Genomic DNA, 53,331 nt, shown 5'->3' with positions numbered 1-53,331 from the left:
ACAGTCTCGTAAGTGGAAAGACGGATTCGTTCCGACCGCCGAAAACTTTCTATCGAAGGGCATCTGGAAGTTTCCGCCGCCGAAGGAACCAGACAAGCCTAAATCCAAACTCGATGAGCAACTTGCGCAGGTGGTGGCTCAGATGGCCAGCGAGCCAAGGCCGGAACCCAAGCGCAGCCCGAAGGAAATTCACTTGGAAAATCTTAGGCAGAAAGGCGAGATGTGATCGAGGAAAAAGTAGCAGCGTTTCAGGTGGCTCGTCTGTCTGGGCTCAGTTTCTTTCCAAACCAGGACCCAGCGGTGCAGGAGCTCGTAGCAGCATTGCAGGTTGCCGACAGCGAAGGCATCGCAAAAGCGACCGTGGACGACTTGCTCCACGATGCGATTGAGTGTCCGAAACCATCCGAGATCCGCAGAATTGCCAACTTGAAAAACGAGAAATCCGCGCCGGCCGAACCTTACTGGATGCAGGATCCGACGCCTTCGCACTACTGCCATTTGTGCAAAGGCTGGGGCACTTGCGGCACTCCACCGAACGCGGATTTCTGCTCATGCAGCAACGGGCGCACTGTGAGAAACGATCCAAGGCTGGGCGACAAGTGGCTTGCGATCGTGAACAGCGGGCGGGCGTCTGGAAACATCGCCGCGCTTGCGCGGGCCGTCGATAGCGCGAATCGCACCGGGCGGACCCTGGAGCGGCTATGACCACACGGCAGCGGGCGTGGAGCCGAACACGACTCGTCAACTTACTCTGCGATGAGCGTGATCTAGACCCGGTAAGGGGATGGACATCCATCTTCAACCTTGTGGGGCATCTCTCGTCTGAACAATTATCCAACGAAGTTAGAACGGCCACGTCTCGGCAACGGCAGTTCCGCGCCGAGCGCGAGCGGCTGGAAACAACGAAACCTGCGAGGGCGCTGTGAAACTGGCCATGTGGACGCTGCTGCTGCGATGCACGCCGCTCGCGTGGCAGAAGCTGATCGCGCACGACGATGACGGGAGCCTGCGCTACCGATGGGCGTTCTGGGTAATGCGCAACGCCTGGGGCGCTGGCGACGATGCGATAGGTCGTGAGTACTTCCCGCACTGGTGGGCGGCTGAGGAGCGCGTGAGACGCGGGCAATCGATTGGAAGGTTGGCGTGAAGCAGCTGAAGCAGCTCTACAACCGCGTGACGCGCCTGCCAGAGTTGCCGATACGTCCAGTGCCACGCAGTAAGTACAAGTGGTGGCGAAAGGGAAGCGACGGTTGGGAATTGATTCTGATGGGAGAGCCAGACTGTTTCGCTTATGTCATACGTTATTGGAACCGAGCACGACACACTTCGGCATGGTGCTGGATTCTGTACATGCCACGCGGCCCCTTGAATGAAACCGCACGCGGTTGGGCATCTGCTCCGCACACTGCCAAGCGGCAAGTTGAGGCCGCTATCGAGGAGCACTGGCGATGAATCTGTACTCACACTGGACAACCCTCGCAGATGTGGCCCCGTTTCATCGCGGCGTGACTTGGCGCGAGTGGCAGTGCTGGCGCGTGGCGCAGATGGCGACCGGATGGCTGGCATTGCACGCAGGCGAGAATCCGCTGGCCAATCGAGCGATCGCGACAAAGCGCGATTCCTACGGCTGGAAAAGCGCATGACCAAGCTCCGCGGCCGCACGACGCCCCGCACGCCATACGACACGGGCTACAGCTTGGGCGCCCGCAACATCCACTCGGCGATGCTCCCGTACACCGATTCGGCGAGTTATCTGGAGTTCTATCGCGGGCACCAGGCGGGCTACGCGCAATGGCGGGCGACAATGGCTACGGCGTGGCAGCGGGCCTGCTACGAGGCGCTGGAGCGTACGCAGGGGCTGGAACCGAAGCGGAAGAAAGCGAGGGCGGCGTGAGTTGTCCATGTCCAGAGTGCAACAACGATTGGGGCGGCACTTGCCTCTACGAACAGATCAAGACCGCTAAGCAGGAGCGCGACTCCGCGCTGGCAAAGGTCACCGAAAAAACGAACGAGGTCCTAGCTCTCATACGGGATGAGTTCCGCTTGGTTGCGAAGCTGGCCGAGCAGGCGGCGCTGGTTGAGCGGCTCAGGGCGGCGCTGGAACCGTTCGCGGCCTACGGAGAAACGCTGGAGTCTGTAAATTGGCTACCCGATGAGTGCCCGGTGAGCGCGACACCAGAAGCGTACCTGACGGCTTCCCTGCGAGTTAAGCATTTACGCCGTGCTCATGAGGTATATGCAGGCATAGTCTCCGCCACGCCCGCCGCAGCGCTGGAGGCGCACGACCGGGAGTTGCTCGCTGGATTTGCGCTGAAATCACACAAGTGGACCGGATGCCGTGCCGGTGGCGATCCAACTGAGGCCGGATCAAACGAATGGATTCGGTACTGCGAAGTGTGCGGAATGGAGGATACCTGCGAAGATCCGCTACCGCCGTGCCCGCCGTTTGAGCACGAATGGTTGAAAAAGCACGACCGGGAGTTGCTGGAACGGGTCATTCACGAAATATCCAAATGCACCTGGGCACCGGGATTCGTAACAGCCGACCGCATCCGCGCACTCGCCGCAGCCCCGCAGGCCGCGCCGGAGGAGAAAGCATGAGAACCTGGAGCAGACAATTTCTTTGGGGGCATGGGGGGGTATTTGATTCTGATGGCAACAGGTCTCGGGATCGATGGCATGGGATCTGCTGTTAATGCCAAAACAGCGCATAATCTCGCTGGATTCTGCTTCGGAGCCGCATGTATGCAGGCGCTAGCCAGATATTCGGCGAATAGACGCGGATGGTTAAAGGACGAGGATGCTGAAGCGCCCGCGAGCGGGACGGAGGGGCGATGAACGATTATCTGTTGCCAAAAACCCGAGTATTGCTGTATAGTTGGGCGAGAAACACAACTGACCGGATTTGTTCTATGCGTCGTGACCGGCGGCGCTGCACACCGAGTTTTCGTGCCTGACACCCCAACTATCCAAAAGCTGAAGCCCGCTGACTTGCCCCGTTCCCTCCGAATCGTCAACCCGCCCGAAGGCCATAACTCCTACATTGGCCGGAAACACGCGCTGCGCTTGCTCAAGCAAGGCCGCGGACGCCTGGAGAACTCCAATACCTCGATACGGTTCTGCGATGCGTCACAGAGCGTTTTAGCGGCCCGGAATGCGGCTTTATGGTGCGAGCGGCAACGCAAACGTCTGGCGGCAATCCAGCAGGAGCGGGGATACGATGGCGTGAAGCGCCCATTGCGCCTTGAAGAACTGAAAGCGATACCTTTTGCCGGAGACGTGCGCTGTCTCATCTGAGCCGAGAATGCAGCCCGCGCGCCTCAGTGACGCCGACAGGAGCGAGTACGAGGCCATGCGCTGGGCGTTCTGGCAGTGCACCGAATCGCTGCAGGCCGGCGCCGATCTGCGGATCGTCCACACCGACAACTGGGCGGTGGTAATCGTACGTACGCCGGCGGCCACGCGCGAGCTGGTGGCCGTGGTTAGCTCGATGCTGGGGTCTTGGCGGCATCCGCACTGGACGGCGGGCTAGGATTCGGGTGATTCCCCCAGAATGCCCAGCCTGCAAAGAGACCCATGCCGAACGCGCACACGATGCAGGATAATCCAACCCACATGAGATCGTTGAGCGCTTCGGTCATGGCTGTGCCTTTTTCTTCGCGGCTTTGGGTTCGGTCAACTGAAGTATGAGGAGCAGTTCGTCGCGCGTTACGGCAACGCGGTCTTCGGGATACCATTTGCCGCCGCGCGATTCGCGCTCCGCCTCGCCAAGGATGATGTAGCCTTCATACAGGCGGAACGACAAGCGTCTTGATTTTGTCCATGTTACGACTCTCATTGGGCGGTGCCTTTCTTCGCGGATTTGGGCGGGCGCGGGGTGTAGGTGTGGGACGCATCGCCAGGACAATGGTTGGCGATAGTGCGATGATCCCAATAGCGTTGACCGCAGTGGGCACACAGCGGCTTGCGGCCTCCGGAGCGACCGCCTTTCTTGTGCTTGCGGAGCGACTGCAAGAGCCGCCCGGCGTTGGTGGAATCGGTCATGACATTCTCCAGTATCCGTCGGAGCCAAGCGATTCAGGCTTGACGGTTGCGTGTCGCTTCATGCGGTAGCAGTTGGGGACCTGCCTCGGTTTCACGTTCAGGTACGGCGGTGGCTGGTCGATGTGGATGAGCAAGCGCGGCACCGGTTTTGCTTCTTTGAGGTGCCAGCACTGTTTAACCCCGTATGGATTCTTGCCGTTGTAGAAGTCTTCTTCGCAACCTTGGCAATGCGATACGTCGATCATGGATTTAAGGGCCCCTTTCGGCCGTTTTTGAGAACTCCTCAAAGAATGCGGCTAGTCGGCGGATCTCCCGTTTTGACGCACAAGCAGCCAAAAATACGATTAGCACCTCAATTGTTGACATCCCTTCGGTCCATTGGCGCGGAATCATTGGCCAGCCTCCTTTGGATCGTCTGTGGAATCGTTTATGAGGGCAATGGCGGCACGAGCGGTAGACTTCGGGTCGTCATCCCCAATCCAGTACCAATCATTGCCCTCTGCAAAATTGCTCTCGTCGGCATAAACCTCCAATGCGGTTAGCAGCACGCTAATTTTTGCTCGGTAGGTATTCAGCATCTGGTCTATTTCCTCACCGACGCGCTTTAGTATAAGTCCCACGCTTTCATCAGGCATTTAGCGGGCCTCCTGTACCTCGGTGTAGGCGTATTTCATAGCGTACTTGCGTTGATCCTCTGGCAGTGGAAAGCAGATGTTAGGTACAGCTACGGTGCTTGGGTTGAGCTTTACAATCGGCTCCCAGCGTCCGCGAATCTTGACCGCCTGTTTGCCCTTGAGCGTTTCTTTGGTGAACACTTCCCGGCCGCAAGTCGCTAAGCAGTGCTCGTAAAACTCTAGCTTTTCGTGCTGTTCGTCAAGCAACACTGTCAAACGGTTGCGGTAGTCGTCAGCAATTGGCTCGGGCGTGCTGTAGTGATAAAACTTCCCTTGCAGCCGATTTTCGAGCACAGCGATTTCGGCCTTGGTTTCTTTGATGCGATTGCCCAGATAGCGCGGATCGCTGTATTGCGAACCATCGGCGGATGCACGAGCGCAAACAGCGCGGCGCTCGTAATACTTGGCCTTGTCGCCTTCCTCGAAACCGCGTTCAAACGTTTTGCTGATGCGATCGCGGAATCTTCTATCGCGTCCCTCGGAGTAATGGCCTACCAGAATCGGCTGGCCTAACGGAATGCAATCTGCCATGCTGTGGGCTCGGTTGTATAGGGCGGTGCTGGATTCCTCGGCCTTATCCGCTCGATCTTCGTATCGGTCGGCGCGTTCAGCGGCCCGTTCTTGCTTCACTTCGATCTGTTCAGCAAAGCTAAGGCGTTCGCCTTCCGTGCCTTGGTTCTCAAAACCGAGTTCGGCGAGCAACTGGGCCAGGAAGTATGTGTTTCCGGCCTTTGCTCGGCTGATCCAGCAGCCATTGCGATTGCTCCACAGGCATGAGTTCTTGAGTTCGTTCCGCTTGGTTTCCGGCAGAGACAGCCAGTCGGCTTTGCCGCCAGTGAAAATGTTCAACTTGTCTGTTTCCAGGTTGTGGACGTAGTATCGATTAGACATTGTGAAAGCTCCATTCTTTCTCAGTGTTAGGGGAACTGGAAGTTTACGGCTTCCACGTTCCCCGCTTACAGAACCATCTTAAATCCAACGTTGGATATTGTCAAGGATTATCTTGAACTATTTTGCGAGCGGCTTTGGTCTCGCGGATCTTGAGCACGCGCGCGCTGGCCTCGGTGCGCCATCCTGCCGAATGGCAAGCGGGGCAGAATACGGGCAGCTTGGCCGTGCGCCGCAGCCAGGTGTGGTGGCAGCGCAGGCAGGTGAGCTCGGACTTCATGAGCGTGCCTCGGGTTTCTCTGGTGCTTTGGGCGGGATGTGATTCAGCACGTAATGCGTCTCGTACTCGGGCGGCATCAATCCCAAGTCCCGGCTGATGAAGGTTTTTCCGCAGGCGCAGCGCACCTTCTGCCACTTCCAGAACGTCCAGCAATACCACGGGCAGGGGATATCGGGCATATAGCCCAAGAGCGGATCATAACGGGCTGTCATGGCTGGACCTTGCATTGTGGCTCCTGACTTCGATGAATCATCCAATCGACTTGCCCGTCAATGTGGTGTGTTAGCCAGCCCATTTCAAGTGCGTAAGTGTGAACCTTGCTATTGACGGAGACCGGCAGTAGTTTGGTTTTATCAGCCTCCCGCACTTTGCGCTTGGCGTCCTCCCACATCACTAGCTTTCGATCAGTGGTTTTCATGGTGTCTCCTTTGGGGGTTAGGCGGCAAATACGGCTTTGAATTGTTCGTTGAAGCCGCGCTCATACGCCAGCTTGTCGGCGAGCATGGTTTGCAGCCGGACCCCGATCTTAGCCTCGCGCCTTGCCATGCCGTAAGGGTCTACGATGCCGACCACTCCGGGAGCCATTAGCTTGCGTGCGAACGCATCGCCGAGCGACCGTCCCGCGTGTTCCGCTGCGCTTAATTGTTTTATCATCATGATGTATCTTAATACGTCATCACAGAACAGTCAAGCACTATTTCGCATCCAGCGCATTTTTCCGCGCTTCTAGCTGATTCCATGGGAGATTGAGTTACGTCCGCTCTACGCAAACAATCACTTGCTGAGTCCTTCGGAGTGCCGGCCGACTTGGTGTCAATCCAGGATGCGGCCGCGATCATCGGAGTAACGCGCTACGCCGTCTATGACTGGTTCCGCTCTGGCAAGATCGGCCTCTATGGCCACCCAGGCTCTTACCGCGTCTCTGTCGCTGAATGCCTACCGCGAGTGACGGCCAAGAATCGGCTAAAGCCGCATTTGAGACCTCATGGCTTCAAGAAGAAAAGCGTTCGCTCTGGCAAACAGTCCCAAAGTGCCGAAATATCGGCACCTGATCCAGCAGCCGGAGAGCCTCGGTCGTGATGCGTATACTTGTGCAAAGTATGCGCGAGTGTTGATAAATAAGGACTTGACTGCTGCTGTGCCCAATGTATTGCCCAGAACCAGGCAGCCGGCGACGCCATAACGCTCCATCTGCCGGTATTTCGGCGCTAGGGTGGTCTCGATCCGACGCCGACCCGACCAGAGGGGAGGGGCATCAATCTTTGCAGGGTGCCTCAGCGTGCGGTGCCTGCTGAAGTGGTTTTCGTAAAAAAAAATATGTGGTTGGGGAGTTTGGGGGATGGGGATTGTTGGGGCGTAGATGGGGGTAGGTTGCGATATGGGGTTTGAGTTAGTGGAGAAGGGTCGCGCGGTGAGGCGGTGGTGCGGGGAGCACGGGCTGCACCGGGGGAAGGAGTGTCCTGGGTGCCGGGAGGAGCGAAAGTGGACCACTTCTGATTCGTATGCGCGGCTGGTAGTGGCGCAGATGTTGAAGCAGATCGAGGCGTTCGAGCGCAGAAGGGCGGTGGGTTGATGTACGGTAGTTATACTTCTGTACGTGGCCCAAAAAGGGCTTGTTTTGGACCACTCTGGTCCAAAAAGGCGGGATTTTGAACCGCTTTTCGAAGGTTCCGCCGGAGGTTTTGTACGATCAAAACCTTACCGTAGAGCACCTTAGGGTGTACGGGGCGCTGGCTTCGAGCGTTCGCGGCGGGCGCAACACGACAAACATTGGGCAGCGGCTGATTTCGAAGCTGACGAAACTCAGCAAAACCACTGTAGGCAGGAGACTTAAGGAATTGGCAGAGTTCGGGCATGTGGTGTCAGAAGTGGACCACAAAGGGATGCGGGCGCACTTTCGAATGATATCGCCGGTATTTGCGGTTTATGATCGCAAAAGCTATGGAAGGAAAGGCGTTAATGTTGGCGGCATGAGTTCGACAGTGCGCGTGGCGAGTGCCTGGGCGAAGACCAGCGTGGACCGGTCGGAGATCGACGCCATTCTGGGGCGGAAGGAGAGCGCGTGAGCGAGACCGAAGAAGGCGTGCTCACTACCGTTTTCGTCTGCGATGGCATAGATGCTGGCCATGTTGGGCTGGTTCTGCGTGGAGTTCCACTGACGGAATACGACGGCGAGATCGTGCCGGGAGTAAGGATGACACCAAAGCAAGCACGTAACATCGCCGGACTGCTGCTGGAAATGGCCGAAGATGTTGAACGGGAGAGCGTGTGAGCTACCTGATCGCGCCGCGCTACGGAACGCAGGGGCGCAAGTGGGCGCTGATGGACTCGACCGGGGTGCTGTACTACCGGGCGAGCGTGCAGGAGTTGCTGGACCACCTGCTGCGGTTCAGCGGTAGGATTGAGGTGGAGATACGGCCATGAGTGCGAGGCCACGTCAGAACGACTGCCAGCATGAGCCGCCGTATCCCGATCACGATTGCGTGGTATTTAGCATCCGATCGCCTGAGATGACGGCTCATCTGGCGAGTCACCGCTGTGCAATCGAGGAGCCGCATTCGGTTGCTGTGTGCGGGGAATGGTGTCGCACAGCCGACGACCCGCAGGGCGTGAGCGAGGCGGATGCAAAGTACACCTGCCCGGTCTGCCTGTTCCCGGCGATGCCGCATGAACCAGCGCCGCTATCCGAGCATATCTGCCCGTGCTGTGGGACGCAATTCGGTTACGACGACGCCATGGAAAGCCACGCGGAACTCCGCGAGCGCTGGAAGGCGGCGGGGTGCCCGTGGCATAGCAAGCGGATGAAAGCGCCGGACGGTTGGGACCCGAAAGTGCAATTGGCCGCCGCCTCATGATCGACCTGCGTATCAGCATCCACGAATACGGCGCACGCGGCCATCAGTCGGGGCGCGGGACGCACGTCGATGCGGGCGACCACAGCGGCAACGGGCCGGCGGTGCGGGTGCGGTGCCTGGGCGAGCAACCGGATGACGACCAGCGGACGCGCTGGCTTGCGGAGGAATCGCGGGCCTATGCTCGGTTTCGGAGGAGTTTGAGCAGATGACAGCGACCGAGCAGAACGTTACCAATGGCGTTGGCGGGGTAGTTCACCGCTGGAGCCACCATGAGCAACTATACCTCCGGCTTCTGAAGCGCTGCCTCACGCGCGAACTTTTCCCTGACGGCCATGTGGCGATGGATCTGATGACTCACCGGGTTGTAGATCCATCGCTACGGCGCGTTGGACGCGACTGGCCGAGCGAAGCCGAGACTATGATCGGCATGGAGCGCCTGAATAACGTTCAGCAACTTGTGGGGAACGTGCTGAAGTACAGCATACCCGGCGATCTGGTGGAGTGTGGCGTATGGCGCGGCGGCTGCACCATTTTCATGCGTGCGCTGCTCGCTCTGTTCTCCGATAACTGCCGGCGCGTCTGGGTCTGCGATTCCTTCCAAGGCCTGCCGAAGCCCGATGCTGAGCGGTATCCAGCCGATGCCGGAGACCGCCACCATGAACTTGCGCCGTACCTCGGCGTCTCGCTGCGCGAGGTGAAGGACAACTTCCGGCGCTACGAAATGCTGGATGATCGCGTCAAGTTCGTAGAGGGCTGGTTTGCCGACAGCCTGCCGGCGGCGCCCATCGATAAGATCGCCGTACTGCGCATCGACGGCGATATGTACGGCTCGACTTGGGAAGCGCTGACGGCGCTTTATCCGAAGGTATCGGAGGGCGGCTACGTGATTGTGGACGATTACGCGCTCAAGGGATGCCGGGCCGCGGTGGACGATTTCCGCGAACAGAACGGGATGGTGAAGGACTTGGAAGTAATCGACTGGACCGGCGTGTGGTGGATGAAATGAAAGGCACAGATTTTGTTGATCTAACTCAGGAAGTAATCGCCAACAAGGCCGTGTTTTGCCCGCGTTGCGGTAAAAATCCACTTATCATTGGATGGGAAAACACGCTGTTCGCTGTCGTGTGTCCCGATGGCATATCGTCGATACCGCCTATTGTCCCGTTATGCCAATGTCACCACAACATCGAAGCTGCGATCACGGCGTGGAATTCAATGAGCCTTCCTCAGCTTTGTATGGAGCTACCAGCCGAAACAGTTGAGCGACATCCTGCTGAAGTGTGGTGGATGAAATGACGAACGTTGTTGACTTAACTCAGGAACTGATTGGCTACAACGCCGTGTGCTGCCTGCGTTGCGGTAAAAAGCCTCGCGTCTTTGGATCGGGCGATCTGGGAAAACTCGGCAATGGTTTATTCAGTATCGTCTGCTGCCATGGCACCAACTCTTACACGTCCATCGAATCGGCGATTGAGGCGTGGAATCAGATGAACCCTGCGCCCGTTATTGCAGAGGCGCAGCACACAGCCGAGCAACCGGAGCAACTGGAGCCGCTGAGTGCTCGCCTGCGCCGTTTGGCCGATGAAGCTGAGGAGCGGGGATTGTAAATTGCCCTGGACACCGCATCAGGCCATAAAGCACAACAAGGCCGCAAAGCTCAAAGGTTTGCAGCACCAGTGGAGCGATGTCGCTAACAGCGTGCTCCAGCGAACGGGCGATGATGCGCAGGCTATCCGCACGGCGAACGGGGTTTTGAAGAAAGAACGGGCGGCAGGAACGAAAGTGAGAGTGAGGCATCCATGAGAGTCGAACGGCGATGGTTCTTTAGATTATTGGCTGGCTTGATACCGGGATTGGCCAGCGCGGGGCAGGAAAAGGAAATCGACAAGATCAGGGCCACCGATGGGTACGACGTAATGACCCCGGCTCCGAGAATATTAGGGGTTGAAATCCCAACCGATCTTGATGAGACGGATGAGTTCATAATATTTCGAACCATCGGCCCAGACGGAGATAAAGAGCACAAAATTCCGTGGTACGGGTTGCATTACGCACTCCATTACGGCCATCTCAATCACCTGTGGCCGTCATCGAAATTAGTCGCGGGTCACTCCCATGGTATTCAATCGGGGAAACGTCATGATGAATAGAGGCAGAGGCTATGAAGGAATCAACCGCGCGGTCGGCCATAAGACCGGTCGTCCTAGAGAAACGCATCCATCCGTCCGCAATGAGCCGCTCAAAGCAGACGAAACCACCATGGCCGGTCCTGCGCGAGACCCTGAGAGCTGGGCCTCCGACGGCTACGGCTTCACCGAGCACGGCCCGACCGAGTGGGACTCCAAATCGGGCGACAGCCAGGACGACGGCAACGCCTCGATGATGATGCGCTCGATGCCGAAAAAGAAGCCGATGCGCGGCATGGCGCGGAAGATGAGCGGATTGCAGAGGTGACACGATGAACCCGCAAATTCTGATGGCGTTAATGCAGCAGTTCCGTAATCAGCAGCAAGGCGGTGGCGGCAATGGCTGGGGCGGCGGTGGATACGGCGGCGGTCAGGGCGGAAGCGGCTGGGGCTACCCGCCGTCACGCGATCCGAATTACTACCAGAATTACGCGCAGCAAAATCAGAACCAAAATTATGGGTCTGGCGGTGAAGACCCATCGTCCTATGGCCATCCCTATGGCGGCGGGTATGGTTACGGTGGCGGGTATCAGGGAAACGGCGGCGGGTTCGGATTCGGCCAGCAGCAGCGCAATCCCTGGGGTGGTGGGGGTTGGGGCGGCGGTTGGGGCAACAACTACTATCAAAATCGGATGCGCCAACCTCAAGATCAGCGTCCAATCAACGACGCCGCGCCCGCAGCTACAGAGACCGCTCAGTCAGGCAGTGCCGATCAGAGCGCCGCGCCGAGCAACAGTTCCGGTTCAATGCAGTGGCCGCGAATGAGCGGTATGTTCGGCCGCAGACAGGCCTACGAATTTTAGCAAAGGAGAAGTACAATGCCAGTCAAATTCACAGTCGATCACGTCAAGGCGGCGCAGCAGCAGGCCGAACTCATTCGCCTTCTTTTCGATGAACTCCGGCGGTTTGCCAACGAGAGCACACACATGGATGACCCGTTGCATCCGGCGCGGCTCGAAGCCAAAACCATCCTCGACAGTTCCAAGTTCCGCGACATGCCCGATGCTCTGCTGTCTCTCAGCAAGGCTCTGGTCGTGTTTCAAGCGAAGTACGACGGACTGGCCGGCGCAGAGGAAGCCTCAAAAACTCCCGCTAAGCCCGCGCCAGCGCCGGCCAAGGTATAGCGCCATGCTGGGCATGTACAACCGCTCGAAACGCAACGGCGGCTTCCTGTCGGGGCCGAACCATCGGCTGTTGGGCAACGACGATCAGATGTCGCGTGCCGCAGCCATGCAGGAGCCGGATCAGGACGATTCCGGTTCCGGTATGGCGCTCAAAGACGATGACACCGATGATCAGGAGCACCAGGGCGGCGGCAAGGACGCCGCTCCCAACTACCGCAAGGCCGATGGAATGGACGATTGCGGCGGATGCATCCATTTCGATCACAGCCAGGGCGAGTGCAAGATGTACGACTTCCCGACGACCGCCGACATGGTGTGCGATTCCTACAAGCCTGAAGGCGACGAAATGAACCCGGCGGGCGGCGACGGCATGACGATGCCGCAGGCGAACACGGTCGGCAGCCCGCCGTACTGACGTGCCGCGCAAAAAGACCACGCCGCAAGGCTACAGCCACGTCCTGCTCGCGCGGGAAATCTGGCGCGAGTACGAAGATAAGCGCCCCAGCCCAGGCGAGTACGATAACTGGGTCCGCGAAACCGCTGCCAAGTTCGAAGTTGATGAATCGCTCATCCGGCAGCAACTCGCCACGCAAGCCCGCGCTTTCCGGGCCAATAAAAAGAGCGTCGAGGCCACAGTAGCGCAGCAGGTCGCCGAACTGGTCGGAGCGACGCAGGAAAAGGCGCTGCTGACGCTCGCAGCCGGTCTCGAAGCCGGGATCGCCAAGCCGCTACTCGACAAGAGCGGCAAGCCGATCCTCGATGAGGACACCGGCAAACCGATGGTGTTCGAGGTCCCAGACTGGGTAGCGCGAATCGCGGCCGTCAAAGAGATCAACAAGATTTATGGAGCCTACGCGCCTTCTCAGGTCGAGATCAAGGAAGAGAAGCACGTCTTCCATCACCTCAGTGAAGCGGAGTTGATGCAGAGAGCACATGAACTCGCCATCGACATTAGTCGACTTGCAACGGAAGGTTCTCGAACAGGAGAAATTACGGGACGAACTGACCTACCGGAAGCTGGAAAAGGACGCGCTTTACTGGCTGACCCATCACACAAAGACGAAGGACGAACAAGACCCAGTTAATCCGTACAAGCCCTTCCCCGATAAGCCCTATTTCAAGCCAATCATCGAGGTTCTGGAGAACGAAAGCCCGGTTTTCCTGCGCAAGAGCCGCACGATGATGATTTCGTGGCTCGTAAGCGGCTGGGCGGCCCATAAAGGCTTCACGAAACCGGCGACGCGGGTCATTTTCCAGTCTGAGGACGAAGATCGCGCCATCAACGACATCGAGTATGTCAAGCAGCTTTGGAAAAACTCCGATCCATGGATTCGGGACCGTTGGCCGGCTCGAAAGAACGTCGATTTGCAGCCGCGGGACTCGTTTGAACTGGCGAACGACAGTAGTTTCATTGCGCTGGTAGGGAATCCGTCGAAGATCCGCTCGTTTCACCCGACGATTTACGTTCTGGATGAAGCCGCGCACGTTGAGCAGGGCGAGGAAAGCTGGAACGTGGCCATGGCGACCGAGGCGCTGCATATGATCGGGCTATCGAGCGTCGCTCCGGGATGGTTCCAAGACGTTATCGAGTTTGCAACCCCGGTAGATTGGCCAAAATACGCACTGTGATTGATTCCATCTTCATCGTCGAGCCGCAAGGGTACGCACATCACTGCTTTGAGGAAGTCGCACTGGGCCTACACTACGGCGCGAAGGAACTGGGCCTCGATTGGCCGATCCATCGCGGACCTGTTCCACATGGAACATCGCCGCTGATCCTGGGCGCGTGCCTGCTGCCCAATTTTGCGGGCATCCCGAAAAGTGCGGTGATCTTCAATCTGGAGCAGTGTCCCGGTCAGTGGTTCGACCGTCCAGCCTATTGCGAATTGCTGATGTCGCATGAGGTCTGGGACTACGACGCTGGCAACATCGCGGCGCTGCGTGGGATCGGCATCAACGCGAAGCTGTGCCGGATCGGTTACGTACCGCAACTGTCGCGTATTGAAAAGCTCGATGAAGACATTGATGTTCTGTTCTATGGTTCTCTAAATCTTCGCAGGATCGCCACCGTCATGCGGATGGGCAGCCGATATATGCAAATTTATACTGGCTCGCAAACTTGCGGTGAACGACTTTACGGCGAAGAACGCGATAAAGCCATCGCCTCGGCGAAAATCGTTCTGAACCTGCACTACTATCCGGCGGCACGCTTCGAGATTGTGCGCTGTTCCTATCTGCTGGCCAACAAGAAATGCGTCGTGAGCGAGCGCGGAGCCAGCCCCGAGTATGAACAAGAATTCGCCGACGGTATCGCGTGGGCCGATTACGGCGATCTCGAAGCCAAGTGTGCGGAGTTACTTGCGAATCCCGCAGAACGTGAGCGCATCGCGCAAAACGGCTTCGACACGTTCTCGAAGATGAAGCAGTCCGACTATCTCGCAGAAGCACTATGCTTACAGCCCCAACCGGCGTAATCCAGCCCTGCGAGGGGCTGTCGATGTGCCGCCTGAAGACCGGATACCCGGTAATCCGCGTCCACTACACGGCGGACCCCGAAAAAGATGCGGATTGGGCCGCACGCGAAAAACCCAAGTTCTCCGATGCGTACTGGCAACAGGAATACGAGATCAACGCCTATGCCCGGAGCGGCCAGCGCGTTTACCCGGAATTCGATCCCGCGATTCACGTTATCCCAGATGAGAAGATCCCGAAGCGTGGGACGCGCTACATGGCCATCGACCCGCACCCGCGCACGCCGCACGCCTTTCTCTGGGTGCTCATCGACCGCTGGAGCGATTGGTACGTCTACCGCGAACTCTGGCCGAGCGTCATCAGCGGAATCCCGGCCTCGCTTCGTGACGACACGCCGGAGAACAGCTACACCATTCGCGAATATGCCGAGACGTTGGCCCATCTCGAAGGCAACTACATCGAATGGCGCAACCCGGAGACGGATCGTGAGTACGGGATGTACCGCCGGAACGCCCTCGGCGAACGCATCGTTTATCGCTTCATGGATCAGGCCGGCAAAGGTTTTCAGGCTAGTTCAGAAGCTGAGCAACTGGAGACCTATGCCACGCGGTACCAGCGCTACGGCATCTATTGCCTAGACCCGAAGAAATCGCACAAGTCGGGCGAGGACGCGATCCGGGCGCTGCTCAAGCCGCGCAAGCACGACACGTACGGGACATGGCCGCGCCTGCACATTGCCGCGAGCTGCGTCGAGCAACGTTTGGAATTTCAAAGATTTCGTTACAAGGTGACCCGCCGCTACAACGAAGAGCGGGAGTTGAAGCAAGAGGGGATTGAGGCGCGGTGCCATCTTCTCGATCTGCTGCGCTACCTGGCGACCGCGAACATCTCACACTCAGAATCCCTAGCATCGTAAGGAGAACTCAATGGAAACCACTCTTCACACCGATTGTGGCGACGGCCGCCGTCGTGCCGATGTCGGCTCGGCGTTCAACGGAACGGCCCCTGTCGCCAAAACCGCCAACTATTCTATCGTGCCAACGGACGTCGGCACTTGCTTCACCAACAAGGCGGCTGGCGGCACGGTCCAGTTCAAACTTCCCGCGCCGAAGTTCGGCATGTGGTTCATGTTCATCGTCACAGCGGCGCAGACGCTCGAAGTTTTACCGAACGGCAGCGAGAAGATCAACAACGGCTCGACGAAGATCAGCGCCGCTGGATCGCAGGCGGGCGTTGGCGTGGCTTACGTGGTCTTCGACGGAACACAGTGGAGCACGTTGCTGTCAGGAACGTGGACTACTTCGTAAACCAGGCGTAAATGGCGTCTCAAACCATTCCCGTTCCGGGCACGGTCAAACGTGCGCCCGATGGTCTCATCGAGGTCAACCGCAGTACCGGCGGCAACGACCAGAAGGATGACGATCGTGCGCAATTGATCGTGAACCGGCAGAAGCGCTCGTACTACTGGCAGAAGGACAACTTCTATCCGCAGTTTGAGCAAGTGTACAAGTCGTACAAGTGCGAGCGCGATCCGGTTGCAAAGGATGACAAGCCGAACGAGGCCGATCCGACACAGACATCAATCGGGATGCCCGATACGTGGATGGTGGTTCGCCGTACGGTGGCACGCATCACGGCGCAGATTCCGAATCTTCGATTCAACGCCAAAGATCCGATGATTTCGGAACTGGTAGCGCGAAGCCTGATGTACCAGTGGGATAAGAGCAAGACGCAGCGCATCCAGAAGATCCACGCAACGCAGGCGGCGCTATTCGGCATCAGCATTCGACCGTGGTTTTGGGCATCGGAGGATTACAAGCGCTTCCGGCGCGTGAATCCGATGAAGCCGCAGCTCGATCCGGCCGATACGGACCAGATTATCGCTACTTATGGCGATGAACTGAAAAAGATGGCCGCCCAGCAGGGCTATTCGGTCGAGCAGGCGCTGGAGGACCCCAGTGTTCGACCGATCATCATGGCGAACCTGCTGGCCGAGCATTCGCGCGGCGGAATGTTGCCGGTGAAGTACGAATACACCGGCTATGAGGGGCCGAAGTGCGACTTCCTGTTGATGGCAGATTGCTTCCCTGAGCCAAATTTCAGGTCGCTCCAGAGTTCCAACTGGTTCATCGTCGAGCGGAGGCGCAATCTGCAATGGATGGAGAAGTTCGTCGAGCGGTACCCCGATTTCCGGCGCGGGTTTCAAGCACTCATGGACAAGTACCCTGACGGCACTGTCTGGAACTACCAGAGCAACGAAGTAGCGGGGCTGCGGCGCCAGATGGAGAGTGCCATCGGGCGAACCAATAGCGCAAACCAGCAGTATGCTGAAGCCAAGACGAAAGAGTGGACGATTCAGGAACAGTGGGTTCCGGGTTATGAATCGACGCTCTCGATGGTTGGCGAAAAGAGCGTGTTCCTGGGCGAGATGCCCGCACCATACATGCTGGATGGGAAGATCCCGTTCACTGAATTGGTGCTGATCGAAGAACTCCTGAGTGGCGTCGGCGACTCGACCGCTCGCGTGATGCGCGGCTTGCAATTGCTCCATGATCGGCAGACGAATACGCGCGTCGATTTGACCCACGATATTCTGCGACCGCTCTATGAGACCGATGACCCGGAACTGTACGAGAACGCCGAGAGCAAATTAGCGCGATTCTCCGGCGGCCGGCTGGTTCTGGTGCAGCGCCGCGGCAGCTTCGGAGTAGTCGGCGAACAGGCGGCAATGGCTGCTGTAGCGAATGGCCTCCAGGACGATCAGGCGATCAGCCGGTTGCTCCAGATGGTGAGCGGAGAGACCAATATGAGCATGGCCGCGAATGTGGACCCAAGCCAGTCCCGCACGGCTACCGGCGCTCGCATCATGGCTTACAACCAGGATGTGCTGACGAAGGATCAAGTCGATTCGTTCAATAATTCGCTGAATGCCGACGCCGAAATGATGTTTCTGCTGAACCGTTCGGAATTATCCAGCGCAATTGAATTTCAGGCAGGCCAGTACCGGCGTCTCTATACCGAAGGCGAGGACATGATCCGCGAGGAATGGGTCAAGGCCGAGCCAGAGATGTTCCAGATCGACGGCGAGATCACGGCTGAAGTCGGCTCCACGCTGGCAGATGACGACGAAGCGAAAGTAACCAAAGCGACGAATCTGTTCCACGCCGCGACGCAGTTTCCGAATCTGCTCAATCCGAAGAAAGCGACGCAGGATTTCATCATTGCGATGGGCAAGGGCAAGGAACTCCAGCAGTGGGCACCGGACCCGCAGCCTCCGCCGCCCGAAAAGGAAGTCAATACTAGCCTGACGATTGCGGCGAAATGGGAGAGCCTGACCCCGCAGGAAAAGCAGGCGATCATGAATCGAGCGCACGTTCAGATTCAGCTTGTGCCGCCGACAGATCCGCAATTGCAGCCACCGCAGCCGCCGCCTGATGTGGGCCCACCGCCCGGTGCCGGAGCGCCGGGGCCTGATGGTGGTGGCGGTCCTCCCCCCGGTCCTCCGAGCGGTCCAAGCGGCGGCGGACCTGCGCCGGAATCCGCTCCAGCGGGACCATCCGGCCCTGAGCCGTTGATTGCGGCATCGGCGCTCGCGGCGGCGCGTGGGCGATCTCCGTTAGGCGGGGCGCACGGATTGCCGCAATGACGGCGGAAAACATCCGCACCGCGCACGGTCTCTGGGACAATCTGGCGTTTCGGGAATTTCTGGACGCATTCGTCGAAGAGGAAATGTCCGCACGGCTCCAGCGCCTGCGTATTAGCGTCCAGGACGGACAGCCTGTAGCGGCGGCGCTCATTGAGGGCGAAATCGCCGCGCTCGAATCGCTGCCCAAGATTTTCAAGAAGCACGCATCGAAGTATCAACCAGCCTAAGCCCGCGTGACACGCGGCAGAAAGACAAACCATGGCAGATGTATTAGAAGCAACGCCCGACACAGGCAACGTAGAGGTCACCGAAAACTACGTCAGTGGAGTCCTGCTACCCGGAAGTTCAGGCTCCCTTGGCGATGCCGAGGAGCGACCGTCTGCGCCGGCTACGACACAACAGCCGGAGCCAGTCGCGCAACCCGAGCCGGAAACGCAACAGGCGGAACCTGAGACCCAGGCAACCGCCGCTGCGGAGCCAACCGCCGAAGAATTGATCCAGCAATTCGCGAAGCAGACGGGTCTAAACCCAAACGACCCGGCGCAACGGAAGGTGCTGAAGCAACTCGCCGACAAGGAAGCTCACATCCGTAAGCTCGAAGCAGAGAATCGAGGCTTTCGAGAGCGCCCGGAGGAGGACAACCTTACCGAATGGGAACGTGCGCTTATCGAAGAGGCGAATGCAGCCGCGCAGCCAGCGATGGAGACAGCCGGAGCGAAACCTGCCGCGCCAGCAGCCCAGCCTCAGCAAGCCGAAGCAGCGCAGAAACTTGGAGATGTTGGAGACAACTGGACAAAGGCAGAAGAGGCGTTCAAGGATCTCAATGCAGCATGGGATCACGCGCAAAAGACCGGCGACCTGACCAAGGTACGCGACGTTGAGAATGCCATCTACATGCGGCAAACGCTGAACATGGGCGTGCCGATCATGGCCGACATTGCGCAGCGGGTGGTGATGGATATCATCCAGAAGCAATTCGGAGATATCCTGCCGAACGTCAAGCAGCAGGTTGAATTCCAGCAAGAAGTGCAGTCCAAAGAGTTCGCCATCCAGCAACTCAAGAAGACTCCGCAGTTCGCCCAAGTCGAGGAGATTTTCAAACCGCTTGGCGAGAAGCCGATTGACATCGAGGGGCAGGAGTTCCCCGACAATGCTCTGAACCGCATCATTCGGGATCATCCGAGCATTCTCGATATCAGGGTTGACCGCCATCCGGTCTCAGGAAAATTCCTCACGTCGCAGCAGGCCCAAACTGCAACCAAGATCGCCCAGTACAAGACAGTGCTCGGAATTCATCGGATGCAGCAGAAGCAAGGTATTGATCCGGCCAAGGCTCAGCAACTTGTCGAGGCTGGCAAGCGCATTACCGCGCGAAACCAGGCCGACAAGACGCGGCAGGGCATCAACGCCGGGTCCGGTGTAACGAACGCTCCTGGAGGCTCGCGAGAGTCGTCCAGCTACGTCGAGCAGTTGGTCAACGGCCAACCGGGTGGACCGCTTCCCTTCTCCTCGATCTTTGGCAATAAATAGGGAGATCAGAAATGGCCCAAGTAATTGGGGATCGCACAACTAATCAGGCAATCACAGAAACCCGGCTAATTCGACAGGTCGGGGCTGAGATTTCCTTGCTGGAGCCGAACGAGGCTCCTCTCATCACGTTTTTGAACCGGCTCAAAAAGCGGCGTGCCGTGAAATCGCCGCGCTGGGAATGGTTCGAGGACGACTATGTGGCGCGGTGGACGCAGAACGGCACCTCCACAGTCGCCAACAGCACTTCCTCGACCACCATTACCGTTGTTGACGGCACGCTGTTCGTGCCCGGCGACACGTTCGTGGTGCCTAAAGCCACGTCCAGCTCATCCGCGCCCGAAGTCTGCCGCGTGACCGTGGTTTCCACCAACACCCTCACCGTCGTGCGCGATATTGGCGGTGTCGGAGCCGATACCATCCTGCCGAGCGCGGCGCTGCGCTTGATGGGCACGTCCTACGAAGAAGGCGGCACGATTCCGTCCGCCAAGACCACGGCTCCGGTTGGCAAGATCACATATACCCAGATTTTCAGGGACGTGATCGACATGGCCAACACCAACATCGCGTCTGCTCAGTACGGTACGTCGAATGAGCGCCAACGCCTGCACCAGAAGGCGCTAAAGTCCCACAAGATCAAGATGAACATGGCGTTCCTTTTCGGACAGCCATCGGAATCTCTCGCGGGCGGTCCTACCGGTAAACCCATTCGGACCACGATGGGGCTGAACAACACCATTTCGACAAACGTGGTGGACGCGGCCGGCACTCTGACCATGAAGACCTTCGAGACGTTCTCCCGCGCCGCCTTCCGTTATGGCAAGAACGAAAAGCTCTTGCTATGCTCGCCCATCGTCAAAAGCGCCATCAACTCCTGGGGCAACAACTACCTCATGGTGAAGCCCGGCGAGAAGAAATGGGGCGTGAACGTTCAGGAAGTGCAGACGGCGCACGGCACCTGGCTCGTGACAAACGACTGGATGCTCGAAACTGCCATCAGCGGCCAGAACGGATTCGGCAACATGGCCTTCTCGATTGATGTGGACATGCTCGACATGATCTATCTCAGCGGGAACGGCGAAAACCGCGATACGCACATCCGCGAGAACGTCATCCTGGATGGCCGCGACGCCAAGGTGGACGAAATCCTCAGCGAAATCGGCTTGGTCGTGATGCAAGAAAAGTGGCATGCGAAATTGTTCGACGTGACCGACTACAGCCAGTAGCAATAACTGATTTAGTATCATGAGTTTCTATAACAATATCGAACTTATCAAGCTATTGTTATAGGGGCCTTGATGCGGCCACAATCAGGTCGATTTGGCGCGGAGACAACTGGAAACATCTGACGATGCCATAGCACCTCCTCTGGGGCGCTCTTCTGCGGGTGCCCCACATTTTTCACACAACCGAAAGGAACACAATGTCAGCAGTAACAGAACCGCTGCGAGCGCCTGTGCAACAGCCGGAGCGCCGCGTATTTTACTCCCGCAACGCTGGGCTGTGCATCAGCGCCAACAAGGGCCGCAAGGTCATGATTGACGGCGAACTGAAGCGCGACGGCGAGAAGATGATCGAGTTCATTCCGCAACCGGATGACTACGGCCAGTTCGTGACGGAGGACCCGGAACTGATCGAGTTCCTGGAGCGGCGCGTCGCAACAGTGGGCGACGTGATGCTGCCGGAAAAGTATAACGAACTCACGACTCCGCTTGAGATGCGCGTTAAGGAACTGAAGGACGAAAACGCGCGGGTGATCGAGGACAGAAATCGGCTCATCAAGATGTTGGAAGAACTCAAGAACAAGGCGAAGTGAAAGTAGACCTGTTCGTTTTCAGCTACCGCAACGGGCCAGCGTCGGCGCGTGACGCGATCTCGGTGATGCGTAACTACGCCCTAAAAGAGGGAATCGACGTTCATCATCGGGATTACGGCAACGCGCTGATCCATCGTGCGCGGAATACGGCGCTGGCGGCGATGCGGCCCGATGCCGACTTTGCCCTTTTCGTGGATGACGATATGGTGCCGCCTACTGAGTCGATCATCCGGCTCGCGGCGCACGATGTGCCGGTGGTGAGCGCCCTATGCACTACGCGCGTGCCGCCGGTCGAGATTGCGGCGAAGGTTTACGACCCGATTGCGGATCAGTTCTGCCCTCTGGAATGTGTCAATCTGACACGGTTGATTACCGGGCAGTTTGGCATCGGAACTGGGTTCGTGATGATCCGGCGCGATGCCGTAGAAGCATTGTGCGGATATTACCTGTCGGCTCACGATTGGCTGGATGAGAACCGCCGTCGCATGGATCGGCTCCATGTGCGTTCGGAGAACCGGGAGAAGGAGCGCAAGCGGCTGGAACAGATCCGCATGGCGAACTGGGCCAAAGAGAAGCACCTTCGGGTGTTCAGCTATTTCGTCGGGGAAAACGAAATGGAACTGGGAGAGGATATTACGTTCTCGCGGCGGCTGATTCGGCTTCGCATTCCGGTTTCAATTGACGGCACGCTGATACCGGGGCACATCGGCGAGCGGCCCTATTCCGTTTACGACGTGCTGAACGATGAAGAGAACGTTGTGAAGGTCGCATGACCACAGTCGATATCGAGACGCAGGCCGATCCAGACGGGCTGGCCACTACCAGCCTGAATCTGAAGTTTGTCCTGCGCCACAAGGTTGTGCCGGACTTCTATTCGGTGCCTGATTCCTCGCAAGCAGGCGGCATGGGTGGAGTCGGCTATGTCGGCTGGCGGCGCAAGTCTATATCGCAGGCGATCACGCAAGGTCAGCAGACTTTCGATCTACCAGACGATTTCGGCACGATGAAAACGATCTCTCTCGGGATCGCTTCCATCAATAACCAACTTGAATTTGAAACGCATGAACTGAGCTATATCGGCGATAATCCGACGCTAGTCATGATGGCCGAGAGCGCGACGGTGCAGGTTCAACCGACAGGGTGGTATCTGGTCTGGACTTCGGCCTCCGGTGGCCATCCAGCGGGCTATCGCACGGTGAAGTTCGACGCGCCTTCGGATGCGGCCTATACGTGCCGCGCCGTCTACTACAACCAGATCAATTTCGCGGACGACACCACCTCGGTGGACCTGAACGTATACATCCCGCAGCCGTATCAGTGGGCGCTGGTCTGCGGCCTCCAGCGAGAGCTTTATGCGACGCGGCTCTCACAGGGGGATGATCGCTACCAGCGGGCCGACTCCGAGTACAGGCGCATCATCAATCAGGCACGACGGAACATGGAGCACACGGCGCAGCACAAGCCGAAGATCATTCGCTAATGCCACGCCAAGTCGATCCAGAGCCACAACTAGAGTTCCACGGCGTATACACGGCGGGAAACCCGATTCGGCGTCCCGCGCACACCGCTGCCAAGTGTCTGGACTTCCGGGTGATGCCGGGATACTATCTGCGGCTGCGCGGCGGGCGCAAGGCTCGATACAACATCCCCAGCGCCACTTCCGTGCTCCGCATCGTGCCATACCGCGACCCGCATTTCTTCGGCTGGAGCTATCATCCGATGCAGGTCAACCTGAGCGGCACGGTGAAATGGGTTCCGTTCCAGATCGCCACCTACCAGCCCGACCCGTTCAACATCATCGAGGTTATAACCGGAACTTATGATGGGAACTTCTCCCTTACCAATCCCGCAGCAGCCTGCATCTTGGCCGACCGTCCACTGCTCTACAACGGACTGGGGGTTCTCAGCGGCAGCGGATCGCAACCCGCCTTCTCGACATACTACTCTAGCGTCACGCGCTACTACGGACTGGACGCTTATGCTCCAGGCGGTGTCGCTCCATCGGTTGCATTCGCGGCTGGCGCCGGGAACAATACAGTGGCGACCAGCGTGGACATATACGTGGGGCTGTACAGCTCTCAGACAGGCCACTACTCGAACGGGGTCAAGTGCGGCACTATTACGACGACCGGAGCAACCGGCACGATAACGGTGTCGAATTTAGCGCGGATCGTGCCGAGTTACCACAACGCCACTGAACAAAGCGAATTATTCTACGTGTTCTACGCGACAGTGGACGGCGGAACGGTACCCTATTTGATCCTGAATTCCGGTTTGACCGGACCATTCACGGTGGCAATCAGCAGCGGCTCGGCGTCGCTATCAATCGCTTCCGGCACAACGAACGGCTGGGTGCTGGACCTCACCAAGGAGATGCCGTTCCAGAACTATCCGCCGCGGCCGATGCAAAGCGTCTGCTACGTCAACGGGCGGGTCTATGGTTGCCTGCTGGCCGGCGGCTCTGGCACGCGCTCAGACTTCAGCTATGTGCCGGCCACGAAGGATCTCGCGGCGGTAGTGTGGTCGCAGGCCGCAAGCGATTCCGCCCGGCAGAACGTTGTCGGGGATCCGAATCAGTGCTGGCCGTTGACCAATATCGCGTACACGCCTTCCGCGGATGCTCCTATTGCGGTGATCCCGGCGCAAGACAATGTGCGGGTGCTGGTCCTCACACCGTCGTCGTGTTTTCTGTTGCAAGAGGTCGCGGATGGCATTCACGAATACATTACGATCAGCCGGAACTTCGGGTGCAAGTCCGCTGCCTCGGTGATCTCGACGCCATATGGGATCTGCTGGGTGACGCAGCACAACGAAATCGTGATGCTGCCGCCGTATTCGATTCAGTTGCAATATCTGAGCCGGGGCTACCAGTCGCTCATCACAGGGAACGTGAAATGCGCGGATTGGATCTTCGACCCGGTTGAGCAGATCGACCGTTATCAGATTTGGATGGATAACGGCGTGTCGGTCATCCATGACTTTGCACTGGGAGATGGGCAGTCGCCCGGATCGGGAGAAGCCTACAGCGCCACGCAGCCGGTATTTACATGCGCCGCGACGGTGCTCGACGGTAATGGCACGCGTTACTTTCTGGTCTGTACCGGCGGTGTGTACACCCATGAGACGCAGCCCGATACCGGAGTAATCCCAACGACCGACCAGACGTTCACGACCGGGCAATCCTTCACGACCGCTGATATCAACGGAGAATACGACCGCAATTGGGGCAACTTCGGAGATACGACACGCAGGAAGGAATTGCCGTTCATGTCGCTGACTGGGGATGCCGGCGCATCGACGCAATTAGGGGTGTCGCCCGTCGCGGTGGAATGGTACGGCGATTTTCAGCAAGTGACCGGCGCGAACAAGCAGACGACGACCATCCAGAAGGGATCGCAGTCCACCACCGACCAGAACTACCTGGTGAAGTTTGCCGGTTTCAACAAGCTCTGGTTTAAGCTTGTGTTCAAGCTGAGCGGCCATTCGAGCGATGACGCCAGTTTTGCGAACTTCATTACGCCCTCGCAGCAAGGCGATCTCGCGAAGAACTTCTACGGTGCGATACACGAAGCCAGCTTCACGCTGTCGGATACGGTGAACAGAGTATGACGCGGCAACCGGATGTCCTAGATCAGTACCTTGGGCCGCTTGACGCGAATTCGCTCGCGTTTCAGAGGCTCGTATTTAGGCGAACGCATATAAATCAGCAAAAGCCGAAACCACCGCGAGGTCTCAGGATCAGCGCGGGTGCCTTGGTATGGGAAAAACCAGAAGATCCTAGCGGAGTCACTCACTACAACATCTATGTCAACACTGAGAACAACTTGGTGCGGCGAGTCCCTGCTGGACAGCTATCGGTAAACGACAACATCACGGGCACGCGGTTCTTCGTAACAAGTTTCAATCAAGCAACAGGGCTGGAGAGTACACGGGCATTCGTCGCCATAGCCAGCGGTTCATCAGTCACTCTCGGACCAGCGCCTCCAGGCGATGCTTCAATTGTTACCGTAACGCAGGCATTCACAACGGATGGAGCAGGCAATCCCCTTCTAAAGATAGGCGTCATCATTGCCCCTCCGAGTCCTTTGGGAACATTTTTCGGCGTGTGGGTATATCTGGACGCGCCCGATACCAGCGGATCTGGAGTGCTCGTTACCGATGGCACAGTGGCGCTTGACGGCACGACTCCACTTCAATCAAAATTCAATCCAGCAGTAATCAAGTTTTTCCCGTATGATTCCGGCAATCTTACGCTGAGTTTTAGCGTACCTCCACCACAACAGGCTGAGAATTGGCGCGTATACGTTGTTTCTGGCTCCGCGCAAGTTCAGAACTTCCCGGTGCAGTTTGGCTTTACCGGGGCCTCCCCGAGTTTCCAGTTTGTAGCTCAGCCATATCTGGACGGGTCCGGTAATCCGAATAAGACTCAGGCTCCCACGACGTTTGCGCCGAGCATTCAGAATGTCGCACTGGCTGGTTCCTTGCCTGCCGGCTGGACGGCCAATCCGAACATCGAAGTAAAGGTATCCGGCGACCAGTTCTTTGAATTCCAAGTCACTTATGCGTTCCCGACCACCGACCCGTATTATTCGCAGTTTGGCGGATTCGACGTAGTGATGGAGAATCTAACGACGGGCGGCCGCCGGACTATCGCCAACGTCTCGGCCCCGGCAGACACGACGTTTGCAAGCGCTCCATACCCGGTGCGCGTCGGGACGACAGCGTACAAAATCTGGTTTCCATCGTGGGATACCAACGGCAATCGAAACGCGATTATTCCTGGCGTTACGCCGGCTGTGACGTTCAATATCACGCGGCAACTGGGAACCTCGGCCCAGGAATACGCGGCCAACGCGACTAGCGTCGTCTGGACGACCGGGCAGTATCAGGATTCGGCAGGAGGCACCGACACGCGCGTGACGGTCTCTTTCACGCCTCCGACCGATCCGGCTTTTGGTGGGGCTCGGCTAGTGGTGAAGCGCGATGATGGGAAGTTCTACGAATACGCCAAGGGACGGCTGAGTCCACTTGAATACTACATCCCAAACCCGCCGTCGTCCGTTTCTTGGACCGCCTATCTGGTATCGCAGGATACCAATGGCAACCGCAATTCGATAGTGGACGGCATTACTCCATCGGTGACGTTTACGACTGGATCGGCGACCGGAACCGGCGATCTGGCCCGTGCCAATCCGGGGACCTTCTCTTCCGAATTCCAAATCACGGGAGGCGTGTTCAAGGTAAAGAATCTCAACGCCGACACTATCGTTACCGGCAAGCTCCAAGTGGGCGGCTCTGGCATGGTGAGCCAGATGAAGGTGTTCGATACCTTGGGCGGCAATATCGGATTCTGGGGCGATGACACGGCTGGAACAGGCTATGTAGGGATGTGGGCCAAGCAGTGCAGAATCGGCGGTGCGAGTCCGTCGAGCGCCCCTCTGCAATGCGATACCAGTGGGAACCTGTCAATCACAGGGGGAACGATCTCGCTTGTGAGCGGCACGGTAACGGTAAATGTTGACTCGACCAATTTCCTAAAAGTCACCGATACCGGCGGAAGCATTACGTTTTCCCAGATTCGCGGGATCGACATTACCACGGGTTTTAATAGCGGCACGAACAAAGCAGTCATGACGGCTACTGGTAGCATAATCCTTACACAGGCTGGCACTAGTTCCATCCTGAACGCTACGAGCCTGCAATTCAATTTGACTCAGGTTGTGACTGGAAGGCAGACCGGGCCTGGGAATACGACCGATGTCACCGATGTGGCGACGCGGTTCAACAATCTTCTAACAGCACTTCGAACTCATGGCCTGATTACCTAGCGGCTGCGATGAACGTGGAATTACCGGATGGAATATACGGCGTGACGAGCGTGGACATGATACTGATGTCGGTCAGGTCGAATACCACTACAATAGACCCGGCATGGAAGAATCTGCGGGCCAGCCGACTATCCGCATGAACCGCTCCGTCCCGATCCTTGTATGTCAGCGTGACATCGTAGAGTTCCACAAAGGGGAACGGGCGATAAATGTATACCTCGACGTTCTGCTGGCAATCTTCGGAAGGATGGATGCTGGCGATGGCAGCGCAAACTGAAGCATCGCGGTGCAGCACGGTGACCTGCGGTTTAGGTACGGAAGGCGACACTCCGGAGCTTTCCTGCGCTCCAGCCTGAGAACAAAACAGCAGAACAACGATTAAACCGGCCAATTTCATCATCTTCATGCCTTTCTAGTGCAGTTTGCGCCTCTGTCGTATCAAAAGTCAAATTGCCGGGTACTACAAGACTGAAAACAATGACAAAAGCACAAATCGACGCGCTCAACGTACTGCTGGATTCTGGACTTGATGCAGCCACTATCGGAGCGGAGGCCTCAGCTCAGGCAATTGAGAAAGCCAGACTCGCCAGCGTTTCTACGATTCCATTGCTCCCAACGCTATCCGACACCGACAAGGCAAATTTTAAGACGTGGCTGTTAGACGGAAAGGGCACGAACGATGCTCGCGGAGAAGCCCAACTCGCGGTAGATGCCCTGCTTGCTAACGATGCCCCTACTGCGGTTGCGCACGGCTTCCAACTCCTGAAGAACGTAATATTCTTCATCTACCCAGACATCGGCGAAGCGGCACTAAAACAAATACAACAATGAGAATAACTATCGATAGACACACGCTGGCGCTGCTCCAAAAGCGAGACGCGCTGGCGAAGCGATCTTCCGAAATCGCACAAGTCGAGCAAGAGGCGCTTATGGACGTGCTCAACATGGAGCGCGAACGCGCAAATGCGAGGCCGTTCTCATCTGCCAGATGGGGATTCGACGCAACTAAAGAGGAGGCATTTCTTGAACTTGAGGAACTCCCCGCCGAAACTCCGCCGAACGCACTGGCGGCTGTGAATTAGCGCATGGCACTCTGGGCCGATCTCAATCAAGTTACCGCGAATGCCGCGTACTGGAGCAATCTGGGCGGCGGCAAGTGGGGGATCAAATACCAATGGTTCAACGATTTCTTGAACTACCTGGACAACGGCTGGATCGCGGACCAGAATGCGGGAGGAAAAAACCTCAGCAATCTTGCGCAACTAGCCTTCAACGGTTCAGGGTTCATCAACAGTTCATTGGGCGTAGGAGTCGTGCCCACTCAACTGGGGCACTTTCGGAAGAATCAGAACACAAACACTATTGTCCTCTGCGAAAACCAGACCGCAGGCACCGCTGCTCAAGCGAATTTTAGGGCGCTAAATGATGCTGGTCGGCTTGGGCAATTCGGCGTGTTCTCTTCGGCCACGACTCCTTATGGTGCCATCGCAGCAAACGACGCCTTCCTATATGCCACATCAAGCGTCACGCTCATGGCGGATATCGCCGGCGGTGTGGTCAAGTTCGCCTGCAATGGTAATGGAGAGTTCGGAAGGTTCGATTCAAACGGAGCCTTTCGATTGAGCGCTATCGCCATACCGGGAACTCCAGCAGCGGCGACATTCTACATTTTCATTGACTCGGCGGACAACAAGTTGAAATGCAAGGGTCCATCTGGGACCGTCACGACGCTAGGCAATCCATAGGGCCAAACTCATGGGCTTCTTTTCGCAGTTTTTTGGTTTAGGCAAGACCGGGACAACCGACCGCACCCAGATCCCGGCGATTGCGAACTGGCAGAACCAGCAGTCACAAGGCTGGGGCAACAACGCCAATAACGCCTGGAATAAGGGCCAAGGGCTGAGCGACTGGGCCAGCGGCTACTACCAGGATCTCAGCAGAACCGGCGGTGTCGCTGGCGATCCCAACAACAACTGGGACATGGGTCGCCAGGTGATGCCGGGTGTCCAGGATGCCATCAATAATCGCTGGAACAACCTGAATCAGATCCAGTCGAACTGGAACAACTTCTCGGGTAGCCCGTGGGGAGCGCAGGGCACTTCGGATCAGCTAAACAATGCAACCGATGCCATGGGCGGCAATATCACCGGCAATGACCAGGCGGTGAAAGGCGACATCGGTGACACGTTCGGGCGGCTGGGTACGGCCAATCAGAACACCAGCGGCGACATTCAGAAGAGCATTGCAGGTACATACGGCTCCATCGGCAACAATCTGAACAACGATTATGGCCGGATGCTCACCGATACCAATTCGACCTATGGCGGCCTTGCGAATGCGACAGGGAGCACGTACCAGACGGCTCTGGACCGGCTCAGGATGTTGCAACCGGGCGGCGAGCTCCAGCGGGCGCAGGTATCGCGCTCCTTCGCGCCGCAAGCGGCAGCCACTGCCGACAGGCTCCGGGCCGCCGGCGTAGATCCCAACTCGCTGCAAGCGGCCGGCGTGATGAGCGGCGTGGACCGCGATCGTGCTCGTGCGATGGACGAAGCGGCGGGCCGCACGACCCAGGATTACGTCACCCAGGCCAACAACCTCGGCATCGGGCAATTGAACACGGGCATTGGCTTGGGCCAGAACCGGCTGAATACCGCTAACCAGCTTCAGGGTACCGAGAATCAGCTATCGGCGAACTACGCACAGAACGCCGGTAACCAATCCCGTGCGGAACTGCTGCGGAGTCTCCAGAACAGTCAAGGGCTGGATCTCTCGCGGCTCGGACAGAATACCGCTGCCAGCAACAGGACGGCGGATCAGACCAATAACTACCTCCAGCAACGGATGGCGAATGCCCTCGGCTCGCGGGCGCTGGGGTTGCAAGACTATAACACCCAGACCGGGCTGTTGAACCAGCGCAACCAGGAGGAATTACTCGGACCGGCGGCGCTGTATCAGCAGTACCAAGCAGGTCAGGGGCAGAACGCCTACCGGCAGGGACAGCAGAATATCGGTGCAGCGGGCGTCGCTGGGCAGGGCGGCCAGCAGCTACAGGCTGGCTTGGGCGCAGGTGGCCTCGGGTTGGGCTACAGCAACGCAGCGGTCCAGAACTACCTTCGCAGTCTGGGGATCGAATCGCAGAACGCTGGATGGGGCAGCAAGTTAATAGGCGGTCTGCTTTCTGGCGGGTTCGGCGGCGGGTTCGGCGGCGGGTTTGGCGGCGGCACTAATCCCGGCATAACCAGCGGTAGCGGCGACTTTTCTGGAGCGCTCGGCAATGGCGACTTCAGCGGCGGTGGTGGCGGTGGCGGCATGAATATGCAGCAAATGATGCAATTGGCCGCGATGTTTGGTTGATCTATGACACCTAATCTGAATCTCGGCGCTCTGGTTGGCAAACTCCGCAATATGAACCGGAGCGCAATCACGGCTCCCGGCAATCCGTTACCGCCGGAGGCCTCGTCTGTGCCAATATCGACTCCCGCGCTGCCGAAGCTGCCGCGCCCGAAGCCGCTTAGCCCATCCGCGCCATTGCGTGCGGGACGGCGACCGCATGCAGTCCATCCGCTCAAGCCCAACTTTGCGAACATGCTGCGAGGATTGAACCGCTAAAGGAACCAACCATGGGTCCAGTATCAAACTCGATGGGCGGTCTACCGCCGTGGCTGCTGGCGCTCATTCAACAGGGCATGGGCGGCGGTGGCGACTCTGGTGACGCTGGCGATGCGGGCGACGAAGGAGCGCCTGAGGAGGCTGGGGGCGGTTCGCCTTACGATGGCGGGATCGGCAATCTTCCAAAGAAGCCGGTACCCACGACGCCGCCGTTCCTGCCGGGGCGCATTCCGGGCTTCGGGACACCACCAACGCCGATAGTACCGGGTCCAGCTCCAGCGCCACAGCAGGCCCCTACACCCGCTCCGCAACAGGGCGGCTTGCGGTCACGCATCGGCGACATGCTCCAGAGCGGCATCGACGCGGCGGCTACGCCCAACGTCGCTTACGGCGGGCCTGTGGATATCATGCGTGGGCTCCAGTCAGCCGATGTGCAACGACGCAACCGAGCGCTACAGCAGATGCAGCTTGAGCGGCAACGGCAGCAGGACGAACTGGTACGCCGCAACACCGAATCGGAGATCGCAGCGCGCGGCGAGAACACGGAGACGCTTCGCCAACAGCGGGAAGCCACTGCCGCACAGAGACAGGAGCTTGCGCAACCGCGTCACGGTCAGATTCAGATTGACGCAGCCTACGCCAAAGAGAATCTGCCGTGGTTGAGGCCTGATCCCGATGGTACTTACTGGGTCAGCAAAGAAGTAGCGAACACTCTCAGCAAGCCAGAGAAGCCTGACAAAACTCCAAAACCTAGTATAGTTCCGCCAGGGGCCACGGTTGTTGATGAGAACGGTAAGGTGCTGTTTACAGCTCCGCCCAAGGATACCAAAGAACCGCCTAACGTCACCGAAGCGCAACTTGCGTGGATGGCAGAACACGATCCAGATCCGCAAGTGCGCAAGGATTCAAAGGCTGCGCTGAAAGGTCTTGCCAGCACAAAGCGCGAATCCACCGTCATTCGTGTGAACGAAGGCCAGCAAGAAAAGATATCTGAGAATCGCGCAATCAATCAGGCGTTCAATGACGCTGGCGGCGACTGGAATAAGGTTCTCGATAACGTTCGCGCTGGTAAGTATCCAGACTACGGATCGCAGATTGCCGACCATGCGCAGAAGATGGCCAAACTGCCGAGCGATTCCGCACGGCGGGTCGCATCGGCTGACGCCACTGTGGATCAGGTCAAAGAAGCCATCGACGCCGTTAAGCGATTCACAACAGCGCACCCGGATTTGGTCGGCCCAGCGATCAATCCCACGAATCCGATGCAGTCCCATCCACTGAATGCGCTCACGCGGCGAGCGGTAACGGCGGCTGGCGCTGAGCCTGCCGATATCGGCGAAGTGGACACTGCTCTCGAATCGGCGCTGGCGCTTCAGCCGGGGCAGCATAACTTCAGATCGCAATCGGCGCTCGACAATTTCAAGAAAGCGGCTGGAGTGGACCCGCGCACCGGGAAGGCGGACGGCAGCCGGGGATGGTTGGTCAACCCCGACAAGGTGATTTCTGCGCTTCAAGGAATCTCCGACTTCAACCAAAAGTTGAAGAGAGACATTATCAGCACTACTTCTGGCGGGACGCCGGCAACTGGTGGTCATCCAGCGGGCCGCAAGGCAAGTCCAGCCGCAGCGCTACCGCCCGAAGCTAAAGCGAAGTTGAAAGAAGGCGTTCACACTACGTTCGCCAACGGACAGACGTGGATGCTTCAAGGCGGTCAGCCGGTACAGGTTCAATAATGCCATCCGCGTGGGATGTAGTAGACGAGAAGGTCGCCGATCCGTGGGGTGTTGTCGATGAAAAGCCCCTCGCGAATCCGGCCATGTTGCCGTTACCGAAAGCTGGCCAACCTCCAGCGGTAAACATGCAGGAGCAGGCAGGACCGCTGTCAAGCATGTGGCACAGTTTCACCAGTGCGGTGAATCCTGTTCCCGCTTTCAAAGAATATCTCAACCGCCCGAACGAAAACCGGAAGCTATCCGGCGCGATGGAGGCCATCGGCAAAGCGCAGGAACAGAAGCGCGAACTTACCCCTGAAGAAAACGACGCCGTTGAGACAGGCATGAATGCCCAAGTGAATAACCCGATGGCATACACGCCGGGGCCGTTCACGGAACCAGCGGTGCAAGCCGCGCAACAGGTCGCAACCGGAGATCCGGCTGGTGCGGTGGGTACTCTTGCTGGCGGCTATGCGCTTCCGGCCGCAATCCCCGGCATTGTGAAGGGAGCGCGTAAGATCGCCAGTGCGGTTGGTGGTACAGGCGAAGCAGTCGCTACGAGATCGCTCGGGGCCACGACGGGCGCTGGAAACGTCCCAATGAGCGAGGCGCTGAATAATCCAACGCCTGCGCTTGTGAAGCGAATGCGCCAGCCGGACGAAATGGCGGTAGTGAATGATTTCAAAGACGCCGTACAGAACGTAAAGGAATCGCGGGGCGCTGAGTATCGGCAGGCGCTGGAGAAAGTCGGCAATGAAGCTCCACCGGACATTACCCCGGAGGACGTTCAGGACAAGGCATTCCAGCAACTTGGCGAGTTCAATATCAAAGTCCGGCGCGTGCCGCCGAGACCCGAAGTGCCAGAACTGCCGCACACCATTACTCCAGAGCAGTTGAAACAGTATCAAATTGCGGAGGCGGCGCAGAAATCCTGGGATGAGGCATTTGAGGGCAGGCAGCCGGGCGATCTACTGGATCTGGATTTCTCAAAGTCCACCATTCACAACCCTGCGGACCAAGCTCGCGTTAAGGGGATCGTGAGCGACGTTCTGAACTGGGGCAAAGACGCGAATGATTTCACGGTACTTGGGCTGGACACGTTGAAGCGGCGCATCCGTGACTTCTATTCGGATTCGAGCCAAGCACGGGCTTTGGTAAAGCGAATGGATGCGACTGTCACCGATTCATTGAACACCGTGCCTGGTTACCAGGACATGACGAAGGGATACGCGGAAGCATCCGACTTCTTGGATCAACTCGGGGAATTCTCCCTAGATGCCAAGAACCCCGGCACGGCGATCCGCAAGCTCACCTATGCGCTCAAGCAGAACAATCAGTACCGACAGGTGCTCACTGAGGCGCTGGATCAATACACCGACAAAGACCTGATGGGCCAACTAGCGGGACAGCATTTAAGCAACTGGACGCCGCGCGGTTTGGCTGCGTTCGGCGCTGGTGGGGCGCTGCTATGGAAGCTCATGAGCGGCACGATCACCCCGCACGCAGTAGTGGCGCTCTCAGTGACCTCGCCCCGGCTCATGGGCGAATTGATGCTGGCAATGTCCAAGGTCAAGCCCGCTATCGGAGCAGCGGGCGATGCTGCGCAAGCCATAGCGCAAAAGAGTGTGCCGGCCGCTGCTGCATTCCAAGCGTCCAAGCCGCCGATGCTCCCTGTGGAAAAGCCACCCGCACTCAGCGCCAACGAAGCCGACAAGGTGTTCCCGCGCGAGCATCTGCCGGAGTTGGCGCAGCAGCGCGGCGTCACCATCGACGAACTCAAGCGCGAACTCGAAACGCTCGGCTACCAGATCAAATAGCAAATGCCGCTCACGCACGGCGATATCGAGGGCTTTCTGCATTCGCAGATAGCCAAGATGGGGCACCCCGCGCATGCAGGCCGTCGCGAGGCTCTGGCACACATCGTAGAGCACAACCGCCAGCGGATGCTCCACAAGATCACCGAAGACACCGAGCAGCACTCAAAGGAACATAACGATGCCCTCGCAGCCGCCGCCCCAGACAACGGGCCAACAGACGACAGCGCAGCCGATTCAGCAGGGCCGCCTGAAGCGGGGAGTAGCGAAGAAGCTAAAGGCGCTCCAGCGTTGACCATCGTGATCGTCGGCCATCCAGCCGCCAAAGGGAGACTACCGAAATGAAGAAGATCCTGATTCTCGCCGTGTTTGCAATGGCGGCCGGATTCGCGCAAGCGCCGCTTGAGTGTTACTACGCGAACTCGAATCCATGCCAGACCATCAACGCTTTCTCGGGCGCCAACTTAACGAGTTCGTGCTACGCCAGAAGCGTCGATCCGAACTCGGGCATTCGCAAGAATACATCCGTCGCGGTCAGCGCCGCTACGAATGCCAGCCCTGTTGTCTTGACTAGCACTGGGCATGGCTTTGCGCTCGGGTCACGACCGAATGTCACGATAGCCGGCGGCACCGGGAACTGGACAGCCATCAACGGGACATTCACGGCTACCGTTGTGGACGCTAACACATTCAGCATTCCGGTTGACTCTACGGCATTTGGCGCACTCGCCGGAACGATCACGTTCACAACTACAGCGCCGCGCTCGACCCAAGCGGAATGGGCCGTGAAGCTATTCGCCTACGACGGTAGCGGCAATAACATCGGAGCGTTCTGGATGAACGGGATTAGCAGCATGACGCAGAAGTGCTCCGATGCAGCCGTAGCGACCACCAACATTCAGTAACAGGAGAAGAGTACATGAAGAGCGTTTTGATGCTGGCGGCGCTGGTCAGCCTCCCGTTGAGTGCTCAGTATCGACTGATCCCCAACCCGGCGACCGGCAATATGGACTTTGTTACTACCGTTGTAGGCAGCGGCAATACAAACGGAGGCGTGTACATTGACTCAAACGGGCAATTCCACGCGACGGCCACTGGCGGTGCAGGGACGTTGTGCTGGACTAGCGCCAATGGCGGCGCTCCGGTCTGGGGTGCTTGCTCCGGTTCGGCAGCCACAGCATTCTCGGCGCTAACCGGAAGCACGAATACGTCTGCCGCGATGGTAATTGGCAGCGGCGCGTCATTGACCTACACGGGCACCGGAACGATCAACGCGGGCCTCATCAATAGCGTCGCGCTCTCTTCGCTCGGCACGGGGATACTTAAGAACACCACGGCTACCGGGGTTCCTTCGATTGCAGTGGGCGCTGATATCCCTGCTGTCGGTACTAGCGGCCAAGTCCCGTACAACAACGGCTCCGGCGCGTATGCCGCCGATTCCGGGCTGGCGTATAACAGCGGCACTAAGGCGCTAGGCGTTATCGGGACCGTCACGACCGGGCAATCGGGTACTGGCACCGGGGCGGTCAAGTTCAATGGCACGACTTCGGGCACCGTTACAGAGACAGTCTCGGCGGCGGCCGGTTCGGGCACCTTCCTGTGGCCAGTTCTCGGGGCATCGAACAATACGGCGGCGGTCATTCCATCGACGGTCACGCCGGCGGATAACGACTGCGCCAAATTCACGGTAGTCGGAGGCGTGGCGACGCTGAACACTGCCGGCGCTGCTTGCGGTAGCGGCGGAGGTACTCCTACCTTCCCCATCACAGTGGGCGGCACGGTGAACTCTGGCGGCATCCCGTACTTCAGCGGGGCCACAACCGAATCCTCCTCCGCTGCCCTGACCGCCAACAACCCCGTGATCGGCGGTGGCGCTGGTGTGGCGCCGTCCTCTGGCACGCGAACGGGGAACACCACGGTCTTCGCTACCTCCACCGGCGCTCTGACCAACGGCCATTGCCTGCAAGTGGACGCGAACGGTAACGTAGTGGATTCCGGTTCGACCAACTGCGGCGGCGGGGGATCGGTCGCATGGTCGGGAATCGGGAATGCTACGGCGGACCTGACGCTTGCCAATGTCGGCTTCAACACGACCTTCAACCAGACCAGCGCGACAAATTGGAAATGGGCGAACACGACCGCAGCCGTCGTTGGCACTTCGCAAAGCTCTCCGATCCTCAATCTCTGCGGCACCGCCTTTCATGGGTCGGCTTCGGTAGCGGATTGCTTGACGCTGCAAGATATTCCAGGGGCAGGCAACGACGCCGCGATCACGTTCGCGGTAGGGCACCCCGGCCCCTCGAACGGCACCGTCACGACCACCTTCCCCGGCCCGGTCCAAGCCGGATCGTCGGGTGGCGTCGGCGGTTCTTTAACTCTTCCTGAAGGCACTGCGGCCTCGGCGTCCGCCTCGAACGATGTCTGCTATGGAGACTCAACGCTCCATGGAGTCAAATGCGCGTTTAACAACGGCTCGTTCCTGAACCTGCCACTAGAGACAGGGACCATGACGTCAGGCGACGTGGTGAGCGTGAACGCCACTACGAACTTGATCCAAGATGCAGGGTTCCTCGCATCTAACGTGGTTCGCAAGGATGCTTCTAACACGGCAGGGGCGTCCATGGTGCTCGATATGAGCGCGGCGTCCGCTACGACCGGTCTAAGAATACCTACGGTGGCGGGCGCGATCCCTACTGTCGATGGCTTCCTGGCCAGCAACCTAACCAATCACACACTGGCGTTTGGCTCGAACGGAAATACCGGAGTAGCTGCGATGGCGGCGACAGGTACCGGCACGGCCACAACCTGCACCAATCAGGTAGTGACAGCCGTGAGTGGTGTGGCGGTGCCGACGTGTACGACCATTGTAGGCGGCATGATAGCGTCGTCCACAATCGATCTAACAAGCAAAGTGACTGGCGTGCTACCTAGCGCGAATGGCGGAACCGGAGTGAACAATACGGCCACGCTGACCCTCGGATCGTCGAATCAGAACTGGGCGACACTCGGGACAGGCATCGTCAAGAATACGACGACGACAGGTGCGTTGAGCGACGCGGACGCGACCGACATGGCGACGATCAGCTATGTCGCGGGCGGTGGTACAGCACAAGCCCAGACCGCGACCTACTCTCCAGCAATCGGCTCGCTCGTTGCTGGCACCAGGGTATGCTGGCTTCCTGCCGCGGCCAATACCGCCGCCGCCCCGACCTTCGCTCCGAACGGATTGACGGCCCACACTATCGTGAAGGCAGGCGGGGCGCTGGTGGCGAATGACATTATCACGACTGCAATAGCGTGTGCGATCTATGACGCAACAGGAACTCAGTGGGAACTTCAAAATCCACAGACAGTGGCAGCGGGTGGCTCTGGCTACACGACAATTGACACGACAGGACCGGGCGGGGCACTCCCCGCCACAACCGCGCAGACGCAAAGAGCTACTTTTAATTATCAGTATCCCTTGGTAGCTCAAGACAATTCAGGCAGCACCCGGACTGACGTTTCGATTGTGGGCGCTTGTGACCCAAGAAAATACGCTTGCGAATATGATGAGTTCCTAGGAACAACCTCTACAGGCGGTCTTATCAATGGCGGATTGGGATTTACCATCAACGGTACAGGAGGCACTGGTTCCGTTATCACATCTTCCCCCACCGGAACTTATGGGGTCTGGCAATGTGCTACGGATACCACCAACGGACACAATTGCGATTTTTCACAGGTCACTGCTCCTTACACCATTTGGGGAAACAAGACCTTTGATATTCAGTTTCGCGCAGCCATAAGCGCAACAACGTCCATATCGTTTTTTGGAGGCGTTAGCGTTGGTAACGCTGGTGAAGCAAATTCCGACTACCTCGGCATCGGATACGACACAAGTCAAGGCACTCCCGATACTACGTATATGTGCGTAGCAGCTAAAAGTGCCGGGGGCGTGACGCGAACTTCCATAGCGGCAGCCCCTGCGGTGGATACTGGGTTTCACACTTTCCGCATTAGGTCTACCACGGCCGGCACGATACTGTGCTCGGTTGATGGCTCAGCAGAAACCACAGTAACAGGCGCGGCTGTGCCGAATACGAATGCGCTGTCCCCGGACTTCAGCGTCATAACCAGGACAACGGCAGCGCGGAATTTTCAAGCTGATTTTTGGATGTCTTCTATTGCGATAACTAGATAGCTCAAACAAACCATAATGGACATTTTCGTAGTTTTGTTATTAGCTCAAACTCTGAACTCTGGAGTGCTGAGCAATGGCGCAGCGCTGGGTTCATCCTCATGGGTAGGCGGAACGATTGTTGTCGAGGGCGACTCAATCCCCGCCAACACCGGAGAATTGAGCAATACTGTGACAGCAGACCGCTATGGGGATCAACTCGTCAGCGCACTGCTTGGCAGTTCCGGGCATTCCTATGCATACTTCAACGTCGCTCGGGGCGGTACGTGCGTCGGGCTTACATGCTCGCTCCTACCCTCTATGTTATCGGTAGCCGCAGCCAACGTAGATGCTCATTTTAATGCTACCAGTGGTTGGAAAAACGTGGCCATCCTGAATGGCGGCTATAATGACTACTACAACTCCCAGACCGTCGCCCAGATCAAAGCAGATATCCATACATGGCTCTGCACTCGTAAGAATGTAGGGTTTAAGGTGGTCGTAGTGACGCCCACTAGCGGCCCGAATTTTAACGGAGTCTCGCCGCCTGGCACGAGCGCTTCTCAGGGACAGGCCGACCGACAGGCGATTCGGGATGATTTAGTAACACCGAGAACATGCACCGACGTAAACGGCGCTTGGGCCTTTAACGTTCCAGATGCTGTCGCGGACCTATTTTCTGACACGGAGGTGGGTTGTCAGACATGCTATACGATCGGCACCGATGGCAGCAACCCGAGTGCTCATTGTCAATTTTTAGCAGGGCCGCATCCGACAGGTCCGACAGGCAAGGCTGCGCAGGGTGGGTGCGGAGGTATTAGCACTGATAACGGATACCAGAGATTTGCTTCAACGTCTCCATTCTCTCTAAAATCGGCACTCTCAACTATCGGGATCAATTGAAATTCCTCCCACGACTAATCATGCGGCCTGCGGCGTTGTTATTGCTGTTCGGATGCCGGTTGCTGGCGCAACCCGATATCACCACAATCAACTTCGGTAACGTGCGCCAGGACAATGTGCCGTATCTTCAGACTGTGACTGTCTCTGGCGCTGGAGCAGTATCGAAAGGGGCCTGTACAGACGTCGCCGCACCTGCCCCATTTGGGACTAACGCCCTATGCAACTCTGGCAACCTGCACGTCGATATCGACGGCGCATTCTCGCCTCCGACGCAGAAGATCCAGGTCTGGATCGCGGGGCCGACTAACATCGGCACCTATCAATCCACACAGGTCATCACCGGGTGTTCGGTCGGGTGTCCGTTCACTATCACGGTCAACCTGACCGGCGTAGCGTGGACTCCAGCCCTTTTCACCACCATCGGCGGCGGCCCCTGCGTCGGATGTACGAATTCCGACCCTGGATTTCAAGACACCGACACCGCCAATAAGGATTCATTCATGCTCAAACTACTGATCACCGCAAGTCTGTTGTGCGCCTGTGCGTTTGCGCAGTGCGGGAAGTTGGTCGTCAACCCGGTCACGGGGCAACTGGACTGCGTAGGCACTGCTGCTGCCGTCACATCCAACCCGTTCGACATGACATCCTTCGTAGTTCGGGAAAACTGGCTGAGCGATGCTCCATCGGCTACGAATGCGGTCGGTACATACGGCGTTGGCTTTTCAAACACCGGAGGCAATTCGTACACACTGACTGCTGGCCCTGATTTCAACCATCACCACTTCATCCGTATGGGCGTCACCAACACCAATAATAACGATGCGTGTTATGTGATGTCCATGAATCAGGCTACGGTTCAGACCCTAGTGCTTGCAGGACTGAACGCCCCAGGGTCTGGGCAGGTAGAGTTTGGTGGAGTATTCAGGGTTCCAGCCATTACGAACGTCAATGTACGAATTGGTCTAACTGGGGCAGGACTGCCGACCTGCCAGAGCGCCGAGACGGTTGCGGAAGGGGTTTACCTCCGCTTCTCTACGGGTTCCTCCGATACTACTTGGAAATTCATCACTTCTGCCGCAAGCGCGAACACTGTTACCGACACCGGTGTGGCCGTTACGGCTGGCACTTGGTATCTGATACGGATCTACATCAACGCGGCCAATACCTGGAAAGTTGACATCACTCCAGGCGGCGGAGCGACCACCACAAAGACCAATACGACCAATATTTCAACGGCCGCCTTAAGCCCGAATATCTATCTAAAGACGCTGTCAACCGTAGCAAATAATCTGGATATCCTGCCCCCTACAGTATTTGATATTACAGGGAGGATCGTGCCGTGATGCCCGTGACGTTACGTTTGCTATTGCTGTGCTTTCCGGTTTGTGCGTGGTCCCAAATCACACTCGGTACCTTTCCGTTGAGCGGTGGAGAAGTCTGTCCTGCGAATCCAGCCCTGTTGTTTCAAGAAACTGGTCCAAACTCTGACGGCACGGGTCCCCCGAATGGTCAAGTTGCGTACGCACAATGCGTAGGCATCGCTACATCCAACGGCACACTGACGGTTGGCGCGTGGGTAGGCGACACGTTTTCGATGATGAAAACGCGACTGTGTACACCGGCATCGAAGGGACAGCCGTGCGTCACCGCTACTTCTGCACCCGCGTTGCTCTGGATCTACAGCGATGACACTACGTTCTTCTTCAAGACTGCTGGCACGTCCGTAACGCCGTCTGTCACCATCACCGACCAGGGCACCGGTTCCCAGACAATCAACGTCACATATCAGATGGTGCAGAACCCGGTAAAAGTCAAGTACACGTCACTCGCAAAACAGGCGGGCTGCACACAGTCCGATACGCACGTGTTTCGCCAAGGGGACCTGGACACGTGCGGTGCAAACAAGCCGTCAACGTTCTGGTCAAACAGCGGTGCCGTGCTTGCAACGGGAGCGAAGCTGGTAGATTCCATTTTCGGACTCATCATGACTGTGATTACTCCCACCGAACGCACACAGACACAGGACGCGATAGAGTCTCCATTCAACTGCGTGCCCTACTGCGCCGGTACGCCGCTTGTGAGCACCGTGGACATGGCCGGTTTTCAATTCCTCACCAACCCCGACACAGGCGGCGACGTTTGGACGAGCACCCCGGCAGGTGGACCGAACACGTTGAGATTTTTTGGCAACGACTGGCGTACCGGCATGTATTACACACAGTCTGACTTGAACATTCACAAAGTCACGTTCACCGCCGCGCCGAGCACCTGGACGGATACGCCCTACTCATTCACTCCAGGTGACGGTGGAACGGCGACAGTGTTGGATCCTAATCGGGATGGGGAATTGTCGCCCGATAACTGGGGCTGTGCAATATTCAAAGGCGGAACCAGCCGAAGCGCCGCGTTTGTAGACTTCAACACCTCGCCATACACACTGCATCAATTCAGTTATCAAATCGGCTCCATTGCTTCCAACCCGGATGTCTGTCAAGTGTCGATGGGCGTGGATCGTGTTTCCGGCTACCGCTACATGATAATCGTTTACAGCGACACAGCCCGGTACGCCCCGCGACTGTTCGGTTACAACCCAACAACCAATGCGGTGACTGATTTGGGGTGGATGCCGATGATTCCGTTTTCCCCAACCGTATCCGGCAACCTTTGGTTTGGTAAAGCCACAAGCGATGCGGCGGTACAGGACAACAATTCAAACGCCTACATCTGGGGACACGCGACATGGGTGCAGCGCAATGGGATTCAGTACATCACCGACGCCGGACTCGACATCAACCGGCACACGCAGTGGGGGATGGTGGGATTGATTCGGGTGAATGCCGGGTTGAACATGATGGTAGACGAAGCGTTCGGCGGCGGGATGACGGTCGTGCAAACCATCTTCACCAACGGTGCCCAATTCGACACTCACATTGCAGCCGCGAAAGCCCCGAATTCCGCCCGAATTGTAATCCTCGTTTCTTCCGAGTACTACACACAGGCGAATGCAATCACGGGGATCACAAATGGTGCGAGCCCTAACTTGACGATAGGAAGTCACACTTTTCTGGCGAACGACCCGATACACATTAGCGGCGTACCGGGATGCACAAATGCCAACGGACCCACCACTGTTACATCCGTGCCCGATGGCACGCACATCATAGTGAATTCCTTCACTTGCAACTCGCCTTGGATACCCACGACTAACGGGCACGGTAGTAACTGCGGGAGCGGTGGAGCGGTGGCGCGCGACGTTAACAACGTGAATTTCCCGCACGTCATCGAAGCGGTGCTGTACATCCTGGACGAGTACGGCAATTGGGAAGTGCGACGGATAGGACGGCTCCCTCACATGGTATACTCTTCCGGCTATTGCTTCACAGCCGGGTACTTCGACCAGCCGCGTTGTTCACTCAACTTCACAGGTGAACAGGCGGCTTGTGCTGTCAACCCGAACGGAGTAGACCAGTTGCAAGTCATCACGTTCCGCACCGGGTATAGGGACACTCCTCCAGCATGGAAGTGCTGTTACGCTTATTGATAGTAGAAGGTTACGGCAAGAGCTAGCACCGGACCAAACAGCCATGCTATCCAGGCTATGCCACGGTATCGAATCCATCCATTGCGGGCTGAAACAACCAACAGAAACGAAATCGATATCAGCAGTAGCAGCATCGATCTTGGCTCAGGTACGGCAGAGGTTTCAGGCGACGGCGGGTCCGTTGCGGTTACCGACAAGATGTAGATGGATGACGTTACTGTATTGCTTCCGGCTGATGTTGCTTTGAGATCGACTCCCCAGGAAACTGGTTGATTGGCGGTAATCGGCTCATTCATCGTAAAACTTCGCGTATGAGGGGTTTGGTCTCCCTGCTCTACCGAGAAGCTTCCCGCTGGCTGGTTGTTGAAAAAAAAGTCGGCATCTACAGCTCCGTTCCCCAGATCTAGGATTATCGAATACGCAATATCGAACGTTACTGACAGAGTTCCGCTAGAGGTTGGGATCGTCGATTCGTTCCACAAAAAATCAGACTGCGCCTGGGCGCTATTGCCGATGTATCCAAAGCCCACCACGGAAGCAAAAGCCCCATCTTTTAGAGTCGGGGTCCCGGAGATTGCAATCATTCCAAAGTATCCATCCGGGCAGGTGGCTTGCTGGTCGCCGCTCCCAGACGCCGAAACCGAAACGTATTGCAATGAAGAGTTACGGCATGTAGTTGAAACCGCACTTGTGATTGTAGAGCAATTCAACGACAAATGGAGGGCGGCGGTAAAGAGCAGTAGGATGCGCACCATAGCGGCTTGTGGACGCCAGCGCAGGGGCGAAACGTTTCGCGGAAATTATGAGCTTCTATACCGAGATAATCCAGCACGATCCACGGTTCCACTCGAACGATAGTATCCGCGACTTGAATCTCCTAGAGCCGATAACCCGCCGTGCGGTGGAGAACATCATTGCAGATGCCGCTGTAGCAAATATCACGCTCATGGTCACGGAGACGTTTCGATCAAAGGAACGGCAGGTGGTTCTCTTCAATCAAGGGGCGTCGCATCTGAAGGATGTCGGGGTTCACCATTACGGACTGGCGTGCGATTTCGCCAAGGTCATTGACGGCAAGCCGTCATGGGCTGGCGATTGGGGTTTTCTGCGCGATCTAGCTAAAAAGCACGGCCTAATAAGCGGGCTCGACTGGGGGCAGCCATACGCGAAGCATTCCTTTGTGGACCCGGATCATGTACAGAGGATCATGATTTGGGAGCAGGCACGTTTGTTCAGCGGAGACTGGTACCCGGCTGATCCAAGCATAGAAATAGCGGTATGACGGCGCAAAAAGATCGACTCGTTCAAGTTCTTCAAGGGTGTGTAGGTGAATCTGCACCCTGTCGCCATTCTGCTGGAGTCCATTCCGGGTGACCCATCATGCGATGGTCTCTTGCGTCCCGCCTGTTATTTATCGCGCTAAGGATCAGACCGGAGCCTAAAAATATGACGCCGATTATTTTAAGTGCGAATGCCAAGAGATCCATTGCAACTATTCTACTCCTCGCGGCCACGCTCCACGCCACGACGTGGTACTTGAAACCATATCGCGCCGGCTGCGAGGAAAGCGGAGATCGGGCGCACCCATGCTATCGTATGATCCGCGCTTAACACGAAGAGCGCCGCGCTTCCGGCCAAAGCAACTAAATACGGTGCCCATTTCTCTGCTTTCATCATGAAACCTCTACTCATTCTACTACTGGCCTTCTCGCTTCGCGCCGCCGACGTGCGCGTGCTCTGCACGCCGTCTCACGCAGGATCGGCTGGAGCCACGAGCTGAACATCAGTGATAAACACATTACTTGGATTTGTGCTGGTGCCGAAGATCGGCCGCTGCCATTCGGTTGGGATATCGAGCTGATCGAGAAGGGTCTTGCCGGGTTGAGACGGCTCAGGTTGAAGTGCATACCGCAGAATATTCAAGTCTTCTTTTAGACCGCCAAGTATCGGAGTGCCATCGTCCATTACCCCTTCGTGCGCGAATTGCGGGAGCCGCTTGCAAATGTCTTCCTGTTGTCGCACTCGCTCCTTGAGCAAAACGTTGAGCATGTGAATCGCCCGTTTTCGTAGTTGGATTTGATCCATAATGAAACCTCTCCTAGTTAGTTTACTCCTGATCGTCGCCATTCGCGCCGCCGACGTGAAGGTGCTTTGCACGCCGGAGCCGCTGGCGGCCAACCTGCCGGGGATGTCGCAGCTTGGAATTTGGAATGTGATGCTGGTGAATACTATCCCGCACGCCGTGACCATCTCGCCGGAGCAGGTGCGCATGGCTGTGCCGCAACTGCACATGGTGGATCCGAAGCGCGTCCAGCAGATCGCCATGCGCACGTATAACTCCAGCAAGTTTCAGCGGCTGCTCCGTGTGATGGGCTACGCCGATCTCGTTGGCCCCGTACTGGTCGGCAACGGCCGCGGCCTGATCTCCGTATCGCCAACCGGGATTGCGATCACCGCCCTGGTCTCGATGGTGCTGCACCGGACCAGCGACAACCTGAAGGCGCAACTGCCGGATCTCGCGGCATACGAGAGCAGCGCACTGACGGGCGACATCACGCTAGAGGCCGCCGGCACGCATGGGGCGTCGATCACGCTCACGGTGTACGCCGGAAAGATGAAGGGTGCCCACGAACTCACGGGCGTGGTCTACAGCGAGACGGACGACGGGATGTTCCCGCGCCTGCCGCCGAAGCTTGACGGGGCCGGGCTCCTATGCCGATCCGGAGATTGCGCAACTACAATGCCAAAGAGCAGCATCCGAGAAGACCCGAAGCTCGGGGCTAAGGCCGAGGCGATTCCTTGGGTGACGATGGCCGAGATGTGCGGAATTTGAGGCTATCAATCCGTCGCAGCGAGTCCCATTCTACGGTTGAGCAAAAAGGCATCCACTGGCACTGAGCACGACTCAAGACCAGTTCGTAGAAAAATGGAACATCATTTCGGTTGTTGGCGAATAGTTGCGGTATCAACATGCCGAACAAAAGCATAAACAAGATCCCAAGCAAGGCCGCGCATTGCACGGAGAAAACTGCAATGACCAACCAAGTAGGCACCCCCGACCACGCGCGCCTGTGTCGCCCTAGCAATGCTATATGGGCACCAATCATTGTCTTTCGTAGCATACCACCTTGCGCGTAATCCTGAGACCGAAACCAATCATGCCTAGATCCGACCAACCATCGCTCGACCTGCTCATCATGTTCCTCGGGCTGACGCTCGCAATCATGGGCGCACTCACAGTATTCTTCACGCCGAAATACGAGACAGGATTCCAGCTAATCATCATGGCGCTGCTGTCTGCCTTCAGCGGGGCTTGCGGCGCGAAGTGGGGCCTGTCGCAGCAAGCCACCACACCGCCGCCCGCTGGAACCGTTCAACGCACCGAGTTGTCCACCAAGACCACCGAAGTCGCGCCCGCCGTCCCACCTCAGCCAACCGAAGTAAAGGAGAACCATCCATGATAATTTACTTGAGTTTATTGGTCGCCCTGGTGGGCGTCCTGATGTACGCACTTTCCGCGAATCCGAAGCTACAGGAGATCGGCCGCATCTCGTTTGCGATGGGCCTACTCGCTTTCCTGCTGCGAGTCAGCGACGCCGCTTTCCAGATCATCAAGTGATGCCATGTGGCTTATCTTGTTGATCGTTCTCATCCTGCTGCTGATCGGCGGATTACCGACGTGGCCCCACTCGCAAGGCTGGGGCTACGGGCCATCCGGCGTAGTGGGCCTGATTCTGGTCATCATCCTGATCTTGCTGCTGCTCGGAAAATTGTAAATGGACTTCAACAACATCCCAACCGCTGCGGCGATCACGATGTTCGGTGCTGTCGCGGCTGGCCCAGTGCTGGCGGCATTCAATTCTTGGCTGGCGAACCGCAACGCCAAGCGAGCAGCGGACGCCGCGAAGCTCGTGGCGGATGCGCTCAAAGAGAGCCATAGCACTACGGACGTTAAGCTCGCCGAGATACATACGCTGGTGAACAGCCGTCTCACCGAAGCGCTGGACTACATTCACAAGCTGGAAGTGTTGCTGCGCGACGCGACGGGACGGCCAGTAGAGGGAGAGCCGCATGGCCGATGAGATCCGCCTAGTCGCGCAGCGTACGGTAGCCTACAGCCGCGACTGCCCGGTATGCGGTAGCACGAACCGTATCGCCTTCCACGACGGCATGAAGGCCGACCAGACCTGCAAGCACTACATCGGCATGGCTCCTAAAGACGTGCGCCCTAACACCGAGGACGTGGCTTACATCGTGTTCGGCAAGGAATGAGGCATTGGAGGAAGGTGGAGGAATCGAACCCCTATGGTTCAGCACCATACCGCTGCTTTCGAGGCAGTTTGCCGACCTTCGACGGCACCTTCCGGGGAATACGTCGTGGCCGCCCATGAATCTCTCATGGTGTCCTTCGCCCGGAGGAGGTCAAGTCCTTCCGGGGACCACGAAAATCTGGTCCAGGCGGCTGGATTCGAACCAGCGTGGGCTTGCTCCCAAGGCAAGTGGGTGGCCGCTACCCGACGCCTGGATTTTGGTGGACTCGCTCGGATTTGAACCGAGATCTGACTGGGTGCAGGCCAGCCGCTCTCCCGTTGAGCTACAAGCCCACAAGAGAGCGATTTACGGGCGTGCTGATGATGATGGGGTTGGAGGATTGGAGCCGGTGACAGGAATCGAACCTGCGCAGTCCGCTTTACAGGAGCGGTGCTCAGCCAACGCGAGCGACACCGGCCCGCGCGTGGTTCCTGTGGTTGTTTGCTCCACGAGATAAGCATATCACAATGAAACTCGCATTCAAACTGGTATCCGCCGGTGGCCTGATCGACCGCGCAATCGGCTGGTGGACCCAATCGCCCTACTGCCACGTCGAGCTGGTGTTCGACCAGATGGGCGTGCCCGATGATTGCTTCAGCGCCGATCCGAAGCGTGGCGTGCGGTTCACGCATGTGGATTGGAGCGACACCAAGACGTGGAAGGTGGTCGGTCTGGCGGTGTCGGAGAGCCAGGAGCGCGTGGCCTACTTCTTTGCTCGTGATGCGCTCGTAGGGCGAAAATACAACAAGCGCGGCATCCTGAGATTCTTGTTCGGATTCGTTAGCAGCAAGCCAAACGAGGAGTTCTGCTCACAGGTCATTCTGATTGATTGCCAACACATTGGGCTGTGGCCGGGCGATCCTCCGGTTCGCATCGACCCAGGCTTTCTAGCACAATTGGCGGAAGCGGAGTAAGCGGCTTCCGATCTTATCCACGAAAGGCACCCATTCCACAATGAGGTTCACATGCACTACGTCGAGGTTGACCTGTACGTATCGGAGCAGGCCATGTGGTTTCGCACTCTAGTCTTTTTCATCGCCGGTCTGTTTAGCCTCGCTGTGCTGGTGATGACCGCACAAGAGCGCTTCCGCTATATCCCGCAAAACGAGAAGGCTGAAGCGGCCTTCCAACAATCGCTACAGAATGCGGAACACCTCACGCAGCTTGAACGTTCCGTATCCGATCTCCGGGCGCTGTCCCTCGATGTTCGGCTGACCAAAATCGAGGCTACGCTCGACACCATCTGGAAACTGTTGATGGGCATCCTGGTTCCGCTGGTGCTGCTGATCTTTGACCGCTTTATCATTAGCGTCATACCGATGTTCCGCAGAAAGTCCGATAGTAACTAAAAGGAGCATTACAAATGAAGAAACTTGCCATCACCATTTTTGCCGTCGTAGTACTGGCGGTCGGCTACAAGGTGAGTACCGGATCCTTCGATATTGATCCTCCTCCCTGTTGGCCGCAATGTACCCCGGTTAAGTAGGGAGATTTGCCTCGCCCGCAGAATTGTGGCACACTTGCTCTACCGTGTGGATACAACTTCTGCGGGGCGGGGCGGTCATAGCTCTCGTCTTTCTGTTATCCCGCTATCTCTGGCTCGGCCTCGCTCGCCGCTATCGATTCTTCTGCACCTATGCCGCCGTCCAGCTCACCGTAACGATCTCGTTCGCCTACTTCTTTGACTTACGCTCGCAAGCCTACGCTGTGGCGTGGGTGCTCTCGCGCTGGATTATAATCGCGCTACAGATCGCCGCCGCCGCTGAGGTCTATTGGATGATCGCTTATGCGCCACGCGGCACCCGCTGGCTTCCGCTGGTGGTCATGCTGCCCGTTGCCGCCCTCGGCTCCGGCGGCTTGATGGTCGTCCAAGGCTACGCCATCACTCCCGATTCCGGCTTCCTCCGCATCCTTCAAATCACCTGCCTCGTATATTCCTCGCTCAGCTTCGCCGTCGTAATCGGTCTCCTGCTTCTCGCCGTGTTCCTGATTCTGGACGCGCAGCGCCACAATACAGTTGTCTATTGGCTCGGCCTGATGACGTACTTCACCATTCAGGGGCTGACGTTCTTTCTGCAATACATCGTTGCACTGAAGTGGGAATTGCTCTATGCGGCATTCCTGCCCGCTAATGCGGTCGTGCTGCTGTTGTGGGGATTGCTGACCACTAGCGCCGGAGAGCGGCCGCCGCCAGCGGTTAGACGACACACGCCATTTGCGGATAAGATCCGTAAGAACGGCGTGGTACGGCGGTTCAAACTTGAGTGGGAACGCGCCGCGATCTGATCGAGTCCGATAACTGGCGAAAGGATTCCTCCCGCAGTTTCGGGCGCATTCGGATCTCAAACAACAACATTAAGTCGCGTTTCAAGCGAATCATGTTGGCAAATAAAGCGCTACGTTTACCGGCCCTGTAGGATTGCAGGCAGGCTTGCAGGTTGACCGCTATCACGTAGCGCGTCAGCGCACCGCAGGCAGCCTTCCGCCGGGTATCGTCCTTGCCGGATTCGCGCATCTCGCGGATCGCCTGCGGCTCGTCCCTGGCGTCCAGCACGGGCTTCCAGCGGTCGAAGCCGGATGGGTTGGGATACAGTGGGCCGCTATTACGCCCCGGATGGTCCCGAAGCGCCTTCATTTCATCAAAGATAAGATTGCACGCCTTTTGAACTGCGGTCAGCGCAAGCTGGTACTCCTCGACTTCTTGGGTCGTCGGGTCCATCGTTATCAATGCCCCCTAAGTAACGCTGGTAACATCGTCATATTTGCACAGATTTAGCGCCAATTCAAGCGGATATTTCGGGCAGTTCTGTGGAAAACACCCGCCTAGAAATAGGTATAAGTACCACCCGCGAACAAGATTGCGATTATGGTACGTGTTTTCGTGGCTGCAAGTGCCGTGGAATCTGTCCGACATCAGCTTTTCAGAACAGAAACAGCGCCTACATGTACGGTTTTAACATTTCCAGAAGCATATTACGAAACAATCGCAACGCCACCGGCTTGCGGTTGCAGTCCTTGAGGAAAAGCCGAACGGCGTTGACGATTCGGTCTTCTTCGGTCATCGGAGGCTTCTCCTGGCTTTTTTCTGCAACCTCCTGTTTGATGTATGCGATCAGGACCGAGGCCATGTCAGTGCCCCTGTCCTCGCACAATCGCTTGAATGCCTTCCGCAGTTCGGCATCCCCAATGTCGAACGAGATCGGCACTCGATCCCCGTTAATTTCCCTATCCAAAATCGTCTCCTTGAAGATTTCCACAGATTTTCTCATCGGACATGACAACAGGCCTTGACAAGGCATGTCAACATGCTCATAATCGTGTTCAGCATGTCAGCATCAACAATACAGCAAACCGGGCAGGATTCCAAACCAAACGTCAAAATCTTCTCGACGAGGGTACCAGTATCTTTAATCACGCGTGCAAAATTTGCAGCTCTTGAATCAGGAAAAAGCGTTCAGCAACTCTTCATTGAGGCCCTGGTCTCCCACCTAGACCGCGAAGATAAAGCGAAGGCACGGAGGGCGGCGCGGTGAGAAAGGGTAAGATTCAGCGGCAAGGATCGTCCTCCTCCAGCGCCGAATACCACGCTTGGCAGCGGATTAAGGACCGATGCGGAAAACCGTCCCATCACAAGTACAAACTCTACGGCGGCAGGGGCATAAAGGTCTGCGATAGATGGCTTGTTTCCTTTTTGAATTTTTGGGCTGACATGGGACCTCGCCCAAGCCTGAAGCATTCAATCGAAAGAATCGACAACGACGGTGACTACAGTCCAGAAAATTGCCGCTGGGCGACGCGCAAGGAACAGGCCAGAAATACCAGGAGAAACAGGTGGGTGACTTTTCGGGGAGAGCGTGTGTTGTTGATCGACTTGGCTCCGCGCCTTGGCATTAAGCTCCCGACTCTTTATTGGCGCCTTCAGCACGGCTGGAACCAAGAAGAGGCCTGTACGTTTCCATTGAGGCCGGGATATCGTCCACCTTCTGTATCGGTGGACGGCGACAGCATTCTGATCTACAAGCGGGAGGCCACGCGATGAGCCATTACAAATGCATGGATTGTGGAGAGGTTCTAACGATTGGTTCTCCCCACATGCATGAAGGGACTGGCGTAGGCGGATTCGCTCGTATCGAACGCATCAAGGAGCCACAAGAGAAAGTTGTTCGTATCGAAATCCACTACGAAAACGGCGACGTGCGATTCGCTGAAGGCTCCGACGCGGACAAGATCATGGACTACTGGCAATCCGGGGAAACGATGAACTACATCCACGGCGGTAAATATGAAGGCCCAACGCTAATACTGTCCCGTGCTGGCGAGGCCACGCGATGACGCCCCGCAAGCCGCCAACCCGCGCCTCGATCCCGGACTGGAAGCGCCGCTGCGCGGTGTACAAGACGTTTCTGATGTTGGCCAACCGGGAGTTGTATCAGGTCGCGCGGGACGTGATTGCGTTCAACGAACAGCGGTGCGAGGCGCTGCCGCGAAAGGAGTCTGCCGCGTGACCACACTCGAAATACTGAGCCGCGATTGGGCTGTCGGACGACACTCGCTCACGCCGGACGATATTCTCTACATGGAATCGTGCTACGTGCGGCAAGGTAAAACTCAGGACACGCGAAAGTCTCCAGCGGGTAGCACGTTAATTTATCGTTCGACCAGTCTCACGACACGGTTGCTGGAAAAGGTCTGGAGGAACGCCGCGTGACCGCCCCGCGCACATTGCAGCTCGTACCGATCAGCTTAGCTGAGGCGAACGAGTTTGTGCGCTTGCATCACCGTCACCATAATCCGGTGCCTGGGGCAAAGTTTTGCGTGGCTGTAGCGACTCCCGGTGTGGTGCATGGCGTCGCCATCGTTGGCCGACCAATAGCACGAATGGCTGACGACGGCTGGACGCTGGAAGTCAACCGGACCTGCACGGATGGTACAAAAAACGTTAACTCGATGTTGTACGGAGCCTGCCAGCGTGCTACGTTTGCGCTCGGCTACAAAAAGCTCATCACGTACACTCTGCCAACTGAATCCGGCGCATCGCTCCGAGCTGTTGGCTGGACGTGCATCGGTTCCGCTGGCGGAGGTCGATGGAGCCGCGAGTCCCGACCGCGTATCGACACACATCCGCTTCAGGAGAAGTTGCGCTGGGAGGTGACCGCGTGACCGCCCCGCGCCTACTGTCCGGCGATGCTATTATGCGTTTGCTCAACGGGAGTGAGCGCGAAATGCCAAGACAGAGGTGTCAGAATCCAACTTTGAGACAGCGGAAGGACGGCCTGTGGTACATCCTTCCTTGGGTTGACGTGCGCGACGGTTGCGGCGGTACGGTCCGCATGAAGAAGAGGATCGTGCTCGGTCCGCTTACCAAGCGCGAAGCCATCATCAAGCGGAACCAGGTGATGGAAACCATCAACAATAGCAAGCTCGTATTGCAGAGCCAAATCAAGTTCGGCTATTTCCTGGACAACTACTACATCAAGTCGTATCTGGACCGTCCAGGAGTCCTGAAAAGCACCACGCAAGCGGCGTACATGAGCCACATCCGCGTTCACATACGCCCGACCTGGGGCGAGATGCAGATGAGCGAGATCACGACGCGGCGCCTGGACGATTGGATGGCGGCGCTGACTAAGGCCGGGTTGTCGTACAACGCGCGCCACGACCTGCTGACGATGATGAGCGGGATCTTTACCAAGGCCGAGGACTGGGGTGTGTGGGACCAGCGGAACCCGTGTAAGCGCGTGACGGTTGGCCGCAACCTTCCGGTACGCGAGAAGCGGATGCTGACCGATCAGCAGATCCGGCTGCTGCTGGCGGCGCTGCCGGATAACGGCGTGCGGCTGATGGCTGAGATTGCGCTGTTCTGCACGCTGCGGGTGTCGGAGATCATGGGCTTGCAATGGAAGCACATCGACTTCGAGAACGGCTGCATCCACGTTCGGCAG

General features: G+C 57.5%; 75 protein-coding genes and 4 tRNA genes (1 of these 79 only partly in view). 61 read left to right on the top strand and 18 right to left on the bottom strand.

What is annotated here, in order from left to right; genetic code table 11:
• From VNL17_14645 to VNL17_14610, 8 genes are all read left to right on the top strand, one after another.
• Positions 1-226, top strand: the final stretch of a protein-coding gene (locus VNL17_14645; protein HXI85317.1) for a hypothetical protein. 683 nt of this gene lie to the left of the window's left edge; the window shows 226 of its 909 coding nt (coding positions 684-909); its start codon lies beyond the left edge, outside the window; its stop codon occupies positions 224-226.
• Between the two features lie 74 nt (positions 227-300).
• Complete coding sequence (locus VNL17_14640) at positions 301-705, top strand: hypothetical protein (protein HXI85316.1); 405 nt, start codon at positions 301-303, stop codon at positions 703-705.
• Positions 706-922: 217 nt separating this feature from the next.
• The gene (locus VNL17_14635) at positions 923-1,147 is read left to right on the top strand and encodes a hypothetical protein (protein HXI85315.1); all 225 of its coding nucleotides are present in this window, start codon (positions 923-925) and stop codon (positions 1,145-1,147) included.
• A 301-nt stretch (positions 1,148-1,448) separates the two neighbouring features.
• Positions 1,449-1,643, top strand: coding sequence for a hypothetical protein (locus tag VNL17_14630; protein HXI85314.1), 195 nt, complete (start codon positions 1,449-1,451; stop codon positions 1,641-1,643).
• Positions 1,640-1,894, top strand: a complete 255-nt coding sequence (locus tag VNL17_14625) for a hypothetical protein (protein ID HXI85313.1) — start codon at positions 1,640-1,642, stop codon at positions 1,892-1,894. Before VNL17_14630 ends, VNL17_14625 begins: the two co-directional genes overlap by 4 nt.
• Positions 1,891-2,601 (top strand): hypothetical protein, encoded by a 711-nt coding sequence (locus VNL17_14620; GenBank protein HXI85312.1) that lies wholly within the window; start codon positions 1,891-1,893, stop codon positions 2,599-2,601. The genes VNL17_14625 and VNL17_14620 overlap by 4 nt, the downstream gene beginning before the upstream one ends.
• A 348-nt stretch (positions 2,602-2,949) precedes the next feature.
• Positions 2,950-3,297: a hypothetical protein gene (locus VNL17_14615; protein HXI85311.1), complete on the top strand. Its 348-nt coding sequence runs from the start codon at positions 2,950-2,952 to the stop codon at positions 3,295-3,297.
• A gap of 7 nt (positions 3,298-3,304) precedes the next feature.
• Positions 3,305-3,532 (top strand): hypothetical protein, encoded by a 228-nt coding sequence (locus VNL17_14610; GenBank protein HXI85310.1) that lies wholly within the window; start codon positions 3,305-3,307, stop codon positions 3,530-3,532.
• A 105-nt stretch (positions 3,533-3,637) separates the two neighbouring features.
• Here VNL17_14610 and VNL17_14605 read toward each other — a convergent pair whose 3' ends face one another.
• The 9 genes from VNL17_14605 to VNL17_14565 form a co-directional block, all read right to left on the bottom strand.
• On the bottom strand, positions 3,638-3,838 hold the full coding sequence (locus VNL17_14605) for a hypothetical protein (protein HXI85309.1): 201 nt from the start codon (positions 3,836-3,838) through the stop codon (positions 3,638-3,640).
• Positions 3,835-4,044, bottom strand: coding sequence for a hypothetical protein (locus VNL17_14600; protein ID HXI85308.1), 210 nt, complete (start codon positions 4,042-4,044; stop codon positions 3,835-3,837). The genes VNL17_14605 and VNL17_14600 overlap by 4 nt, the downstream gene beginning before the upstream one ends.
• Positions 4,041-4,289, bottom strand: a complete 249-nt coding sequence (locus tag VNL17_14595; GenBank protein HXI85307.1) for a hypothetical protein — start codon at positions 4,287-4,289, stop codon at positions 4,041-4,043. Before VNL17_14595 ends, VNL17_14600 begins: the two co-directional genes overlap by 4 nt.
• Before the next feature lie 144 nt (positions 4,290-4,433).
• Complete coding sequence (locus tag VNL17_14590) at positions 4,434-4,679, bottom strand: hypothetical protein (protein HXI85306.1); 246 nt, start codon at positions 4,677-4,679, stop codon at positions 4,434-4,436.
• Positions 4,680-5,567 (bottom strand): DUF3560 domain-containing protein, encoded by an 888-nt coding sequence (locus tag VNL17_14585; protein HXI85305.1) that lies wholly within the window; start codon positions 5,565-5,567, stop codon positions 4,680-4,682. It abuts the gene before it with no gap.
• Positions 5,568-5,709: 142 nt separating this feature from the next.
• Complete coding sequence (locus VNL17_14580) at positions 5,710-5,886, bottom strand: hypothetical protein (GenBank protein ID HXI85304.1); 177 nt, start codon at positions 5,884-5,886, stop codon at positions 5,710-5,712.
• Entirely contained in the window at positions 5,883-6,098 is a 216-nt protein-coding gene (locus tag VNL17_14575) for a hypothetical protein (GenBank protein ID HXI85303.1), read from the bottom strand. The genes VNL17_14580 and VNL17_14575 overlap by 4 nt, the downstream gene beginning before the upstream one ends.
• Positions 6,095-6,304 carry a hypothetical protein gene (locus VNL17_14570; GenBank protein HXI85302.1) on the bottom strand — a complete coding sequence of 70 codons (210 nt, stop codon included), beginning with the start codon at positions 6,302-6,304 and terminating at the stop codon, positions 6,095-6,097. Before VNL17_14570 ends, VNL17_14575 begins: the two co-directional genes overlap by 4 nt.
• Positions 6,305-6,321: 17 nt before the next feature.
• Positions 6,322-6,543, bottom strand: coding sequence for a hypothetical protein (locus VNL17_14565; protein ID HXI85301.1), 222 nt, complete (start codon positions 6,541-6,543; stop codon positions 6,322-6,324).
• Between the two features lie 992 nt (positions 6,544-7,535).
• Here VNL17_14565 and VNL17_14560 point away from each other — a divergent pair.
• The 26 genes from VNL17_14560 (at position 7,536) to VNL17_14435 (ending at position 27,340) form a co-directional block, all read left to right on the top strand.
• On the top strand, positions 7,536-7,952 hold the full coding sequence (locus VNL17_14560; GenBank protein HXI85300.1) for a helix-turn-helix domain-containing protein: 417 nt from the start codon (positions 7,536-7,538) through the stop codon (positions 7,950-7,952).
• Positions 7,949-8,158: a hypothetical protein gene (locus VNL17_14555; GenBank protein ID HXI85299.1), complete on the top strand. Its 210-nt coding sequence runs from the start codon at positions 7,949-7,951 to the stop codon at positions 8,156-8,158. Before VNL17_14560 ends, VNL17_14555 begins: the two co-directional genes overlap by 4 nt.
• Complete coding sequence (locus tag VNL17_14550; protein HXI85298.1) at positions 8,155-8,310, top strand: hypothetical protein; 156 nt, start codon at positions 8,155-8,157, stop codon at positions 8,308-8,310. The genes VNL17_14555 and VNL17_14550 overlap by 4 nt, the downstream gene beginning before the upstream one ends.
• Positions 8,307-8,741 carry a hypothetical protein gene (locus VNL17_14545; GenBank protein HXI85297.1) on the top strand — a complete coding sequence of 145 codons (435 nt, stop codon included), beginning with the start codon at positions 8,307-8,309 and terminating at the stop codon, positions 8,739-8,741. Before VNL17_14550 ends, VNL17_14545 begins: the two co-directional genes overlap by 4 nt.
• Complete coding sequence (locus tag VNL17_14540) at positions 8,738-8,950, top strand: hypothetical protein (GenBank protein ID HXI85296.1); 213 nt, start codon at positions 8,738-8,740, stop codon at positions 8,948-8,950. The genes VNL17_14545 and VNL17_14540 overlap by 4 nt, the downstream gene beginning before the upstream one ends.
• Positions 8,947-9,747, top strand: a complete 801-nt coding sequence (locus tag VNL17_14535; protein HXI85295.1) for a TylF/MycF family methyltransferase — start codon at positions 8,947-8,949, stop codon at positions 9,745-9,747. Before VNL17_14540 ends, VNL17_14535 begins: the two co-directional genes overlap by 4 nt.
• The gene (locus tag VNL17_14530) at positions 9,744-10,037 is read left to right on the top strand and encodes a hypothetical protein (protein HXI85294.1); all 294 of its coding nucleotides are present in this window, start codon (positions 9,744-9,746) and stop codon (positions 10,035-10,037) included. Before VNL17_14535 ends, VNL17_14530 begins: the two co-directional genes overlap by 4 nt.
• The gene (locus VNL17_14525; protein ID HXI85293.1) at positions 10,034-10,348 is read left to right on the top strand and encodes a hypothetical protein; all 315 of its coding nucleotides are present in this window, start codon (positions 10,034-10,036) and stop codon (positions 10,346-10,348) included. Before VNL17_14530 ends, VNL17_14525 begins: the two co-directional genes overlap by 4 nt.
• Before the next feature lie 192 nt (positions 10,349-10,540).
• Complete coding sequence (locus VNL17_14520) at positions 10,541-10,891, top strand: hypothetical protein (GenBank protein ID HXI85292.1); 351 nt, start codon at positions 10,541-10,543, stop codon at positions 10,889-10,891.
• The gene (locus VNL17_14515; GenBank protein HXI85291.1) at positions 10,884-11,195 is read left to right on the top strand and encodes a hypothetical protein; all 312 of its coding nucleotides are present in this window, start codon (positions 10,884-10,886) and stop codon (positions 11,193-11,195) included. Before VNL17_14520 ends, VNL17_14515 begins: the two co-directional genes overlap by 8 nt.
• 4 nt (positions 11,196-11,199) lie before the next feature.
• Entirely contained in the window at positions 11,200-11,730 is a 531-nt protein-coding gene (locus VNL17_14510) for a hypothetical protein (GenBank protein HXI85290.1), read from the top strand.
• A gap of 15 nt (positions 11,731-11,745) precedes the next feature.
• Positions 11,746-12,051: a hypothetical protein gene (locus VNL17_14505; protein HXI85289.1), complete on the top strand. Its 306-nt coding sequence runs from the start codon at positions 11,746-11,748 to the stop codon at positions 12,049-12,051.
• A gap of 4 nt (positions 12,052-12,055) precedes the next feature.
• Positions 12,056-12,466, top strand: coding sequence for a hypothetical protein (locus VNL17_14500; protein HXI85288.1), 411 nt, complete (start codon positions 12,056-12,058; stop codon positions 12,464-12,466).
• 518 nt (positions 12,467-12,984) lie between these two features.
• Positions 12,985-13,680, top strand: a complete 696-nt coding sequence (locus VNL17_14495) for a hypothetical protein (protein HXI85287.1) — start codon at positions 12,985-12,987, stop codon at positions 13,678-13,680.
• Positions 13,677-14,525, top strand: coding sequence for a glycosyltransferase (locus VNL17_14490; GenBank protein HXI85286.1), 849 nt, complete (start codon positions 13,677-13,679; stop codon positions 14,523-14,525). The genes VNL17_14495 and VNL17_14490 overlap by 4 nt, the downstream gene beginning before the upstream one ends.
• Complete coding sequence (locus VNL17_14485; GenBank protein ID HXI85285.1) at positions 14,501-15,439, top strand: hypothetical protein; 939 nt, start codon at positions 14,501-14,503, stop codon at positions 15,437-15,439. The genes VNL17_14490 and VNL17_14485 overlap by 25 nt, the downstream gene beginning before the upstream one ends.
• Before the next feature lie 10 nt (positions 15,440-15,449).
• The gene (locus VNL17_14480) at positions 15,450-15,830 is read left to right on the top strand and encodes a hypothetical protein (GenBank protein HXI85284.1); all 381 of its coding nucleotides are present in this window, start codon (positions 15,450-15,452) and stop codon (positions 15,828-15,830) included.
• Positions 15,831-15,841: 11 nt separating this feature from the next.
• Positions 15,842-18,169, top strand: a complete 2,328-nt coding sequence (locus VNL17_14475; GenBank protein ID HXI85283.1) for a hypothetical protein — start codon at positions 15,842-15,844, stop codon at positions 18,167-18,169.
• Complete coding sequence (locus VNL17_14470; protein ID HXI85282.1) at positions 18,166-18,396, top strand: hypothetical protein; 231 nt, start codon at positions 18,166-18,168, stop codon at positions 18,394-18,396. The genes VNL17_14475 and VNL17_14470 overlap by 4 nt, the downstream gene beginning before the upstream one ends.
• A gap of 265 nt (positions 18,397-18,661) precedes the next feature.
• On the top strand, positions 18,662-19,699 hold the full coding sequence (locus VNL17_14465; protein ID HXI85281.1) for a hypothetical protein: 1,038 nt from the start codon (positions 18,662-18,664) through the stop codon (positions 19,697-19,699).
• Between the two features lie 11 nt (positions 19,700-19,710).
• The gene (locus tag VNL17_14460; protein HXI85280.1) at positions 19,711-20,922 is read left to right on the top strand and encodes a DUF5309 family protein; all 1,212 of its coding nucleotides are present in this window, start codon (positions 19,711-19,713) and stop codon (positions 20,920-20,922) included.
• A gap of 197 nt (positions 20,923-21,119) precedes the next feature.
• Complete coding sequence (locus VNL17_14455) at positions 21,120-21,512, top strand: hypothetical protein (protein ID HXI85279.1); 393 nt, start codon at positions 21,120-21,122, stop codon at positions 21,510-21,512.
• Positions 21,509-22,285: a hypothetical protein gene (locus VNL17_14450; GenBank protein ID HXI85278.1), complete on the top strand. Its 777-nt coding sequence runs from the start codon at positions 21,509-21,511 to the stop codon at positions 22,283-22,285. The genes VNL17_14455 and VNL17_14450 overlap by 4 nt, the downstream gene beginning before the upstream one ends.
• The gene (locus tag VNL17_14445) at positions 22,282-22,992 is read left to right on the top strand and encodes a hypothetical protein (protein ID HXI85277.1); all 711 of its coding nucleotides are present in this window, start codon (positions 22,282-22,284) and stop codon (positions 22,990-22,992) included. The genes VNL17_14450 and VNL17_14445 overlap by 4 nt, the downstream gene beginning before the upstream one ends.
• A complete protein-coding gene (locus tag VNL17_14440; protein HXI85276.1) occupies positions 22,992-25,121 on the top strand; it encodes a hypothetical protein in 2,130 nt (709 codons plus the stop codon). Before VNL17_14445 ends, VNL17_14440 begins: the two co-directional genes overlap by 1 nt.
• A 218-nt stretch (positions 25,122-25,339) precedes the next feature.
• Positions 25,340-27,340, top strand: coding sequence for a hypothetical protein (locus VNL17_14435; GenBank protein ID HXI85275.1), 2,001 nt, complete (start codon positions 25,340-25,342; stop codon positions 27,338-27,340).
• On the opposite strand, the gene VNL17_14430 is transcribed toward VNL17_14435, so the two are convergent.
• Entirely contained in the window at positions 27,333-27,746 is a 414-nt protein-coding gene (locus tag VNL17_14430) for a hypothetical protein (protein ID HXI85274.1), read from the bottom strand. The two genes, VNL17_14435 and VNL17_14430, sit on opposite strands and share 8 nt — an antisense overlap.
• A 71-nt stretch (positions 27,747-27,817) precedes the next feature.
• Between VNL17_14430 and VNL17_14425 the strand changes: the two genes are divergently transcribed.
• The 11 genes from VNL17_14425 (at position 27,818) to VNL17_14375 (ending at position 43,078) form a co-directional block, all read left to right on the top strand.
• Positions 27,818-28,171, top strand: a complete 354-nt coding sequence (locus VNL17_14425; GenBank protein ID HXI85273.1) for a hypothetical protein — start codon at positions 27,818-27,820, stop codon at positions 28,169-28,171.
• The gene (locus tag VNL17_14420; GenBank protein ID HXI85272.1) at positions 28,168-28,422 is read left to right on the top strand and encodes a hypothetical protein; all 255 of its coding nucleotides are present in this window, start codon (positions 28,168-28,170) and stop codon (positions 28,420-28,422) included. Before VNL17_14425 ends, VNL17_14420 begins: the two co-directional genes overlap by 4 nt.
• Before the next feature lie 3 nt (positions 28,423-28,425).
• The gene (locus VNL17_14415; protein ID HXI85271.1) at positions 28,426-29,085 is read left to right on the top strand and encodes a hypothetical protein; all 660 of its coding nucleotides are present in this window, start codon (positions 28,426-28,428) and stop codon (positions 29,083-29,085) included.
• Positions 29,086-29,095: 10 nt separating this feature from the next.
• Positions 29,096-30,694, top strand: a complete 1,599-nt coding sequence (locus tag VNL17_14410; GenBank protein HXI85270.1) for a hypothetical protein — start codon at positions 29,096-29,098, stop codon at positions 30,692-30,694.
• A 266-nt stretch (positions 30,695-30,960) separates the two neighbouring features.
• Positions 30,961-32,682, top strand: coding sequence for a hypothetical protein (locus VNL17_14405; protein ID HXI85269.1), 1,722 nt, complete (start codon positions 30,961-30,963; stop codon positions 32,680-32,682).
• Positions 32,682-34,478 (top strand): hypothetical protein, encoded by a 1,797-nt coding sequence (locus VNL17_14400; protein ID HXI85268.1) that lies wholly within the window; start codon positions 32,682-32,684, stop codon positions 34,476-34,478. Before VNL17_14405 ends, VNL17_14400 begins: the two co-directional genes overlap by 1 nt.
• A 3-nt stretch (positions 34,479-34,481) precedes the next feature.
• Positions 34,482-34,820: a hypothetical protein gene (locus VNL17_14395; GenBank protein ID HXI85267.1), complete on the top strand. Its 339-nt coding sequence runs from the start codon at positions 34,482-34,484 to the stop codon at positions 34,818-34,820.
• Entirely contained in the window at positions 34,817-35,380 is a 564-nt protein-coding gene (locus VNL17_14390) for a hypothetical protein (protein ID HXI85266.1), read from the top strand. The genes VNL17_14395 and VNL17_14390 overlap by 4 nt, the downstream gene beginning before the upstream one ends.
• Before the next feature lie 14 nt (positions 35,381-35,394).
• The gene (locus VNL17_14385; protein HXI85265.1) at positions 35,395-38,658 is read left to right on the top strand and encodes a hypothetical protein; all 3,264 of its coding nucleotides are present in this window, start codon (positions 35,395-35,397) and stop codon (positions 38,656-38,658) included.
• 875 nt (positions 38,659-39,533) lie between these two features.
• Positions 39,534-40,880: a hypothetical protein gene (locus VNL17_14380; GenBank protein HXI85264.1), complete on the top strand. Its 1,347-nt coding sequence runs from the start codon at positions 39,534-39,536 to the stop codon at positions 40,878-40,880.
• Positions 40,881-41,131: 251 nt separating this feature from the next.
• Positions 41,132-43,078, top strand: a complete 1,947-nt coding sequence (locus VNL17_14375) for a hypothetical protein (protein ID HXI85263.1) — start codon at positions 41,132-41,134, stop codon at positions 43,076-43,078.
• Here the strand turns inward: VNL17_14375 and VNL17_14370 are convergent.
• Positions 43,072-43,662 (bottom strand): hypothetical protein, encoded by a 591-nt coding sequence (locus VNL17_14370; protein HXI85262.1) that lies wholly within the window; start codon positions 43,660-43,662, stop codon positions 43,072-43,074. The two genes, VNL17_14375 and VNL17_14370, sit on opposite strands and share 7 nt — an antisense overlap.
• Before the next feature lie 179 nt (positions 43,663-43,841).
• On the opposite strand from VNL17_14370, the gene VNL17_14365 reads away from it, so the two are divergent.
• The gene (locus VNL17_14365) at positions 43,842-44,360 is read left to right on the top strand and encodes a M15 family metallopeptidase (GenBank protein ID HXI85261.1); all 519 of its coding nucleotides are present in this window, start codon (positions 43,842-43,844) and stop codon (positions 44,358-44,360) included.
• Positions 44,361-44,827: 467 nt separating this feature from the next.
• Here the strand turns inward: VNL17_14365 and VNL17_14360 are convergent, their stop codons facing one another.
• Positions 44,828-45,163: a hypothetical protein gene (locus VNL17_14360; protein ID HXI85260.1), complete on the bottom strand. Its 336-nt coding sequence runs from the start codon at positions 45,161-45,163 to the stop codon at positions 44,828-44,830.
• Position 45,164: 1 nt separating this feature from the next.
• Between VNL17_14360 and VNL17_14355 the strand changes: the two genes are divergently transcribed.
• From VNL17_14355 to VNL17_14330, 6 genes are all read left to right on the top strand, one after another.
• Positions 45,165-45,911 (top strand): hypothetical protein, encoded by a 747-nt coding sequence (locus VNL17_14355; GenBank protein HXI85259.1) that lies wholly within the window; start codon positions 45,165-45,167, stop codon positions 45,909-45,911.
• A gap of 325 nt (positions 45,912-46,236) precedes the next feature.
• The gene (locus VNL17_14350) at positions 46,237-46,539 is read left to right on the top strand and encodes a hypothetical protein (GenBank protein HXI85258.1); all 303 of its coding nucleotides are present in this window, start codon (positions 46,237-46,239) and stop codon (positions 46,537-46,539) included.
• Positions 46,536-46,697 (top strand): hypothetical protein, encoded by a 162-nt coding sequence (locus VNL17_14345; protein HXI85257.1) that lies wholly within the window; start codon positions 46,536-46,538, stop codon positions 46,695-46,697. Before VNL17_14350 ends, VNL17_14345 begins: the two co-directional genes overlap by 4 nt.
• Positions 46,698-46,701: 4 nt before the next feature.
• Positions 46,702-46,854, top strand: coding sequence for a DUF3309 family protein (locus VNL17_14340; GenBank protein ID HXI85256.1), 153 nt, complete (start codon positions 46,702-46,704; stop codon positions 46,852-46,854).
• Positions 46,855-47,160, top strand: a complete 306-nt coding sequence (locus VNL17_14335; protein ID HXI85255.1) for a hypothetical protein — start codon at positions 46,855-46,857, stop codon at positions 47,158-47,160.
• Positions 47,150-47,350: a hypothetical protein gene (locus VNL17_14330; GenBank protein ID HXI85254.1), complete on the top strand. Its 201-nt coding sequence runs from the start codon at positions 47,150-47,152 to the stop codon at positions 47,348-47,350. The genes VNL17_14335 and VNL17_14330 overlap by 11 nt, the downstream gene beginning before the upstream one ends.
• Positions 47,351-47,355: 5 nt before the next feature.
• Here the strand turns inward: VNL17_14330 and VNL17_14325 are convergent.
• From VNL17_14325 to VNL17_14310, 4 genes are all read right to left on the bottom strand, one after another.
• Positions 47,356-47,443, bottom strand: a tRNA-OTHER gene (locus VNL17_14325).
• An 85-nt stretch (positions 47,444-47,528) separates the two neighbouring features.
• A tRNA-Pro gene (locus tag VNL17_14320) sits at positions 47,529-47,603 on the bottom strand.
• Between the two features lie 4 nt (positions 47,604-47,607).
• Positions 47,608-47,682, bottom strand: a tRNA-Ala gene (locus VNL17_14315).
• A 48-nt stretch (positions 47,683-47,730) separates the two neighbouring features.
• Positions 47,731-47,807 (bottom strand) — tRNA-Thr (locus VNL17_14310).
• Between the two features lie 49 nt (positions 47,808-47,856).
• Here VNL17_14310 and VNL17_14305 point away from each other — a divergent pair.
• Genes VNL17_14305 through VNL17_14290 form a run of 4 tightly spaced genes read left to right on the top strand, consistent with a single transcriptional unit; the run spans position 47,857 to position 49,675 of the window.
• Positions 47,857-48,303, top strand: coding sequence for a hypothetical protein (locus tag VNL17_14305; GenBank protein ID HXI85253.1), 447 nt, complete (start codon positions 47,857-47,859; stop codon positions 48,301-48,303).
• 51 nt (positions 48,304-48,354) lie between these two features.
• Positions 48,355-48,738 carry a hypothetical protein gene (locus tag VNL17_14300; GenBank protein HXI85252.1) on the top strand — a complete coding sequence of 128 codons (384 nt, stop codon included), beginning with the start codon at positions 48,355-48,357 and terminating at the stop codon, positions 48,736-48,738.
• A gap of 14 nt (positions 48,739-48,752) precedes the next feature.
• Positions 48,753-48,875, top strand: coding sequence for a hypothetical protein (locus VNL17_14295; protein HXI85251.1), 123 nt, complete (start codon positions 48,753-48,755; stop codon positions 48,873-48,875).
• 44 nt (positions 48,876-48,919) lie between these two features.
• Positions 48,920-49,675 (top strand): hypothetical protein, encoded by a 756-nt coding sequence (locus VNL17_14290; protein ID HXI85250.1) that lies wholly within the window; start codon positions 48,920-48,922, stop codon positions 49,673-49,675.
• On the opposite strand, the gene VNL17_14285 is transcribed toward VNL17_14290, so the two are convergent.
• Both VNL17_14285 and VNL17_14280 read right to left on the bottom strand, forming a co-directional pair.
• Entirely contained in the window at positions 49,644-50,108 is a 465-nt protein-coding gene (locus tag VNL17_14285) for a hypothetical protein (GenBank protein ID HXI85249.1), read from the bottom strand. The two genes, VNL17_14290 and VNL17_14285, sit on opposite strands and share 32 nt — an antisense overlap.
• A gap of 220 nt (positions 50,109-50,328) precedes the next feature.
• A complete protein-coding gene (locus tag VNL17_14280) occupies positions 50,329-50,646 on the bottom strand; it encodes a hypothetical protein (GenBank protein HXI85248.1) in 318 nt (105 codons plus the stop codon).
• A gap of 778 nt (positions 50,647-51,424) precedes the next feature.
• Between VNL17_14280 and VNL17_14275 the strand changes: the two genes are divergently transcribed.
• From VNL17_14275 to VNL17_14255, 5 genes are all read left to right on the top strand, one after another.
• Positions 51,425-51,721, top strand: a complete 297-nt coding sequence (locus tag VNL17_14275; protein ID HXI85247.1) for a hypothetical protein — start codon at positions 51,425-51,427, stop codon at positions 51,719-51,721.
• Entirely contained in the window at positions 51,718-51,894 is a 177-nt protein-coding gene (locus tag VNL17_14270) for a hypothetical protein (protein HXI85246.1), read from the top strand. Before VNL17_14275 ends, VNL17_14270 begins: the two co-directional genes overlap by 4 nt.
• Positions 51,891-52,097, top strand: a complete 207-nt coding sequence (locus tag VNL17_14265; GenBank protein HXI85245.1) for a hypothetical protein — start codon at positions 51,891-51,893, stop codon at positions 52,095-52,097. Before VNL17_14270 ends, VNL17_14265 begins: the two co-directional genes overlap by 4 nt.
• Positions 52,094-52,549: an XF1762 family protein gene (locus VNL17_14260; protein HXI85244.1), complete on the top strand. Its 456-nt coding sequence runs from the start codon at positions 52,094-52,096 to the stop codon at positions 52,547-52,549. The genes VNL17_14265 and VNL17_14260 overlap by 4 nt, the downstream gene beginning before the upstream one ends.
• 62 nt (positions 52,550-52,611) lie before the next feature.
• A partial coding sequence (locus VNL17_14255) for a tyrosine-type recombinase/integrase (protein HXI85243.1) occupies positions 52,612-53,331 on the top strand: 720 nt, incomplete at its 3' end.

It is taken from the genome of Verrucomicrobiia bacterium (assembly GCA_035577545.1).
GTDB lineage: Bacteria > Verrucomicrobiota > Verrucomicrobiia > Palsa-1439 > Palsa-1439 > Palsa-1439.
The sequence above is the reverse complement of the archived record's forward strand: the minus strand, read 5'-3'. Positions and strand labels throughout refer to the sequence as shown.

Bases quoted from the DNA above. Each gene is read 5' to 3' on its own strand.
- VNL17_14630 (HXI85314.1), top strand. From the start codon at position 1,449: ATGAATCTGTACTCACACTGGACAACCCTCGCAGATGTGGCCCCGTTT.
- VNL17_14625 (HXI85313.1), top strand. From the start codon at position 1,640: ATGACCAAGCTCCGCGGCCGCACGACGCCCCGCACGCCATACGACACG.
- VNL17_14610 (HXI85310.1), top strand. From the start codon at position 3,305: ATGCAGCCCGCGCGCCTCAGTGACGCCGACAGGAGCGAGTACGAGGCC.
- VNL17_14605 (HXI85309.1), bottom strand. From the start codon at position 3,838: ATGAGAGTCGTAACATGGACAAAATCAAGACGCTTGTCGTTCCGCCTG.
- VNL17_14600 (HXI85308.1), bottom strand. From the start codon at position 4,044: ATGACCGATTCCACCAACGCCGGGCGGCTCTTGCAGTCGCTCCGCAAG.
- VNL17_14595 (HXI85307.1), bottom strand. From the start codon at position 4,289: ATGATCGACGTATCGCATTGCCAAGGTTGCGAAGAAGACTTCTACAAC.
- VNL17_14590 (HXI85306.1), bottom strand. From the start codon at position 4,679: ATGCCTGATGAAAGCGTGGGACTTATACTAAAGCGCGTCGGTGAGGAA.
- VNL17_14580 (HXI85304.1), bottom strand. From the start codon at position 5,886: ATGAAGTCCGAGCTCACCTGCCTGCGCTGCCACCACACCTGGCTGCGG.
- VNL17_14575 (HXI85303.1), bottom strand. From the start codon at position 6,098: ATGACAGCCCGTTATGATCCGCTCTTGGGCTATATGCCCGATATCCCC.
- VNL17_14570 (HXI85302.1), bottom strand. From the start codon at position 6,304: ATGAAAACCACTGATCGAAAGCTAGTGATGTGGGAGGACGCCAAGCGC.
- VNL17_14565 (HXI85301.1), bottom strand. From the start codon at position 6,543: ATGATGATAAAACAATTAAGCGCAGCGGAACACGCGGGACGGTCGCTC.
- VNL17_14545 (HXI85297.1), top strand. From the start codon at position 8,307: ATGAGTGCGAGGCCACGTCAGAACGACTGCCAGCATGAGCCGCCGTAT.
- VNL17_14540 (HXI85296.1), top strand. From the start codon at position 8,738: ATGATCGACCTGCGTATCAGCATCCACGAATACGGCGCACGCGGCCAT.
- VNL17_14535 (HXI85295.1), top strand. From the start codon at position 8,947: ATGACAGCGACCGAGCAGAACGTTACCAATGGCGTTGGCGGGGTAGTT.
- VNL17_14530 (HXI85294.1), top strand. From the start codon at position 9,744: ATGAAAGGCACAGATTTTGTTGATCTAACTCAGGAAGTAATCGCCAAC.
- VNL17_14525 (HXI85293.1), top strand. From the start codon at position 10,034: ATGACGAACGTTGTTGACTTAACTCAGGAACTGATTGGCTACAACGCC.
- VNL17_14520 (HXI85292.1), top strand. From the start codon at position 10,541: ATGAGAGTCGAACGGCGATGGTTCTTTAGATTATTGGCTGGCTTGATA.
- VNL17_14515 (HXI85291.1), top strand. From the start codon at position 10,884: ATGAATAGAGGCAGAGGCTATGAAGGAATCAACCGCGCGGTCGGCCAT.
- VNL17_14510 (HXI85290.1), top strand. From the start codon at position 11,200: ATGAACCCGCAAATTCTGATGGCGTTAATGCAGCAGTTCCGTAATCAG.
- VNL17_14505 (HXI85289.1), top strand. From the start codon at position 11,746: ATGCCAGTCAAATTCACAGTCGATCACGTCAAGGCGGCGCAGCAGCAG.
- VNL17_14500 (HXI85288.1), top strand. From the start codon at position 12,056: ATGCTGGGCATGTACAACCGCTCGAAACGCAACGGCGGCTTCCTGTCG.
- VNL17_14495 (HXI85287.1), top strand. From the start codon at position 12,985: ATGAACTCGCCATCGACATTAGTCGACTTGCAACGGAAGGTTCTCGAA.
- VNL17_14485 (HXI85285.1), top strand. From the start codon at position 14,501: ATGCTTACAGCCCCAACCGGCGTAATCCAGCCCTGCGAGGGGCTGTCG.
- VNL17_14480 (HXI85284.1), top strand. From the start codon at position 15,450: ATGGAAACCACTCTTCACACCGATTGTGGCGACGGCCGCCGTCGTGCC.
- VNL17_14475 (HXI85283.1), top strand. From the start codon at position 15,842: ATGGCGTCTCAAACCATTCCCGTTCCGGGCACGGTCAAACGTGCGCCC.
- VNL17_14470 (HXI85282.1), top strand. From the start codon at position 18,166: ATGACGGCGGAAAACATCCGCACCGCGCACGGTCTCTGGGACAATCTG.
- VNL17_14460 (HXI85280.1), top strand. From the start codon at position 19,711: ATGGCCCAAGTAATTGGGGATCGCACAACTAATCAGGCAATCACAGAA.
- VNL17_14455 (HXI85279.1), top strand. From the start codon at position 21,120: ATGTCAGCAGTAACAGAACCGCTGCGAGCGCCTGTGCAACAGCCGGAG.
- VNL17_14445 (HXI85277.1), top strand. From the start codon at position 22,282: ATGACCACAGTCGATATCGAGACGCAGGCCGATCCAGACGGGCTGGCC.
- VNL17_14440 (HXI85276.1), top strand. From the start codon at position 22,992: ATGCCACGCCAAGTCGATCCAGAGCCACAACTAGAGTTCCACGGCGTA.
- VNL17_14430 (HXI85274.1), bottom strand. From the start codon at position 27,746: ATGAAGATGATGAAATTGGCCGGTTTAATCGTTGTTCTGCTGTTTTGT.
- VNL17_14425 (HXI85273.1), top strand. From the start codon at position 27,818: ATGACAAAAGCACAAATCGACGCGCTCAACGTACTGCTGGATTCTGGA.
- VNL17_14420 (HXI85272.1), top strand. From the start codon at position 28,168: ATGAGAATAACTATCGATAGACACACGCTGGCGCTGCTCCAAAAGCGA.
- VNL17_14415 (HXI85271.1), top strand. From the start codon at position 28,426: ATGGCACTCTGGGCCGATCTCAATCAAGTTACCGCGAATGCCGCGTAC.
- VNL17_14410 (HXI85270.1), top strand. From the start codon at position 29,096: ATGGGCTTCTTTTCGCAGTTTTTTGGTTTAGGCAAGACCGGGACAACC.
- VNL17_14405 (HXI85269.1), top strand. From the start codon at position 30,961: ATGGGTCCAGTATCAAACTCGATGGGCGGTCTACCGCCGTGGCTGCTG.
- VNL17_14400 (HXI85268.1), top strand. From the start codon at position 32,682: ATGCCATCCGCGTGGGATGTAGTAGACGAGAAGGTCGCCGATCCGTGG.
- VNL17_14395 (HXI85267.1), top strand. From the start codon at position 34,482: ATGCCGCTCACGCACGGCGATATCGAGGGCTTTCTGCATTCGCAGATA.
- VNL17_14390 (HXI85266.1), top strand. From the start codon at position 34,817: ATGAAGAAGATCCTGATTCTCGCCGTGTTTGCAATGGCGGCCGGATTC.
- VNL17_14385 (HXI85265.1), top strand. From the start codon at position 35,395: ATGAAGAGCGTTTTGATGCTGGCGGCGCTGGTCAGCCTCCCGTTGAGT.
- VNL17_14375 (HXI85263.1), top strand. From the start codon at position 41,132: ATGATGAAAACGCGACTGTGTACACCGGCATCGAAGGGACAGCCGTGC.
- VNL17_14370 (HXI85262.1), bottom strand. From the start codon at position 43,662: ATGATTGCAATCTCCGGGACCCCGACTCTAAAAGATGGGGCTTTTGCT.
- VNL17_14360 (HXI85260.1), bottom strand. From the start codon at position 45,163: ATGGATCAAATCCAACTACGAAAACGGGCGATTCACATGCTCAACGTT.
- VNL17_14355 (HXI85259.1), top strand. From the start codon at position 45,165: ATGAAACCTCTCCTAGTTAGTTTACTCCTGATCGTCGCCATTCGCGCC.
- VNL17_14350 (HXI85258.1), top strand. From the start codon at position 46,237: ATGCCTAGATCCGACCAACCATCGCTCGACCTGCTCATCATGTTCCTC.
- VNL17_14345 (HXI85257.1), top strand. From the start codon at position 46,536: ATGATAATTTACTTGAGTTTATTGGTCGCCCTGGTGGGCGTCCTGATG.
- VNL17_14340 (HXI85256.1), top strand. From the start codon at position 46,702: ATGTGGCTTATCTTGTTGATCGTTCTCATCCTGCTGCTGATCGGCGGA.
- VNL17_14335 (HXI85255.1), top strand. From the start codon at position 46,855: ATGGACTTCAACAACATCCCAACCGCTGCGGCGATCACGATGTTCGGT.
- VNL17_14330 (HXI85254.1), top strand. From the start codon at position 47,150: ATGGCCGATGAGATCCGCCTAGTCGCGCAGCGTACGGTAGCCTACAGC.
- VNL17_14305 (HXI85253.1), top strand. From the start codon at position 47,857: ATGAAACTCGCATTCAAACTGGTATCCGCCGGTGGCCTGATCGACCGC.
- VNL17_14300 (HXI85252.1), top strand. From the start codon at position 48,355: ATGCACTACGTCGAGGTTGACCTGTACGTATCGGAGCAGGCCATGTGG.
- VNL17_14295 (HXI85251.1), top strand. From the start codon at position 48,753: ATGAAGAAACTTGCCATCACCATTTTTGCCGTCGTAGTACTGGCGGTC.
- VNL17_14285 (HXI85249.1), bottom strand. From the start codon at position 50,108: ATGGACCCGACGACCCAAGAAGTCGAGGAGTACCAGCTTGCGCTGACC.
- VNL17_14275 (HXI85247.1), top strand. From the start codon at position 51,425: ATGAGCCATTACAAATGCATGGATTGTGGAGAGGTTCTAACGATTGGT.
- VNL17_14270 (HXI85246.1), top strand. From the start codon at position 51,718: ATGACGCCCCGCAAGCCGCCAACCCGCGCCTCGATCCCGGACTGGAAG.